The organism is Mesorhizobium sp. A623, from assembly GCF_054489405.1.
In genome coordinates this window covers 57,357-115,027 of record NZ_JBTMXB010000003.1, presented here as the reverse complement: position 1 = coordinate 115,027, position 57,671 = coordinate 57,357, and the positions used below count along the sequence as shown (strand labels likewise).

The window sequence follows — 57,671 nt, the reverse complement described above, 5'->3', positions numbered from 1 at the left end:
CGGCAATCATGGCTTCGGTGGTGACGAGCAGGCCGGCAACCGAGGCTGCGTCCTGAAGCGCGGTGCGAACGACCTTGACCGGGTCGACGATGCCGAGCGCGATCAGGTCGCCATACGTGTCGTTGGCCGCGTTGTAGCCGAAGGAAACGCCCTTGTTGTCGAGGATCTTGCCAACAACGATCGAGGCTTCTTCACCGGCGTTCGAGGCGATCTGACGGCACGGAGCCTGCAGAGCCTTGCGAACGATGGAGATACCGGCAGTCTGGTCGGTGTTCGCGCCGACAGCCTTGATGTTGGTGGAAGCGCGCAGCAGAGCAACGCCGCCGCCCGCCACGATGCCTTCTTCGACAGCAGCGCGGGTTGCGTTCAGCGCGTCGTCAACGCGGTCCTTCTTTTCCTTGACTTCGACTTCAGTCGAGCCGCCGACGCGGATCACGGCAACACCGCCGGCCAGCTTGGCCAGACGTTCCTGCAGCTTCTCCTTGTCGTAGTCCGAGGTGGTCTCCTCGATCTGCTGCTTGATCTGGGCAACGCGGCCCTGGATCTCGGCCTTCTTGCCAGCGCCGTCGATGATGGTGGTGTTCTCCTTGGAGATCGACACCTTCTTGGCGCGGCCGAGCATGGCCAGCGTAACGTTTTCGAGCTTGATGCCGAGGTCTTCGGAGATGACCTGGCCACCGGTGAGGATGGCGATGTCTTCCAGCATTGCCTTGCGGCGATCACCGAAGCCCGGCGCCTTGACGGCGGCGATCTTCAGGCCGCCACGCAGCTTGTTGACGACAAGCGTAGCCAGAGCCTCGCCTTCGACGTCTTCCGAGATGATGAGCAGCGGCTTCGAGGACTGAACGACAGCCTCGAGGATCGGCAGCATCGCCTGCAGGTTGGACAGCTTCTTCTCGTGGAGAAGAATGTAGACGTCCTCGAGATCGGCGATCATCTTGTCGGGATTGGTGACGAAGTAGGGCGACAGGTAGCCGCGGTCGAACTGCATGCCTTCGACGACTTCGAGTTCGGTCTCGGCGGTCTTGGCTTCTTCAACCGTGATAACGCCTTCATTGCCGACCTTCTGCATCGCTTCCGCGATCATCTTGCCAACCGACTCGTCGCCATTGGCCGAAATGGTGCCAACCTGAGCGACTTCTTCGGAAGTCTTGATCTTCTTGGCCGACTTGACCAGCTGGGCGACGACGTCGGCAACAGCCAGGTCGATGCCGCGCTTCAGGTCCATCGGGTTGATGCCGGCCGCAACATACTTGTGGCCTTCCTGAACGATGGCCTGAGCCAGGACGGTGGCGGTCGTGGTGCCGTCGCCGGCCTTGTCGTTGGTCTTCGAAGCGACTTCGCGGACCAGCTGTGCGCCCATGTTCTCGAACTTGTCTTCAAGTTCGATTTCCTTGGCGACGGTGACGCCGTCCTTGGTGATGCGCGGTGCGCCGAACGACTTGTCGATGACGACGTTACGGCCCTTGGGACCGAGCGTCACCTTCACCGCGTCGGCGAGGATGTTGACGCCGCGCAGCATGCGCTCGCGGGCGTCACGGGAGAATTTTACGTCTTTGGCAGCCATTATTGTGCTCCTGGGCTTTGCGCCCGAAATTCAGTTGATGGTGCGGGTGGAAACGGCGTGATTAGCCGATGATGCCCATGATGTCGGATTCCTTCATGATCAGAAGGTCTTCGCCATTGAGCTTGACTTCGGTGCCCGACCACTTGCCGAACAGGATGCGGTCGCCGGCCTTGACGTCGAGCGCAATGATCTTGCCGCTATCGTCGCGGGCGCCGGAGCCGACGGCGACGATCTCGCCTTCCTGCGGCTTTTCCTTGGCCGTGTCGGGGATGATGATTCCGCCAGCCGTCTTTGCTTCGGATTCGACCCGGCGAACGACCACGCGGTCATGAAGCGGGCGGAACTTCGATTTTGCCATTTGTGTTTCCTCGGTCATGGTGAGAAATAATCTCGGTCCGGCTGTGCCGGTACTCGGTTAGCACTCATAAGAGGCGAGTGCTAACGTAGCCGTGAGATAGTGCCGACGCTGGCGAGAGTCAAGAATGTTCCGGCTTGCGGCGTCCGATGATCGACGATCACGCATAAATTACCATGAGCCATGCCGGCCGTGCCGCAACGCGCCATTTTTTTCATGAATTGTGCGCTGCAGTATCTTGAATGGTAAGCACGCTTATTATATATGGCGCTCATGGTTACGGACGGCACGGAAAGACTGGGATTTCTGATCCACGACGCGGCGCGGTTGTTGCGCCGGCGCTTTGAGGCAAAGGCCAGCGGCCTTGGCCTTTCGGCGGCACAGTGGCGGCTTCTGGTCTGGGCCGTGAAGGAAGAAGGCATTGCGCAGGCCCGGCTCGCCGAAATTCTCGAAATCGAGCCGATCAGCGTTTCGCGCCTTATCGACAGAATGGAGGAGGGCGGCTGGATTGAACGTCGTGTGGATGCGGCCGACAGACGCGTGCGCATGATATTCCCGACCGAAAAGGCGCGCGAAGCTTTTGCCGGCGTCAAGGGAATGGCCGGAGAGGTTTATGAACGTGCGCTTGCCGGCCTGTCTCCACAAGACCGCCGTAGCCTCGTCAACGGGATATTGAAACTCATCGAAAACTTGTCGGACGACGAAACGCCGTCTTGCAAATCCGCCAACACGACTAAATCTGCAGAGAGCGCAGCAAAATGAACGCCCGAGTAAAAGTGAACGACGACGTGACAAAGCTGGAAATGGAAAGCCCGGCTCAACCCTCCGTACCGGCCACGCCGGCTGCGGTAGCGCTTCCGCACAATCCGGAACCGGCGCCGAAACGCAAGGCGCGCCGGCCGGGGCGTTTTGTGCTGATGCTGGCGGTACCGGCGGCCCTTGTCGCGGTTGGCGGCTATTTCTGGGTAACCGGCGGGCGCTATGAGGAGACAGAAAATGCCAATCTCAGGCAAGCCCGTGTTTCGATAGCCTCCGATACGGCGGGCCGGATCGTCAACGTGAACATCGCCGAAAACCAGCATGTCAAGAAAGGCGACGTGCTGTTCGCCATCGACCCGGAGCCTTACCGGATCGCGCTCGCTCAGGCCGACGCCGCGGTTGCCGTTGCGCGGCTGAATGTGGAACAACTGCGCGCAGCCTACAGCCAGGCCATGGCGCAGGAACGCTCGGCGGTCAGCGAAGTCGATTATGCCCAGTCCCAGTACGACCGGGCGGCCGATCTGGCGAAGAAAGGCATCAACGCCAAGTCCTCGCTCGATGAAGCGCGCAACGATCTTGCCAAGGCCAAGCAGGAGGTAGCCGTGACCCGGCAGGGCATCGAGAGCGCCAAGGCGGCGCTGGGCGGCAATCCGGACATCGAAACGGACAAGCACCCGACCGTCATGTCGGCGCTGGCCGTGCGTGACAAGGCTGCCTACGACCTGGCGCAAAGCACCGTTCGCGCCCCGGCCGACGGCGTCATCGCTCAGGCCTCGTCGTTCAAGATAGGCCAGTTTGTCGGCTCCGGCGCTGCCCTGTTTTCGCTGGTGGAGACGGGCGATACCTGGATCGACGCCAATTTCAAGGAAACCCAGCTTACGCACATGAAGGCCGGCCAGAAGGCCGAAGTCGTACTCGACACCTATCCGGGCAGGACCTTCGAGGCGACCGTGCTGGCGATAGGTGCAGGCACCGGCGCTGAATTCTCGCTACTGCCCGCCCAGAACGCCACCGGAAACTGGGTCAAGGTCACGCAGCGCATTCCGGTTCGGCTGGAGTTGACCGACCCGAGCGCGAAGATCGCGTTGCGGACCGGCATGAGCGCCGAAGTCACGGTCGACACGGGTGTCTCGCGCGGATTTCCCAAGCTGTTCGGCCATGCGACGGCAGGCGAAACGGACTAGATCAGTTCGCTGGTCAAGCGGGCCAGAGGAAGATGAAATTTCAGATTGTCCCGACAGGGTTTACGGTAAGGTCAAGGCTTTCGTCTTTGGTTCCGGCTGCGGAATCAAGGCCGCTAAAGCGGATCTTGACGAAAATCGTCGAGACTCCGGTTTCCGGGCGGCAACAGCCCTGATGAAACGAGACGCTCGATCGATGTGACCCCCGCATCGATTTCGTGTCCCAACGCGTTGAACGCCTCGCTTTAGGCAGGGTTTGCCGCTCGGAAACCAGCATCGCACTTATACGACTTTATTCCGTCGCGGAAGTTCCGTCCCATGAGCACGCCCGAAACCCATCGCGAAGTGCCGCATCGTGGCCTGATCACCATCTCGATCATGCTGGCCACGGTCATGCAGGTGCTCGACACCACAATCGCCAATGTCGCGCTGCCATCCATGGTCGGCGATCTCGGCGCCTCGGCCGATACGATCAACTGGGTGCTGACATCCTATATCGTCGCCGCCGCCATCATGACGCCCGTAACCGGCTGGCTGGCCGACCGCTTCGGGCGCAAGGAACTGTTCCTGGGTTCGGTCGTGGGGTTCGTCATCTTCTCGATGCTGTGCGGCATCGCTACCAGCCTCGAGGAAATGGTGCTGTTTCGCCTGATGCAGGGTGTGTTCGGCGCGGCGATCGTTCCCCTGTCCCAGACCTTCCTGCTCGACATCAACCCCAAGGAGCGCCACGGCCAGGCCATGGCCATCTGGGGCGCCGGCATCATGGTCGGGCCGATCATCGGCCCCACGCTCGGCGGCTGGCTGACCGAAAGCTTCAACTGGCGCTGGGTTTTCTTCATCAACCTGCCCATCGGCATCATCGCCTTCCTCGGCATGGCCGCCTATCTGCCCAGCATCGCTAAACGCGCCCGCGGCTTCGACTTTTTCGGCTTCGCGATGCTGTCGCTCGGCGTCGGCGCGCTCCAGTTGATGCTGGACCGCGGCGCCGATGCCGACTGGTTCTCGTCACCGGAAATATGGATTGAACTCGGCCTGGCCATCACGGGGTTTTGGGTATTCATCGTCCATCTTTTGACGAGCGAGAACCCGTTCATCGATCCGAAGATATTCCTCGACCGCAATTTCGCGACCGGCCTCGTCTTCATCTTCATCATCGGCGTCATCCTGCTGGCCAGCCTGGCGCTGCTGCCGCCGATGCTGTCGACCATCTTTGGCTATCCGACCATCACCGTCGGTATCGTAATGGCGCCGCGCGGCGTCGGTACGATGATTTCCATGCTGGTCGTCGGACGGATCATGCACAGAGTCGACGCCAGGCTGCTGGTGGTCGTGGGCCTGCTGCTGACGTCGCAGTCGCTCTACACGATGTCGGGTTTTACGCCGCAGATGGACGACTGGCTCATCATTTCGTCGGGCGTCGTCCAGGGGCTGGGGCTTGGCCTGGTGTTCGTGCCGCTGTCGACGGTTGCCTTCGCAACGCTCGACGCACGTTTTCGCACCGACGCCACCGCGCTGTTTTCGCTGGTGCGCAACATCGGCTCGTCGATCGGCATTTCGATCGTGTCGGTGATGCTGGTGCGCAATACGCAGGTCAATCATTCGGAGCTTTCGGCCTTCATCACGCCGTTCAACCCCAATCTGATCGCGGCCTCACCGGCCGCGGCCGCGGGCGATCCGGCCGCGTTGGCGCAGATAGACGGCCTGGTCAACATCCAGTCGCTGATGATTTCCTACGTCAATGACTTCAAGCTGATGATGGTGGTTACGCTGTTTGCCCTGCCGCTGGTTTTCCTGCTCAGGAAGCCCAAACGTGCGGCAGCGAACGCCGGCGCACCTGCCGCTCATATGGATTGAGGGAATAGGGAATAGGGTTGCGGAAGTCGGACATCGCGTCAATCCTACTCGCTACTCGCTACTCGCTACTCGCTACTCGCTACTCGCTACTCGCTACTCGCTACTCGCTACTCGCTCACTTCCCCAGCACCAGCGCCCAGTAGCGCCATTCGCCATTCTTGGCGTCGCTCGAATAGGCGAGGCCGAACCGCGAGAAACGCGGATCAAGCATGTTGCGGCGATGCGGCGGCGAGTGCATCCACATGTCGACCAGTCGGGCCACGTCCATGCGGCCCTCCGCGATATTTTCGGCGGCAGCGCCTTCGATGCCGTTTTCCTTGATGCGAGACGCAAAATCCTTGCCCCATCCGGTCGTGTGCGCCATGCGCCTGGCGCTCGCCATGTAGCGGGCCTGCTGCAAGGCGGCCTGTTCCAGCCGGGAATCGGGAGACAGCGGGTCCAGCCCGTTGGCGCTGCGGGCAGCGGCCAAGGCACTGCTGGCGGAAGCGGATGCTCCGGCGCCGCTGCCTGTTCGCAGGGTGCCGCAGCCAGCAAGCCCGAGCAGCGCCGTCATGCCGCCGCCCAACACCAATGTGCGCCTGTCGAGTTTCAACGAGGCAGCATCGGGCAGGGGGGTATTTTCGATAACGATATGTGCCATGTCCGCCTGACATAGCCGGGATCATGGCTTTTTTGGAAGAAGGGCCGCGAAAAAATCGAAGCTTTGCCGCTCGTACGGCGTTCAAGTGATTGAGAGCACGAGAACAAAACGACGACAGGCCGGGCCGGATGCGCTATGATTTTGCCTGTTACTGGAATTGGCGCCCACGGGCGGCCATCCTGGAGGTGACCGTCCCCGACATACGGGAGGAAGGTTATGACCAGCTTTCATGTCATGGCAGACGCACGCGGGACGCTCGCGCAGCCCGCCATACGCCGCATTACAATCGCGGATATAGGAGACGCGCTGCGCCTCGGCTTCGACGATTTCTGGGCCAAGCCGTCCCACTATGTCTTTCTGGCGTTGATCTATCCCATCGTCGGGCTGATCCTGACCCGCTGGTCCAGTGGCGCCAACGCGATCCATCTCATCTATCCGCTGATGTCGGGTTTCGCGCTGCTCGGGCCGCTTGCCGCCATCGGCCTCTATGAGATCAGCCGTCGCCGCGAACTGGGAATGGATACGGCGTGGCGCAACGCGCTGGCGGTGCGTCATTCGCCGGCGCTGCCTTCCATCCTGACGGTCGGCGCGATGCTGGTCGCCCTGTTCCTGTTGTGGCTGTTTGTCGCTCAATCGATCTACACCGGCCTGTTCGGCGATCAGGCGCCCGCATCGGTCGGCACTTTCCTGCGCGACGTGCTGACGACGAGCAATGGCTGGACGCTGATCGTGGTCGGCAATCTCGTGGGCCTCGTTTTTGCCGCCGTCGTGCTGGCAGCGACGGTGGTCGCCTTTCCGCTGCTGCTCGACCGCGATGTCGGCGTGGTCGCGGCAATCGAAACGTCTGTCCGCGCTGTGATGGTGAACCCTGTGCAGATGGCGGTATGGGGCTTGCTGGTGGCGGTACTACTGGTAATCGGCTCGATCCCGCTTTTCGCCGGGCTCGCCGTGGTCATGCCGGTGCTTGGCCATGCGACGTGGCATCTCTACCGCAAGCTGGTCGTTCCCGAGCGGGGCGAGGTGCCGCGACGCCCCATGTGACGGCGTGCCTGCTGGCGTGCTTGGCCAAAAGCGGGTGACAGGGTGATGCAGTTCGGCTAATCCGGGCCGGCTGGCGCTGTGGTGGCTGGCGTCCTCAATCCCGAACCTGGAACGGCATGCCGCATTTACCCGAAAAGATCGCCTCGCTATCGCAGATGAACGGTCGCTATAGCGCGGTGCTTTGCGACGTATGGGGGGTTGTCCACAACGGCGAAGTTGCCTTTGCTGAAGCCTCGCAGGCGCTGGCTGCCGCCCGTGACAAGGGCATTGCGGTCGTTCTCCTCACCAACTCGCCGCGCCCCCACGCCGATGTCGAGGCGCAGATACGCGCGCTTGGCGTGCAAGACAATGCGTGGGACCGCGTGGTCACGTCCGGCGACGTCACCCGCGACCTGATCGCGGCCGGTCCACGCCGGATTTTCCATCTCGGGCCGGACCGGGACTATCCCATTTTCGAGGGGCTGGACGTCGAAATGGCCGAGGAATTCGAGGCCGATGCGGTAGTCTGCACGGGTCTTTTCGATGACGAGGTGGAAACGCCGGAGGATTATGCGGAACTTCTGACGCGGCTGCGTGCCCGAAACCTGCCGTTCATCTGCGCCAACCCCGATCTGGTGGTGGAGCGCGGCGACCGGTTGATCTGGTGCGCCGGCGTCCTGGCGCGCGATTTCGCCCAGCTTGGCGGCCGCACGCTGATTGCCGGCAAGCCGCATGCCCCGATCTACGAGGCCGCGTTGGCGGCTGTTGCCGCCGTGCTCGGCCGTGAGGTTTCGCGCAGCGAAGTGCTGGCCATCGGCGACGGCATGATGACCGACATCAAGGGTGCGGCCGACAACGGCATCGATGCGCTCTATATTTCAGGCGGCATCCATGCGCGCGAACATGGCGATGCACTGAACCCCGATGCCGAAAAGCTGGCGTCCTTTCTCGGCACGCACGGCTATCGGCCCGTCGCGACCATGCCGAAACTGCGATAGTTCCCGCAATGAGAATGCCGTGCGAACGTCTGTCCGGTTCGATACCCCTGCCGCCGCAATTGCGCGGCGGCGTCGTGGCGATCGGCAATTTCGACGGCGTCCATCGTGGCCATCAGGCGGTTCTGGAGCGTGCGCTCGATGAGGCGCGCCGGCGAAAGGTGCCCGCCTTGGCGCTGACCTTCGAGCCGCATCCGCGAAAAGTCTTTCGGCCGGATGTTCCGCTCTTCGTGCTGACGCCGCCGCCGATGAAGGCGAAGCTCTTGTCGAAGCTCGGCTTTTCAGCGCTGGTCGAGCAACCGTTCACGCGCACCTTCGCCGCCTCGTCGGCGGAGACATTCGTGACGGACGTGCTGGAAAAGACCCTCGGCATCAGCCATGTCGTCACCGGCTTCAATTTCCATTTCGGCAAGGATCGGCAAGGCGGCCCGGCCTATCTGATGGAAGCAGGCGCGCGCCACGGCTTTGGCGTCACGCTGGTGGATGCCTATCGGGACGAAGGCGCGGAGGTGGTGTCGTCAAGCCGCATCCGCACCTTGCTCGCCGATGGGGAGCCGGCGCAGGCCGCTGGCCTGCTCGGATACCGCCACACCGTCGAAGGCGAGGTTGTCGGCGGCGAGAAACTAGGCAGGACGCTGGGCTTTCCGACCGCCAATATGCGGCTTTCGCCGGAATCCATGCTCAAGGAGGGCATTTACGCCGTGCGCTTCCGGCAAGCCGACGGTACGCTGCACGACGCCGTGGCCAGTTACGGCCGCCGTCCCACCGTTGACGACAATGGCGCGCCGTTGCTCGAAACATTTTTGTTCGATTTTTCCGGCGACCTTTACGGCCAGGTTTGCGACGTGTCGCTGTTCGGCTATCTGCGCGGCGAAGAAAAATTCGACGGACTGGACGCGCTCGTCGCCCAGATGAAGCGCGACGGCGAAGAGGCGAGGGCGCTGCTCGCCGGCGTCAAGCCCTTGTCGGAGTTGGACGCCGCAATCGCCTTTTGAGGCGTGCCGGCTGCCGCTACTTCTTCAGCGCCAGCCCGAAGGCGATGAAAGTCCAGCCCTGGAAGACGAGATCGATGGCCAGGAACAGGCCGAGCACCCAGAGGCTGTTGACCGGCCAGCCCATGGCGATAATCAGGCCCGCCAGCGCGGTGACGACGCCTGCCGTGATGATCCAGCCCGATCCCTTTTCGGCACGGTGGTGATAGCCGACCCACACCCGCAGCAGGCCGGAAGCCACCAGCGCCACCGCCAGCAGGAAGGTAAACACCGTCGAGGCAAGCAGCGGATTGTCGAAGGCGAAGAAGCCGGCAACCGCATAAAGCAGGCCAGAGAGCAGCCAGTAGAAGAAGCGGCCCCAGGTTTTTACGCCGAAGGCATGGATGATCTCCACGATGCCGGCCATCAGCATGAGCCAGCCGACGACATAGACCGAGGCTACCGTGGCGATGAACAGATTGCCGAAGGCGATGCCGCCGAAGATCAGCAGCAGCACTCCCAGCGCCACGAACCAGCCCCATTTGGCGCGGGTCTGGCCGATTGCGTTGTTCAAGTCATTCTCACTGAGGGTCATTGCCGCCTCCTGATGTTGGCCATACAATCCTGCAAACGATAATCGCAACAGTTGCATCGGTCCAGCGCGCCTCTCAACGAGCATCCCGGGGTTCGGTTGATGCAGGTTTAAATCAAATTTTACCACCTGCGCCTCAATGCTAATCGACCTTGAGTTGTAGTGCGTGTACGGAGTGACGATGCGTTTGAATTTGGTTTCGGCGGCGCTGGGCGTTGCACTCATCGGGAGTCCCGGTGAGGCCAATGCCGGCGAGGGCGCCTTTGGCTGGCTGTCGGGCGACTGGTATCTGACGGTAGGTGCTTCCGGCATCGTGGCGCCCAATTTTGAGGGCAGCAAAAAATACATGTTCAGCGTCGCGCCGCTTGTGTCGCTTGGCAAGGCGGGAAACGCGACGCGCTTTTCATCGCGCAACGACAATATCTCGCTGGCGCTGTTTGACAGCGGCGGCGTGCGCGGGGGCGTTACCGGCAAATTCCTGTCCGGGCGAGACGACGGCGATTCCGACGCCTTGAGGGGACTGGATCCGGTGCGCTGGGGCGGCGAAGTCGGCGGCTTCGCGGAATTCTACCCGACCGACTGGCTGCGCGTGCGTGCCGAGGTGCGGCAAGGCATTCGCTCTCACCACGGCGTGGTGGCCGATGTCACTGCTGACGCCTTCTACGATGTAACGCCCGACATCAGGATTTCCGGCGGTCCGCGTCTGTCTTTCGCGTCGGCCAAGTATTTCGATGCCTATTACGGCGTCAACGCGCAGGAATCGGCTGCGTCCGGCTTAAGCCAGTACGATCCGGGAAGCGGCCTGAAATCGGTCGGTGTCGGTGGCGCCGTTACCTGGAAAGTGACCGACCCGATAAACGCCAGCGTGTTCGGCGAATATTCACGCCTCACGGGGCCGGCGGCGGATTCGAGCCTGGTCCGCGAGAGCGGTGACGAGAACCAGTTCATGTTCGGCCTGTCCACGACCTACCGCTTTGACTTCACGCTGTAGCGGCGGCAGGAAAAGCTTTATTCCGCCCGCTCTATCCGCTAGAAGCGCGGCCATGACGCGCTTTTTCGCGATACGAATTATTGGCCCGGTGTTCCAGGTGGCCTAATGCCACCGGAACTGCCGGGTTTTGCGCGCAAAAACAACCCTCGCGCTTTTTCAAGTTCATGATAGTTCAACGCCCGAGGCTTTTTGCCGACGGGCAATCCATATGGCAGACCGATGACCGATACCGCTGAGACGATCGACTATTCCAAGACGCTCAATCTGCCGCAGACGGATTTTCCGATGCGCGCCGGCTTGCCTGAAAAGGAGCCGCTGATGGTCAAGCGCTGGCAGGACATGGACCTCTACGCAAAGCTGCGCGAGGACGCCAAGGGGCGCACGAAATACGTGCTGCACGACGGCCCGCCCTATGCCAACGGCACCATCCATATCGGCCACGCGCTGAACAAGATTCTGAAGGACGTCATCACCCGCTCGTTCCAGATGCGCGGCTACGACGCCAATTATGTGCCGGGCTGGGACTGCCATGGCCTGCCGATCGAATGGAAGATCGAGGAACAGTATCGCGCCAAGGGCAAGAACAAGGACGAGGTGCCGGTCAACGAGTTCCGGCAGGAGTGCCGCGAATTCGCCGCGCACTGGATCGGCGTGCAGGGCGCGGAATTCCAGCGCTTGGGCGTCATCGGCGATTTCAAGCACCCTTACACGACGATGGCCTTCCACGCCGAGGCGCGCATCGCCGGCGAATTGCTGAAATTCGCCATGTCCGGCCAACTTTACCGCGGTTCCAAGCCGGTGATGTGGAGCGTGGTCGAGCGCACCGCGCTGGCCGAAGCGGAGGTCGAATATCAGGACTATGAGAGCGACACGATCTACGTGAAGTTTCCGATCCAAGGATGGGTTAGGTCAGCTACTGGCGGCGAAGCAAAGATTTTCGCCGAAATGGAAGAATTGCGCGGTGCATTCGTGGTCATCTGGACGACGACGCCATGGACCATTCCCGGCAACCGGGCCGTCAACTTCTCCCCGCGCATCAATTACGGGCTTTACGAGGTAATGGCGGTTGAAAATGCCTTCGGCCCGCAGCCCGGTGAAAAGCTGATCTTTGCCGATGCGCTGACCGACGAAGCATCTGCGAAAGCCAAAGTCACGTTGAATCGCCTTCGCAGCGTTTCGGCGCAAGAACTAGATGGTATTAAGCTTTCGCATCCGCTCAATGGTCTCGGCGGCGGCTACGAATTCCCCGTGCCGATGATTCCCGGCGACCACGTCACCGATGATGCCGGCACCGGTTTCGTCCACACGGCTCCCGGTCATGGCCGCGAGGATTTTGACGCCTGGATGGACGCCGCTCCCCTGCTAAGGGAGCGTGGTATCAATACGGCGATCCCGTTCACCGTGGACGATGCCGGCTTCCTCACCAAGGACGCGCCGGGCTTCGGGCCGGACCGCGAGGGTGGGGCCGCCCGCGTCATCGACGACAACGGCAAGAAGGGCAACGCCAACCAGGCCGTCATCGACGAACTCATCAAGCGTAACGCGCTGTTCGCGCGCAGTCGGCTGAAGCACTCCTATCCGCATTCGTGGCGCTCGAAGAAGCCGGTCATTTTCCGCAACACGCCGCAATGGTTCGTCCATATGGACAAGGACCTTGGCGACGACACAACGTTGCGCAGCCGTGCGCTGAAGGCCATCGACGACACGCGTTTCGTGCCTGCCGGCGGCCAGAACCGCATCCGCGCCATGATCGAGGAGCGCCCCGACTGGGTGCTTTCGCGCCAGCGCGCCTGGGGCGTGCCGATTGTCGTTTTCGCCGATGCCGACGGCAATGTTCTGAAAGACGAAGCGGTCAACGCCCGCATCACCGAGGCCTTTGAAAAGGAAGGCGCGGACGCCTGGTTCGCCGAAGGCGCACGTGAGCGTTTTCTTGGCAGCCGTGCCAGCGAACCGTGGAAGAAGGTCACCGACATTCTCGATGTCTGGTTCGATTCCGGCTGCACGCACGCCTTTACGCTGGAAGACCGGCCCGACCTGAAATCGCCGGCCGACGTCTATCTGGAAGGTTCCGACCAGCATCGCGGCTGGTTCCATTCCTCGCTGCTGGAAAGCTGCGGCACGCGCGGTCGTGCGCCTTACGACACCGTCGTCACCCATGGCTTCACCATGGATGAGGAAGGCCGCAAGATGTCGAAGTCGCTCGGCAACACGGTGGTGCCGCAGGACGTGATGAAACAGTCGGGCGCCGATATTCTGCGCCTCTGGGTGATGACGACCGACTATTGGGAAGACCAGCGCCTCGGCAAGAACGTGCTGCAGACCAATATCGACGCCTACCGCAAGCTGCGCAACACCATCCGCTGGATGCTCGGCACGCTCGCCCATGACGACGGCGCGGAAGTGCCGTTGAAAGACATGCCGGAACTGGAGCGGCTGATGCTGCATCGGTTGTCCGAAATGGATGAGTTGGTGCGCACCGGCTACGACGCCTTCGAGTTCAAGCGCGTTACCCGCGCGCTGCTGGATTTCATGGTGGTGGAATTGTCGGCCTTCTATTTCGACATCCGCAAGGACGCGCTCTACTGCGAAGGCCCGTCGAGCCTCAAGCGCAAGGCTTCCGTCCAGGTCGTGCGCCATCTGTTCGACGCCATCGTGAAATGGCTTGCGCCCATGCTGCCGTTCACCACGGAGGAGGCTTGGTCCGGCAGGCATCCCGATGCCGTTTCGGTGCATCTGGAGCAGTTCCCGGCTATCCCGGCAGATTGGCGCGACGAGGCCTTGGCGGAAAAGTGGCGCAAGGTGCGGCAGGTGCGCCGCGTCGTCACCGGCGCGCTGGAAATCGCCCGTGCTCAAAAGGTCATCGGTTCCTCGCTCGAGGCGCTGCCCGTCGTCTATCTGGACGATTCGGCGCTGGAAGCGGCCATCGCCGATGTCGACATGGCCGAAATGGCGATCACCAGCGGGCTGGAGTTCGCGCATGGCGCGGCGCCGGCCGACGCGTTTACGCTGGATGACGTCAAGGGCGTTGCCGTGGTGGTGGAGAAGGCCGAGGATCGCGGACTGCATAAATGCGCCCGGTCCTGGCGCTACACCGCCGATGTCGGCAGCGATCCGGAGTTTTCGGATGTTTCGGCGCGCGATGCGGCTGTCCTGCATGAATTGAAGGCGCTTGGCCGGCTTTGAATGGATGCACATATGCAACGCGCAAGGCGAATGGCGGCCCGCGCGTTGCCCTTAACGGGTGGTTGAGGTAAAAGCGGGAAACTCCGTAAGACAAATTGTCGCCGGATTCTCCGTACACTGAGCAGAAGGCGCCGTCCGGACTTGCCCGGTCGCAATCAGAGGTTTGAGAAGTGGGACTTTTTGGCATGACCGAGAGACACCATGCGCGTGTCGCGCTGCTGGTGCCGCTGGTGGTATCGGGGCTTGCGCTATCTGGGTGCATGAGTTCGCCCACCTATGGCACCGACAAGACGTCCGGCGAGCAGCTTGCCGAAGATCTCAGCGGCGCGTTTTCGTTTGTGCCGAAGCGCAAGGATCATATCGAATACAAGCCGCGGCCGGCTTTGGTAACGCCGGCGGAGGGCCAGAAGGAAACGCTGCCCGTGCCGCAGGACAGCATCACGCAGACGGCCAGCGCCGAGTGGCCCGAATCGCCCGAACAGCGCCGTGCCCGGCTGCGCGCCGACGCAACCGCGCATCAGGACGACCCCAATTACCAGGCCCAGATCATCGACGACGTTCAGACCGATCCTGTCGCGAGAAAGCAGGCGCTGGCGGAATCGGCATCGAGCCATCCGCCGCGGCCCGGCAACTCAGCTCTTGGCAGCGCCGAGCGGCGTGCCGAAATCAACCGCCGTATTGCCGAGGGCAAGCAGGGCGACGCGACAAGCCGGAAATATCTGAGTGAACCGCCTTTGGACTATCGCGTTGCCGCCGGCACCGCCCCGCAAGGCGACATCGGCGAAGACGAGTACAAGAAAGAGCGTCGCCTCAAGAAAGAGGCTGCGGCCAAGAGCGGCAAGAAGGGCATGTTCGACTGGCTGCCCTGGTAGGCATTCGCAATCGGCGATAGCCCGCGTTCAGGGTTCGCGCCGCTGGTCGAAGAACCCGCGCAGCAGCGCTGCCGAGTCGGTTTCCGCCAGGCCCGCATAGACATCGGGCGCGTGGTGGCAGGTGGGCGAGGCAAAGAAACGAACCCCGTTGACCACGGCCCCGCCTTTTTCGTCGACGGCACCGAAATAAAGTCGGCGCAGGCGTGCAAACGAGATAGCGCCCGCGCACATGGCGCAGGGCTCCAGCGTGACATAGAGATCGCAGCCGGTCAGCCGTTCGGCCGATAGGACTGCGCAAGCCTGCCTTATCGCCAGCATTTCGGCGTGCGCCGTCGGATCGGCCAGTTCACGGGTGCGGTTGCCGGCAGCGGATAGGGCGACGCCCTCTCTGGCGATCACCGCCCCGACAGGCACTTCGCCCCGCCCGGCAGCAGCCTGCGCCTCGGCCAGTGCCAGCGCCATGAAGTCCGGACGCTTCACGCGATTGTCATTCCGGTTGCCCTTCTACTTATATCCTCGCCACTTGGGCGCGTTCCTGTTATCTACCCGCGCAAACGAGCAAAGGCCACAATGGACGACAACGACAAGAAATACCCGCGCAAGAGCGGCCCGAAGTCGGCTGGCCCTCGCGGTCGCCCTGCCGATGCCGGCCAAGGCCGAAAGACAGGTGGCAAGCCTGCTTTCGGAGAGAAAAAGCCGTTCGTGAAACGTGATGGGCCGCGCAAGCCTTATGCGCCCCGCGGTGACCGTCCGATGGCTGCCGATGGCGAACGTCCCAAGCGGGATTTTGCCCCGCGTGGCGCCGGTGAGGCAGAACGCCCACGTTCTGAATTCAAGCGTGAGTACAAGCCGCGCGAAGCTGGCGACGCCCCCCGTGACAATCGTCCTTTCAGCAAGGGGCCGCGCCCCGAAGGCAAGCCTTTCGTGAAGCATGACGGGCCGCGCAAGCCCTATGCGCCACGCGGCGACCGGCCCATGACCGCTGACGGCGACCGCCCGAAGCGCGATTACGCGCCGCGTGGTGCTGCCAGCGAAGGCGGGCGTCCCGATTTCAAGCGCGAGTACAAGCCGCGCGAGGCCGGCGAGGCACCACGTGGCGAACGGACCTTCAACAAGGGACCACGCCCCGAAGGCAAGCCTTTCGTGAAGCACGATGGCCCGCGCAAGCCCCATGCACCGCGTGGCGACCGTCCGATGGCTTCTGAAGGCGAACGCGGTGAAAAGCGATTTGATCGCCCCAAGCGCGATTTTGGCCGCGATGCCGGCAAGCCCGCCGCTTCGGGCGGGTTCAGGCCGCGCCCACGTCTTGACGAGGCAACGGAAGAAGCCGGCGAGCGCATCGCCAAGCGGTTGGCACGCGCCGGCCTTGCCTCGCGTCGTGATGCCGAGGAACTGATCGAGGCGGGCAGGGTCAAGGTCAATGGCAGGGTGCTGACCTCGCCGGCCTTCAATGTCATGCTCGGCGACATCATCCATCTCGACGGCATGGAAATTCCGCCGATCGAGCGTACACGCTTGTTTTTGTTCCATAAACCGGCCGGTGTCGTCACGACCAACCGGGACCCGGAAGGGCGCAAGACCGTTTTCGACGTATTGCCGGCCGAGCTGCCACGCCTGATGACCATCGGACGGCTGGATATCAATACCGAGGGACTGCTTCTGCTGACCAATGACGGCGGCCTGTCGCGCGTGCTCGAACTGCCCGCCACCGGCTGGCTTCGGCGCTACCGCGTCCGCGTGCATGGCAAGGTTGAGGAAAGCGCGCTTGCCGGCCTGCGCGAAGGCATTGCCGTCGACGGCGTGTTTTATGGCGCGATAGAAGCCACGCTGGACCGCGAGCAGGGCTCCAACGCATGGCTGACGCTGGCGCTCCGCGAGGGCAAAAACCGCGAAGTGAGGAACATTCTCGGCGCGCTTGGCCTGGACGTGACGCGACTGATCCGCATTTCCTACGGACCGTTCCAGCTTGACGATCTGAGGGAAGGCCATGTTCTCGAGATCAATGGGCGTGTGTTGCGCGATCAGCTCGGCGAGCGGCTGGTGGAAGAATCCGGCGCGAATTTCGATGCTGAAATCACAAAACCTTTCTCCAACCGGCCGGTACGGCGGACCGAACCGCGCGTCGAAGAGGCGCCAAGGCCGGCAGCCTCACGCGAAGGCGACCGCCGCCCGATCGGTGAGGGCGGGCTGATCAAGAACCGCAAGCGCCGCGAGGGAAGCCGCGACGAGGCGCTGGGCAAGCTTTCGACCCGGCCCGAGGGTGGTTTTTCGGATCACGGTTCCAAATCTGACCGGGGAGAGCGGCCTGAACGCGGCGAGCGGCCCGAGCGTAGTGAACGGCCAGATCGCGGCAGCTTCGGCGAACGCGGGTCAAAGCCGGGTGGCTTCGGCGCAAAGCCGGCTGGATTCGGGGGCAAACCGGCACGCGGCGGCAAGAAGTCCGAGCGCGAGCAGCGCCCGATAGAGCCGCCGGGGCAGCGCAAGGCCAATGTCTGGATGGCGCCGGGCGCACGCCCGATCGGCAAGGGCAGGGCAGAGGCCGAGAAGGCGGAAGTAGACGCCAAGAAGGCGCGCAAAACGGCGATGTACGGCAAGCCGGCGGGTGGAAAGCCTTCTTTTGGCAAGCCACGCAATGACCGTCCAGCAGGCAATCGAGAGGGCGGCAAGGACGATCGGCCGCGCGGCGATGGCCCGAAAGGACCACGGCGAGGGGGAAGCAGTGCGGATCGTCGGCGGTGAGTTTCGCGGGCGTCCGCTGGCGACGCCCCGTACCGCTGCAATCCGCCCGACCACCGACCGCACCCGCGAGGCCGTCTTCAACATCCTGGCGCATCGCTTTCCCGAGCGGCTGGACGGCGCGCGCGTACTCGACCTGTTTGCAGGGACGGGCGCGCTTGGCCTTGAGGCGCTGTCTCGCGGTGCATCCTATGGCGTGTTCATCGAGGAATCGGCGGAAGGGCGCGGCCTGATCCGCACTAACGTCGAAACCTTCGGCCTGACCGGGCGCACCAAGATTTTTCGGCGCGATGCCGTGGCCTTGGGCGAGGCGGGGACGCTGGCGCCTTTTGGCCTGATCTTCGCCGACCCACCCTATGGCAAGGGGCTGGGCGAACAGGCCCTGCGCTCTGCCAGAGCCGGCGGCTGGCTGGCCGCGGGTGCGCTCTGCGTGGTCGAGGAGGCGGCCGCAGCTTCTTTCGAACCGGGAGAGGGCTTTGTCATTCTGGACGAACGAAGCTACGGCGAAACCGTGATCCGATATATCGAGGCGGCCTGACTTCCACCTCTTTTGGCGGTCAGATGACGAATAATTCATTTTTCCCCCGGCAACACGCTGCCTATCGTTCATGCACGAACTTCCGGAGTTGCAATGACATTCAAGGCCGATTGGCTACGCCTCCCCATCCTGGCTGCCTCAGCCGCGTTTTGCCTGATGGGGCCTGCCTTGGCGCAAACCGCCCCGGACGGCTGGAAGGTGACGGATTTCCAGCTCGACAACGGCATGGAAGTCGTCGTCATTCCCGATCATCGCGCACCGATCGTCACCCATATGGTCTGGTACAAGGTCGGCAGCGCCGACGAGCCGCCGGGAAAATCCGGCATTGCCCACTTCTTCGAACATTTGATGTTCAAGGCAACGACACATCATAAGGCCGGCGAATTCGACGCCGCGATCTCCGCCATCGGCGGCTCGAACAATGCCTTCACCTCCTACGACTACACTGCTTTTTATGAGACGGTGACGCCGCAGGCCCTAGGCGAAATGATGGGCTTTGAAGCCGACCGGATGCGCAATCTGATTTTGAGCGACGACGTGATCGCGACCGAGCGCGACGTCATCCTCGAGGAGCGGCGCTCGCGCATCGACAATAATCCCAGCGCTCTGCTCGACGAAGAGGTCAACGCCACACTCTACCAGAACCAGCCCTACCGCATCCCGGTCATCGGCTGGAAGCAGGAGATGGAGCAACTCAATCGCACCGACGCCAGGGCCTTTTACGATCATTACTATACCCCGAACAATGCCGTGCTGGTGGTGGCAGGCGATGTCGAGCCGGAGACGGTCAAGGAACTGGCTGAAAAGACATTCGGCAAGCTGGCGCGTGGCCCCGATTTGCCGCCACGCATCCGTCCGGTCGAGCCGGATCAGAACACCGAGCGGACGGTGACGCTGCGCGACGCCCGCGTCAGCGTGCCTTCCTTTTCCACGCAATGGGTCGTGCCTTCCTACCATTCGCAAAAGCACGGTGAGGCCGAAGCGCTCGACCTGCTCGCCGAAATCCTCGGCGGCGGCACTCGCAGCCGCCTCTATCAGCAACTTGTCGTCAAGCAGGGCATTGCCGCAAGCGCCGGGGCGTCGTTCCAGGGCAGGATGCTCGACGATACCAGCTTTTCCGTCTATGGCGCGCCGCGCGGCGACGCCAAGCTTGCCGACGTGGAAGCCGCGGTGAATGCGGAGGTCGCGCGCATCGCCAAGGACGGGGTTAGCCAGGATGAACTGGACAAGGCGAAAGACCGGTTCGTCCGCTCGATGATTTTCGCGCGCGACAAGCAGGCGGCCATGGCGAATATATACGGCGCCACATTGGCGACCGGCGGCAGCGTGCAGGACATCGAACAGTGGCCCGAGCGCATACGCAAGGTCACGACCGATGAGGTCAAGGCCGTCGCCGCCCGTTACCTGGGCATGGACCATGCGACGACAGGCTATTTGTTGCCGGCGCAGGCGGGGAACTGAACGATGGCTTATTTCATGAAGTTCCGCGCGCGCCTTGCAGTTCCGGTCGCGACATTGTTGCTGTCGATGCTGTTTCTGGTGCTGCCGGCAATCACGGCTCGGGCCGCCGTCACCATTCAGGAGGTCAAGTCCGATTCCGGCGTGTCGGCCTGGCTGGTGGAAGACTATTCGGTGCCCATCGTCGCCATCCAGTTCGTTTTCGATGGCGGCAGTTCCCAGGATCCGGCCGGCAAGGAAGGCCTGGCCAATTTGATGACCGGCCTGTTCGATGAAGGCGCCGGCGATATGGATAGCGAGGCCTTCCAGATCAAGCTGGACGAAGTCGGGGCGGAGATGAGGTTCAACCAGACCCGCGACGGCACCTACGGTGCAATGCGCTTGCTGGCGGACCGCAAGGACGAGGCGTTTCGCCTTCTGAAGCTCGCTGTCGAGGAGCCTCGCTTCGACCAAGCGCCAATTGACCGCATCCGCGGCCAGATCCTGTCTGGCATCATTTCCGGCGAGCGCGATCCCAATCAGGTTGCGGCGCTGAAATGGGCGCAGGCGCTTTATCCCGGTCACCCTTATTCCAGGCCTGACGAGGGCACCAAGGAGAGCATTGCCACGATTACGGCAGACGATTTGCGCGCATTCCACAAGGCAAACTTTGCCCGCGACGGCCTTCATGTCGCGGTTGTCGGCGCCATCGACGCCAAGACGTTGAAATCCGAGCTCGACCAGATATTCGGCACCTTGCCCGAAAAGCAGAAGCTGGTGCCCGTTGCAGATGTCGAACCCAAGCTTGCCCAGGAAATGCAGGTCCCTTACGACCAGCCGCAGACATCGCTGCAGATGGCCTATCCCGGCGTGAAACGTTCGGCGCCCGATTTTTACGCGGCGGCGCTGATGAACGAGATGCTCGGCGGCGGCACCTTTACCTCGCGCCTGTTCAAGGAGGTGCGTGAGAAGCGTGGACTGGCCTATAGCGTCAGTTCCGGGCTGGCCGGCAGACGCCATAGTTCGGCGCTGGTCATAGGGACTGCGACCCGCTCGGACCGTGCAACTGAGACGCTGGGCGTGGTTCGCGACGTGGTCAAGCAGATGGCGGAGGAGGGACCGAGCGAGCAGGAACTGGCAGCCGCAAAGGAATATCTGATCGGGTCCTATGCCATCAACAATCTGGACTCGTCGGGCGCCATTGCCGGCACTTTGCTTCAGCTTCAACTCGACCATCTCGGCATCGATTACATGCAGAACCGGGAAGCCTATCTGCAGGGGGTAACCCTCGATCAGGTCAAGGCGGTGGCGACCAAGCTTTTGTCGGCCAAACCGGCGATCATGGTCGTCGGGCCGGAGTTGCACGACGGGGAAAAAAGGTGAGCCCGACCTTCGGCATCGCCTTTGGCGGCGGTGGCGCGCGCGGTCTGGCGCATATCCACGTCATCGAGGCGCTGGACGAACTCGGCATCCGCCCGGTGGCAATCGCCGGCTCGTCCATTGGCGCCATCATGGGGGCCGGCATGGCGGCCGGCATTGCCGGCAAGGACATTCGCGAACACGCCCGTTCGATCCTCACGCATCGCGCTCAGGTCGCGACCCGGATGTGGCGGGCCCGGCCTGGCACGTTTGCCGAAATGATCGAGGGCGGCTTTCGCGTCAGCCAGTTCAATATCGAGCGGATTCTGAAGGCATTCCTGCCGGAAGCCGTGCCAGCCACTTTTGCGGAACTGAAGATCCCGCTGAAGGTAACGGCCACCGATTTCTTCGGCCACAAGCTTGCTATCCTGTCGGAGGGCGACCTGCATTCGGCGCTGGCCGCATCGGCTGCGATCCCGGCGGTGTTTCGCCCGGTCATGCGCGACGGCCGCATGCTGATCGACGGCGGCATTTACAACCCGGTTCCGTTCGACCTGATCGAGAACGAAGCCGACATCATTCTTGCCATCGATGTCGTCGGCGCGCCTTCCGACGTTGAGCGCAAGCTCCCGTCGACCGTTGACCTGATGTTCGGTGCAACGCAGTTGATGATGCAGTCGATCATCACCAACAAGCTCAAGCGGTGCCGCCCGGATATATTGATCCGCCCGCCGGTTTCGCGCTTTCGCGTCCTCGATTTCATGAAGGTCGACGCGGTGATGGCCGAGACGGCTTCAGTCAAGGATGAGGTCAAGCGCGCCATCGAGACGGCCATAGAGGCCAGGTTGGACGATGGCAAAGGCAAGAATGCCACGCGCGCCAAGCGCGCCGCGAAATAGACCGGCCGTTCGCACCGCCCTGCCATCCAGATCAAGCGCCGTGTGCGCCAATGAAGCGGATTGCCCGCGCGGCTGGGGCGCGATAATAGGCGTCTCATGAGCACGCCCCCCGATACGATCCGCATCGCCGTCGCCCAACTGAACCCCACTGTCGGCGACATAGCAGGCAATCTTGCGAAGGCACGCGAGGCGAGGGCCGACGCAGCCCGGCAGCGTGCCGATGTCGTGCTTTTCACGGAGCTGTTCATTTCCGGCTATCCGCCGGAGGATCTGGTTTTGAAGCCGGCTTTCCTGAAGGCGTGCGAACGCGCCGTCGATGATCTGGCCACGGATACCGCCGATGGCGGGCCGGGCGTCATCATCGGGACGCCGTTGAAGCGCAAGAGCGGTACGCACAATTCGATCGTCGTCGCCGATGGCGGCAAGATCATCGCCGAGCGCTTCAAGGCCGATTTGCCGAATTACGGCGAATTCGACGAGAAGCGCGTTTTCCAGGCGGGGCCGGAATTGCCCGGGCCGGTCAATTTTCGTGGTATCCGGCTGGGCATCCCGATTTGCGAGGACGTCTGGGGCGACCTCGGCGTTTGCGAGACGCTGGCCGAATCGGGAGCGGAAATCCTGCTCGTGCCGAACGGCTCCCCCTATTATCGCGGCAAGATGGACGCCCGCCAACAAGTCGTTCTCCGGCAGGTCATCGAGACTGGCCTTCCCATGGTCTACGCCAACCAGCTTGGCGGGCAGGACGAATTGGTGTTCGACGGCGCTTCCTTCGCCATTCAGGCCGACAAGTCGCTGGCTTTCCAGATGAGCCAGTTCGAGGCGGCGGTTGACGTCACCACCTGGAAGCGCGGTGAGGAAGGCTGGACCTGTACGCAAGGGCCGATGTCGAAGGTTCCCGAAAAGGAAGAGGCGGACTATCGCGCCTGCCTGCTCGGGCTGCGCGACTACGTCAACAAGAACGGTTTCAAGAATGTCGTGCTTGGCCTTTCCGGCGGTATTGATTCGGCCATCTGCGCCGCCCTTGCCGTCGATGCGCTGGGCGAGGAGCGGGTGCATGCGGTGATGATGCCATATCGCTACACGACCAAGGATTCGCTGAAGGATGCGAAGGATTGCGCCCGCGCGCTTGGCTGCCGCTACGATATCGTTCCGATTGCGGAGCCGGTCGACGGGTTCGCGCACGCTCTAGCACCGCTATTTGCAGGCACGAAGCCGGATATTACCGAGGAAAACCTGCAGTCGCGCGCGCGCGGCACCATCCTGATGGCCATTTCCAACAAGTTCGGCTCGATGGTGGTGACGACCGGGAACAAGTCGGAAATGTCGGTGGGCTATGCCACGCTCTACGGCGACATGAACGGCGGCTTCAATCCGATCAAGGACATGTACAAGATGCAGGTCTATGCGCTGTCGCGCTGGCGCAATGCACATGTGCCATCCGACGCGCTTGGCCCTGCCGGCGAGGTTATCCCCGCCAACATCATCGACAAGGCACCGTCGGCCGAATTGCGGGAGAATCAGACCGATCAGGACTCGCTGCCGCCTTATCCGTCGCTGGACGACATCCTGGAATGCCTGGTCGAGAATGAAATGGGTGTCGACGAGATCGTCGCGCGGGGCCATGACCGCGCAACCGTCACCAGGGTCGAGCATCTTCTATACATAGCCGAGTATAAACGCCGCCAGGCAGCGCCGGGCGTCAAGATCACCCGAAAAAACTTCGGCCGCGACCGTCGATACCCGATCACCAACAGGTTTCGTGATCGCGGATAGAGCATCGGACCGAAAAGTGGTTACCGGTTTTCGGAAAATCCGATGCGCAAACAAAAGGATAGAGCAGCACCGCGGATTTAGCTGAGCGTCCGCCGCTCTAGCGGGCGTTATCCGCTTCGACTCCCTTGGAAAGACGAAACGCCCGCCGGACCCGGCATTCGGGGTATCGTCGATCACGATATGTGATAGGATTTGTCATATCGTGATCGGATATCGCGGTAGTTTCCGAGAAACCATGGATAATCACAAGGGAGAAAAACAATGTCCATTGGAGAGAACTTCAGCGCCTATCGGCCTTCGAAAGCTGTATGGTTCTGGTCGTGCATCGGTGCGGCTGTCCTGACGATCATTGTCGGCTTTTCGTGGGGCGGCTGGGTAACGGGGGGAACCGCGACAAAACAGGCCGAGGCGTCCGGCGAACACGCAGCGGCGCAACTCGCTGCAAATATATGCGTCAACCGCTTCCTCCAGGCGCCTGACGCTACCGCAAAGCTGGCCGAACTGAAGAAAGTCGACTCCTGGAAGCGTGATAGCTTCGTAAGCGACGGCGGATGGGTCACATTCGCCAAGATGGAGAAGCCGGTCACCGGTGCTGCCGAAATTTGCGCCGATCAACTGGCAAGCGCGGAACTGCCGGTGGCGGACGCGACAGGAACCGCTCCGCAGCAGGATTCCGTCAACTAGACATTCGGCTATTTGACCGCATATCCTGCGAGGCGCGCTCGAATGCGCGCTTCGCAGGATATGGGTTCTGTTGCAAAATGCGGAGCCATCCTTTAGGCCCCGTACATGACAGTCACCGTTCGTTTCGCCCCTTCGCCCACCGGCCGCATCCATATCGGCAATGCGCGCACGGCTCTGTTCAACTGGCTTTTTGCTCAAAAGCACAAGGGCCGCTTCATCCAGCGCTTCGACGATACAGACATTGCGCGCTCGAAGCAGGAATATGCGGATTCCATCCTCTATGACCTGCATTGGCTGGGTATTTTTCAGGACGCCACGGAATATCAGTCGAAACGCTTCGACATCTACGATGCCGCCGTCGAAAAGCTGAAGGCGGCAGGCCTGCTTTATGCCTGTTATGAAACGCCGGAAGAACTCGACCTTCGGCGCAAGGTGCGGCGCACGCGCGGGCTGCCACCGGTTTATGGTCGCGAGGCGCTGATGCTGACCGCCGAGCAGATTGCGGCATTCGAGGCTGACGGGCGCCGGCCGCACTGGCGCTTCCTGTTGCCCAACTTTGCCAGCGATCCATCGGAGACGGAACGCACGGAAATTCATTGGAACGATCTGGTGCGCGGCGAAGAGACGGTCGATCTCTCCTCGCTATCCGATCCGGTTCTGGTGCGCGAGGACGGCACGTATCTCTATACGCTGCCTTCGGTCGTCGACGATATCGATCTTGGCGTCACCCATGTCATCCGCGGCGACGACCATGTCACCAATACCGGCGTGCAAATGGCAATCTTTCGGGCGCTGGGTGCCGAAGTGCCGGTTTTTGGCCACCATAATCTGCTGACCACGACTTCGGGCGAGGGGCTTTCCAAGCGAACCGGTGCGCTGTCCATCGAAGGCCTGCGCGAATCCGGCATCGAGCCGATGGCGGTTGCCTCGCTGGCCGTGCTGGTCGGCACCTCCGAGAATGTCCAAGCCATCCCGACAATGGCTGAACTGGGCGACCATTTCGATCCGGCCGCCACCTCGAAGTCCGCGTCTAAATTCGACCCGGATGAGCTGGTGGTGCTTAACCGCGTCCTGCTGCATCACATGCCTTTTGCGGAAGCGCGCGACAGGCTGGCATTGCTCGGCATATCGGACGAGCGCGCGGAGCCGTTCTGGATGGCGGTGCGCGGCAATCTCGACCGGCTTAACGACGCCGGCCGGTGGTGGCGGATCGTCAACGAAGGCCCGACAGAAAAGCCTGAGCACTCCGACGAGGATGTAGCCTATCTGCGCCGTGCTTTCGACCTGCTGCCGCAGGAGCCGTGGGAGGCATCGATCTGGAAAGACTGGACGAATGCCGTCAAGAAGGACACCGGCCGCAAGGGAAAAGCCTTGTTCATGCCACTTCGGCTGGCGCTTACCGGGCTGGAGTCGGGCCCGGAACTTGCAGATCTATTGCCGCTTCTGGGGCTGGAAGGAACGCTGGCGCGACGACCCTGACTTTCCGGTCGGTCGCTGGCAGGCTGGGCTGGTTGCCGGGTTCCAGCACCTCTGACGCCTTGTCGGTCGCTGTGTCAGCAGGAGCGGGCTTTGCCGCAGGCGATGGCGCAAAGGACGTAATGCTGGGGGATTCCGATTCGGAGTGTTGCTGGCCTGACCGGCCGCCGATGACCTCGAAACCCTGTGCCGCATTGCAGCCGCAGGCCGGCGCATCCGGATTGCCCGGTTTTTTGTAGAGATAGGCCGTCGGCAATTCGGTATAGGGCCTGCCCGTGACGGACGACGTCATGTTGGCCGAATCGTCACCGATGCCGCGCGTATAAAACACCTGCATTTCGGTTCCAGGGCAGCTCGACTCGCAGTTTTTCTGGTCGCGCTCGAAATCCCGCAGGGAAGCGGCGTTCGACATCGGGAAGAAATAGCCATCGCAGGTGCGCACGCACATCGTGCGGAATTCGCCACGAGGGGCCTCGGCCGTGGTCACGCGCATCAAGGTGTTGAGATAGCCCTTGCCGGCAGGTTCCACCGTATCCGCCTGCAACGCATCATCGAGATCGATGTTGCGTTGCGGCTTTTCCAGGAGCCAGTCGCCCGTCTTCTTCCTTTCAGGAAGTTCTTTCACTGCCGTTTCGGTTGCTCGGCATTTTTTGGCTTTCAGCGCGGCCATGATCTGCGAACGGTCACGGCGCGCGGTTCCCTTGGCAAGTTTGGCGCGGTCGCGGCGCAGCGTGTCGAGGTTTTTTGCCATGCGGTCCAGGGAAGCGTTCAGCGCCGCGCAGGCGCTGACATTTCCGGCAAAGATTGAAAATCCGCAACCGGCCTGGCGCGCCCTGCTTCGCGCCTTCGTCATTTCCGCGCCCTGCCTGGCAATGGCGGAATCGTATTTCCGGATCTGTGAAGGGCGTGCCCGGCCACCGCTGCCTGCACTGGCAAGCTCGGCTTCCAATTGCCGGCAGGCGCTCGAAGCAGCAAAAGTCTGGCCGATGTCCGCGAACGAAACGGCAAGCGCGCCAAGCAACGCCAGGGCGAAAAATGCCGTCTTGCTCGTGCCCCTCGCCATTTTTCCTCCGTGCCGCCGCTGCCCACTGGCAAACAGAACAGGCACCCGGTGCGCCAACCCTGGAATTTATCGCATCCGTGTTACCCGTTTCTTAGGACGTCGTGCGTCCCTTCGGGCACCCGGCGCTCCAATTCTTTAATCAGCATCGGAATAACCCGAAAACCAGTATCCACTTTCGGTCCGTTCTAGCCGGCTGCCTCCGTAGCCTGCGCCGCCTTCTGCGTGGCCTCGACTACCGCAAGCGCCGTCATGTTGACAACGCCGCGCGAGGTTACGGAAGGTGTCAGGATGTGTGCCGGTTTGTCCGTGCCGAGCAGGATCGGGCCAACATGCAGCGCATCCAGTGTCGCCTGCAACGCCGTCAGCGTGATGTTGGCCGCGTCGAGCGTGGGGAACACCAGCAGATTGGCTTCGCCCTTGAGGCGCGAATGCGGATAGACGCGCTGGCGAAGCGCGCTGGACAGGGCGGTATCGGCGTGCATTTCGCCGTCGCATTGCAGTTCGGGGGCCAAATGTGCCAGAAGGGCCGCCGCCTTGCGCATCTTCAGCGTGCTTGGCGTATCGCGGGAGCCGAAATCGGACAGCGACAGTAAAGCGGCCTTCGGCTCGATGCCGAAGCGGCGGATTTCATCGGCCGCAAGAATCGTCATTTCCGCGATCTTCTCGGCGGTCGGATCGACGCAGACATGGGTGTCGGTCAGGAACAGCACCCCGCGCTGCGAGATCAGCATCGAAAGCGTTGACAGTTCGTGATCCTTGATGCCGGTTCGCGGCCCGATAATCAGGTCGACGTTCCGCAAATGGCGAGCAAAGCGTCCCTCCAGTCCGCACAGCATCGCATCGGCGTCGCCGCGCTTCAGTGCCAGCGAGGCAATCACCGTGGTGTGTGTGCGCACCATGGTGCGGGCGGCTTCCTGCGTTATGCCGCGCCGCCCGCCAAGTTCGATGAACAGGTCGACATAGTGGCGATAGCGCGGATCGTCCTCGGGGTTGATCAGTTCGAAGTCCACGCCCGGCCGGATACGCAGGCCGTGGCGCTTGAGCCGTACCTCGACGACATGCGGGCGCCCGATGAGGATCGGTTCGGCAATGCCTTCTTCCAGCACCACCTGGGCGGCACGCAGTACGCGCTCGTCTTCGCCGTCGGCATAAATGACGCGTTTGGTGGTCGAAGCCTTGGCCGTCGAAAATACCGGCTTCATGACTAGGCCGGAGCGGAAGACGAAACGGTTCAGCTTGTCGATATAGGCCGCCATGTCGGTGATCGGCCGCGTCGCGACGCCGGTATCGCAGGCCGCCTTGGCGACGGCTGGCGCTATGCGCAGGATGAGGCGGGGATCGAACGGCGAGGGGATAAGGAATTCCGGACCGAATATCGGCGTCTCACCGGAATAGGCGCGCGCCGCGACATCGGACGGCTCCTCGCGCGCCAAAGCCGCGATGGCGCGCACGGCGGCCATCTTCATCTCCTCGTTGATGGCGCTCGCGCCACAGTCGAGCGCGCCGCGAAAGATGTAAGGAAAACAGAGTACGTTATTGACTTGATTGGGAAAATCCGACCTGCCGGTGCATATCATCGCGTCGGGCCGCGCGGCGCGGGCGAGATCCGGCATTATTTCGGGATTCGGATTAGCCAGCGCCAGGATCAACGGCTTTTCCGCCATGAGTTCGAGCATTTCGGGTTTCAATACTCCGGCGGCCGAAAGACCGAGGAAGACGTCGGTGCCGGGCAGGACATCCGCCAGCGTGCGGGCATTCGTGTCCTTGACGTAAGGGTCCTTCCATCGGTCCATTTCCTCGGTTCGCCCCTTGTAGGCGACGCCGAAGCGGTCGGTGACCCAGATGTTCTCGATCTGCACCCCGAGCAGGACCAGCAGATTGAGACAGGCCAGCGCCGCCGCACCGGCCCCTGATGTAACGACCTTGATGTCTCTGATTTCCTTGCCGGCAAACTCCAGGCCATTCAGGATGGCAGCAGCAACGATAATGGCCGTGCCGTGCTGGTCGTCGTGGAAGACCGGGATGCTCATGCGGGCCTTCAGTTGTTCCTCCACATCGAAGCATTCCGGCGCCTTGATGTCTTCGAGATTGATGCCGCCGAAGGTCGGCTCCAGCGCGGAGATCGTTTCGACCATGCGGTCGATTTCCAAAGCGTCGATTTCGATGTCGAACACGTCGATGCCGGCGAATTTCTTGAACAGGACCGCCTTGCCTTCCATCACCGGCTTGGAAGCGAGCGGGCCGATATTGCCGAGGCCGAGCACCGCCGTGCCGTTGGAGATGACGCCGACGAGATTGGCGCGAGCGGTGTAATCGGCGGCCGTTGCCGGGTCGTCCTGGATGGCAAGGCAAGGTGCGGCAACGCCGGGCGAGTATGCCAGCGCCAGGTCGCGCTGATTGCCGAGCGGCTTGGTCGCCTGGATTTCGAGCTTGCCCGGAATTGGATACTTGTGGAAATGGAGGGCCGCTTCATCCAGATCCGACCATGTGGTCTTGGTGCTATCGCCTTCCATGGTCGCGGTCCCCCTCTATTGACTGCAAATCATCTACCATGTGGCGGCAGATTTTCGAGGGTGAAAATGGCGCCGCCGCCCTTGGCTCCAAAGAACCGCTTCTGAAGTTGGAAAGCCCCCCGCTATCCGCGCCTTCAAAACGCGCTGACGTAAAGCCCGCCATCCACCGGTATGTTCTGGCCCGTCAGGTATCCCGCGTGGACGGAACACAGGAAAGCACAAATCTGGCCGAACTCTTCTGGTGTCCCAAGTCGCTTGGCGGGAACGTCGGCCGAAATGCGCGTCTTGCGCGCCGCAGCGGCAGCCGGGTCTTCGACGCTGCCGGCTTCGTGCGGGCCGCGCAGGCGGTCGGTGTCGAGCTTGCCAGGAAGCATGTTGTTGATGGTGACGTTCTTGTCGGCAACGGTGCGGGCAACGCCTGCCAGGAAAGATGTCAGCCCGGCGCGCGCGCCCGACGACAGGTCGAGACCGGCAATGGGCACATATACCGACAGCGAAGTGATGTTGACGATACGGCCGAAGCCGCGCGCGGCCATGCCGTCGATTACTGCTTTGACCAGTTCGATGGGGGTGACCATGTTGTTGGTGACGCCTTCGAGGATTTTCTCCCGGTCGAGTTCGCGGAAGTCGCGGAAAGGCGGTCCGCCATTGTTGTTGACGAGAATGTCCGGATCGGGACATGCGGCCAGTAGCGCCTGTTGCACCTCGGGCTTCGAAACGTCGCCAACGATTTCTTTCACCTCGACGCCGAATTGTTCGCGCAATTCAGCGGCCGTGCGCGCCAGCAACTCGCCATTGCGGCCGTTGACGACAAGGTCGCATCCAGCTTCGGCAAGGGCAAAGGCGCAGCCTCGTCCCAGTCCCTTGCTGGATGCACAAACGATGGCCTTCTTCCCGCGAATTCCGAGATCCATGAAACATACTCCTTCAAAGAGCCGCAAGCTAACCGCCCGCATGGCAGGCGGCAACCACGATCCTGTTATCAGGGCCAGTCAGCCCCACAGGGCATTTTGCGGAGGCGAGACGAGCGAGCCTTCATAGGTGAGGCCGGGCGTGCGGTCGCGCGCCAGCAGCAGCGGGCCGTCGAGATCGACAAACTCCGCGTCCTGCGCCAGAAGAACCGCCGGTGCCATGGCAAGCGACGTGCCGACCATGCAGCCTACCATGATGCCGAAACCCAGTTCTCGCGCTCTGTCGCGCAACAGGAGCGCTTCCGTCAGCCCGCCGGACTTGTCCAGCTTGATGTTGACGACGTCGTACAGGCCAAGCAGCGACGGCAGGTCAGCCGCGACATGCACGCTTTCGTCGGCGCAGATCGGCACGGGATGCGCCATATCGCGCAAGAGCGCGTCCTTGCCGACCGGCAGCGGTTGCTCGATCAGCGCGATACCGAGTTCGGCCGCGACCGCCAGGTTCTCGGCGATGTTGTCTTCGCTCCACCCTTCATTGGCATCGAGGATGATTCGGCTGGATGGTGCCGCCTGCGTCACGGCGCGAATGCGGGCGATATCCCCGTTGCCGCCGCCAATCTTTACCTTCAGAAGCGGCCTTGCGGCATTGGCGCGGGCCTGCGCCGCCATTGCTTCCGGCTCGCCCAGCGACAGCGTGTAGGCTGTTTCGAGCGGGCGGGGCACCGTACCGATGCGGGCGGCGACCGAAACGCCGCTGGTTTTTGCCTCCAGATCCCACAAGGCGCAATCGACGGCGTTGCGGGCGGCACCCGCTGGCATCGCGGCAACCAGGTCGGCGCGACTCATCCCGTTGGCCACATCGGCGCGCGCCGTATCGATCTGCGCAAGCACGCTTTCCATCGTTTCGCCGTAGCGCCGGTAGGGTACGCATTCGCCGCGCCCAAGGTGGTTTCCGTCTCGTATCCTGCAGGCAATGACCTCGGCTTCCGTTTTGGAGCCGCGTGAAATGGTGAAAACGCCAGCAATGGGGAATCGCTCGGCAACAACCGAAATGACACGCGCCATATTTTTCTTCTCCAGTCGTGCGTAAACAGGGACTTCGTCAAATCGACAGGCCTTGTTCATCACGCTAAACAGGACGCCATGTTGACCATCGGGAAACGGGACGCAAGCACGACAGCTACCGCCGCCGCCAACCACCAGCCGCGCATAGAAGTGGGCGAGGAGGATGGTGTGCTTGGCTGCGCCTTTTCCGGAGTCTGGACGACGCGCACGATCGCCTTGATCGACGACGAGATGCGCAAACTGGAAAAGCGCAAGGGATTCAGCAACCTTGCTCTCGACCTCTCCGGTATCGACAAGATCGACACGGCGGGCGCATGGCTGATCGACCGCCTCATAAAGGCCTTTGAGGGCAATGGAAGCCAGGTTGCCGTGCAGGGACAAAGCAAGGTCGCGTCGATCCTGCTGGATGCCGTCGGCGAGGCCGGCAAGCACGACAAGGATTCTGGCGCGGACCCACGGCCCAACATCGTCATTCGCGTGCTGGAGGCCGTGGGGCGGCGCGTCTACGAGATGCGCGACGACTTCCTGTCCGCCATGAACATCCTCGGCGCGACGATCCGCGGCGCGCAGATGAAACTCGGCCGGGGCCATGCCGTCAATCCGGCCGCCATCTTCAGCCAGATTGACCGCATGGGCGTAGGCGCCATCCCTGTTGTCGTGCTGATGTCGGCGATCGTCGGCGCGATCGTTGCCCAGCAGGGCGCCTACCAGCTCAGCTATTTCGGCGCCGACATCTTCGTCGTCGATCTGGTCGGCGTGCTGGTGTTGCGCGAGATGGGCGTGCTGATGACCGCGATCATGATAGCGGGCCGCTCCGGCAGCGCCATCACCGCCGAAATCGGCTCGATGAAGATGCGCGAGGAGGTCGACGCCCTCAAGGTGATCGGCCTCAACCCCATTGGCGTCCTGGTCTTTCCGCGCCTCGTTGCCCTGGTGATTGCCTTGCCCTGCTTGACCATCATCGCCAATTTCGCCGCGCTCGGCGGCGGCATGGCGGCGGCGTATTTCTATTCCGACATACCACCCGCCGCCTTTGTCGATCGGCTGCGGTCCGCCATCGACACGAGCACCATCTTCGCCGGTCTCATCAAGGCGCCCTTCATGGCGATCATCATCGGTACGATCGCTTCGGTCGAAGGCATGAAGGTGGGCGGCAGCGCCGAATCACTCGGCCAGCACGTTACCGCCTCGGTGGTGAAATCGATCTTCGTCGTCATCATACTCGATGGGCTATTTGCCATGTTCTATGCGGCGATAGAGTTCTGAGATGATAGCTGTTGAAGACGCGCCCGAAATAGCGGCTCCCAAGGGCAGCGACGAAATCGTTCTTTCCGCGCACGATATCACGGTCGCCTTCTCCGGCAAGGTCATCCTGGACCATCTGTTTCTAGATATACGGCGCGGCGAGATCTTGGGTTTTGTCGGTGCCTCAGGCGCAGGAAAATCCGTGCTGCTGCGCACCATTCTGAACCTCAACAAGAAGCAATCCGGCACGATCAGGCTGTTCGGCGTCGATGTCGAAGAGGCGAGCGACCTGGATCGATTGCGAATTGACATGCGTTTGGGCGTTCTTTTCCAGCACGGCGCGCTGTTTTCGGCGCTGACGGTGCTGGAAAACGTGCAGGTGCCGATGCGGGAATACCTCGATTTGCCGCCCAGGCTCATGGATGAACTGGCCATGCTCAAGATCGAGCTGGTCGGGCTGCCGCCTGATGCGGCGCGAAAGTACCCGTCCGAACTTTCCGGCGGCATGATCAAGCGGGCAGCGCTGGCGCGGGCGCTGGCGCTGGACCCGGACATCGTCTTCCTGGACGAACCGACCTCCGGTCTCGACCCCATCAGTGCCGCCGAATTCGACGAACTCGTCGTCAAGCTTCGCGACACCATGGACCTGACCGTCTACATGGTCACGCACGATCTTGATTCGCTTTTTACCGCCTGCGACCGTGTAGCGGTGCTTGGAAACAAGAAGATTCTGATCGAAGGCACGATAGACGACATGATGAAGAGTGAAGAACCCTGGGTGAAATCCTATTTCCGTGGCAAACGCGCCCGGCAACTTGATCTTGCCGCACGCACACAACCATAATCACGGCAATGGAAACCAGAGCCAACTACGTTATCGTCGGGATATTCACGCTGACCGCCATTCTTGCGGCGTTCGCCTTCGTCTACTGGACCGCCGCGATCGGCGACCGGGGCGAGACGGTGATGCTGCGCGTCCGCATTCCCGGTTCTGCATCCGGTCTTGGGCGCGGCAGCTTCGTGTTGTTCAACGGCATCAAGGTGGGCGACGTCAAGCGCGTCTATATCGACGTGAACAACCCGACAGCGGCCATCGCCGATACCGAGGTTGACCGCACGACGCCGATCACCAAGTCGACCAAGGCCGATATTGGTCTCGCGGGCCTGACCGGGCAGGCCAATATCGAACTCAAGGGGGCGGACCCCAAAGAGGTCAATCTCCTCGACCAGGCCGAGTTGGAAGGCAAGGTTGCCGTAATTGTCGCCAACCCATCGGCGGTGACGAACCTGCTGCAGACGGCACAGGATATTTTCCAGCGCGCCGACGCGGTGCTTTCCGAGTTGGAAGGCTTTGCGAAAGACGTTCGCGGCCCGCTGACCCAGACCGTTCAGAACGCCCAGGCGTTTTCCGACTCTCTGGCGAAGAATGCCGACGGCATCGATAAATTCCTGGCCAGCGTGAGCGCGCTGTCCGACACGGTAAGCAGCGTTTCCGGCAAGCTCGACGGAACCCTGAAGGCTGCGGAGGGATTGCTCAATTCGGTGGACAAGGATCAGGTCAAACAGATCGTAGCCAATATCAACACCGTAACCAACAATTTGAAAGAGACCAGCGGGCAGTTCGAGCGGGTGGTCAGCAACGTCGATACCGCTGTCGGGTCGATCAACGATTTCGCCAAAAGTACGCAAGGCACCTTGGCCAAGGTCGATGGTGTGCTTGATGCCGTCAATCCGGAGGATGTCCGGGCGGCGCTCTCCAACATCCAGAAAGCCAGTGAAAACGCAAATAAGGCAGCTGCCGATATCGCCGTGGTTACGGATAAATTCGCCGACAGGGCTGACGATATCGACCAGACCATCCATGACGCGAAGCAGTTGGCCTCGCGTCTCAACGCCGCCTCTGTGCGCGTCGATGGCATCTTGCTCAAAGTCGACAAACTGCTGGGTTCCGGCGAGGCCAATGGCGTCATGGCCGATGCAAGGGAAACGCTCAAATCGTTCAAGCAGGTGGCGGATACGCTGAACGCGCGCCTTGGCACGATCACCGACAATCTGGCGCGCTTTTCGGGGCAGGGTCTGCAAAACATAAATGCCCTGGTGCAGGATAGCCGCCGCTCCATCGGCCGTATCGAGGAAGCTGTCACCGACCTCAGCCGCAATCCGCAGAAGATTCTTTCGGGCGGATCGGGCGAGGTACGCCAGTATGACGGGCGGGCGCGGCGTTGACATCGCCCCTAACCCGCCCCAGAAAATCGACTTCGGCGCCACAAGGGCGGTCCGAACGAATTGAGGTCCGCAGAGACAACGGGGATCGCGCGTGAAATCGATCAGGCTCTATTCGAGCGTAGCACTCCTTGTCTTTTCCCTGGCCGGGTGCGCGGCGCTGCCGGGCGGCGGCCCCGCGCCGCTCGACACGTTTGAGTTGTCGGCCCCGTCGGTTTCGACCAAGGCCCACAGCCGCCGTCAGATCCTGATCGCGGAACCGTCGGCGCTCAAGGCGCTGGACAGCCAGAATATCGTCATCAAATCGTCGGCGCGTTCCATCCAGTACCTCAAGGGCGCGCAATGGGCCGATCGCCTGCCGCTGATCGTGCAGGCGCGACTGGCCGAGACGTTCCAGCGCTCGGGCAGCTTTGCCGGCGTCGGCAAGCCGGGCGAGGGGCTGGCGATCGACTATCAGATCATCGTCGAGGTTCGCTCGTTCGAGGTTCAGGTCGACGGTGCGCAAAACGCCAGCGTCGACCTGTTCGTACGCGTTCTGAACGACCGCAACGGAGAAGTTCGGGCCTCGAAGGACTTCACCGCATCGGCTCCCGTCTCGGGAAGCGGCAACCAGGCCTATGTCGCCGCGCTCGACAGGGCGTTCGGGACTGCGGCGCAGGAAATCGTGCGCTGGACGGATTCCGTGATCTGACTGGGTGGCCTCGCCCGCATGGCGCGCCGTAGTTCAAGAAAAAGGCGGAGCGATCCGGCCTTTTCCTTTTTCCGTCGTATTGGCCGGTCAGCCCAACCGGCCGCTGGCATGGGCAAGCATGGTGTAGACCTTGCCGGTATCCGAGGTCAGGTAAGTCTGCGTGACCATGTTGTCGCGGTCGTTGCGCGACACGTCCTTCAACAGCTTTTCGAAGTCGTCGCAATACCGGTCGACAGCGGCGCGGAACTCCGCTTCTGCCTGATATTTGCGGCGAATCTCGTCGAAGGTCTGCTGGCCTTTCAATGTGTAGAGGCGGCGGGTGAACACGTCGCGTTCGCCACGGCGATAGCGGTTCCACAACTCGATCGAGGCTTCATGATCGATGGCGCGCGCAATGTCGACGGAAAGCGAGTTGAGCGATTCCACGACATGCAGGGGCGAACGCGGGGCAGGCGCCGCACGCGGCGTCTCGACCGGAGCAGGCTGGCCATTGTCGTCGCGCGATGCACCGGCAAGCAACCCCTGAACCCAACCCTGGGCGGGACGCGGGGCTGCATCGCGTTGCCGCAAAGTGGTTTCAGCCTGCCGCTGGGGTTCGATCGGCCCGCGAAGCGTTGTCTCGCCCAGCGGAGCCTGGGGAGCGCGACGCTGCGGCTCCGGTGCGCGCGCGGCTGGCGCTTGCGGCGCGGGACGCAGGGAGCGAGGTTCCGAAACATCGACACTGCGGCCAGATTTCGCAACGATATCAGATAGTTCTTTCAGTGCGTTGATTTGTTCCGACACGGCGCGCCGGATTGCCGTGGTCGATTCCTTGGCCTCCTGTGGCATCTCCACCACGCCTTTTTTCAGTTCGGCACGGGTGAGATCGAGTTCGCTCTTGATGGAGCCGGCAGTGCGCCGCATTTCCTCGGTGGCATCGGCGAAACGCTTGGTAGCCGATTCGACGACGTCGGTGATTGCAGCGCGGATCTTGTCTGCGGACTGCAACGTCTTGCCTTCGGCGTTCTCCAGCGTCTTTCCGACGAGGTTTTCGAAAGAGCGCATGACCCTTTCGAGGTCTTCGGACTTCTTGACGAGGCCGACCGCCAGATCCTCGATCGAGGATTGGCGCTCAAGCGTATGTTCCAGATTGCTTTGCGCCGAGCCCAGCAGGCTGGATGCCGACGACAGGAGCCGGCTGTGCTCGTCGAATTTCGTGGCAATCGACGCCACTTCGCGCAGCGTGGTCGAGGAAAGCTCGGTCAGCCTTGTCGTGTTTGAATCGACCAGGCGTGCCGAACTGGCAAACGTCTGCGCCGCCTTCTCGGTCGTTGCCGCGAAGCTTTGCGTGCTTTGAGCCAAACGCCCGTCGACCTGGCCAAGATTGGCTGCGGCATGCTCGATCAGCTCGTTGAGCTGCGAACTGGACGCGGTCATGCGTCCGATGAGGTTGTGAACGCTGTCGGCAAGCGTTTCGCGCGCGCCTTCGACTGCCGAGAGGGTCTCGGCCGTGCGGCTGGCGAGGGCATCCACGAGTGCGGCATTTTCCTCGCGCAGCTTGGTAGTCGCGCGTTCGGTCGCTTCCTGCATGGAGCGCTGCAATTCGGTGCCGCCTTCGGCGAAGCGATCGACCAGCGGCCGTGCCGTCTCGTCCAGGATCTTGGTGATCTCGGCAGAGCGGGTAGCAAGCATGGTGCTCAGTTCACGCGTATTGACGCCGATGGTCTTTGCCGCCTCGTTGGTGCTCTGGCCGATATGCTGGCCGACGGCTGTGAACGTTTCGGCGATGACATTGGCGCGCGAGACAAGCTGGTTTTCTGCCTGCGCGATCTGCTCGCTGAGTTTTTGGCCCATCGTGTCAGTCGTCTGTGCGAACCTGTTCTCTACGCTGGAAACCTGCTCCTCGACGCGGGCATGTGTTGCCGCCGCACTGGCTGCGAGGCGTTCATCGACGCCGGAAAGGGCCTGCTCGATCTGGCGGGCATGCGCTGTAAGTTCCTGCCCGGTCTGGCGGGAACGCTCGGCAACGCGCTGCTCCGTCTCGGCGAACGCGCCCACGATATGATCGGCATGTCCACCAATCGAGGAGGCCGTTTCGGCGATGCGTGAAACCATGCGGTTGTCGGCATCGTCGAAGACACGCCCGATTTCCGTGACGCGGGCGGAAAGCGCTTCCGAGCCTTCGGTGATGCGGGCCGTCAACTGTTGATCGGCGCTGTCGAAGATGCGGCCGAGGTCCGAGGCGCGCGAGGCGAGCGCTTCGGCCGATTCGCCGATACGGGTGCCGAGGCGCTCGTCTGCAGCTTCGAAGTTGCGCAGGATGTCGCCGGCACGCGCGGCCAACGACTGGGCCGTTTCAACGGCGCGCGCGACGAGCTTCTGGTCCGCCGCGTCGAACGTGCTGGCAATGGCGCTGGCGCGTGCGGCCAGTTCGTCCGCGGTTTCTCCGGCACGCGACAGCAGGGCGTTGGAACTGTCCTGCGCCCGCGCCGAAATGCGCTGATCCGCCTCCTCGAAGGTACGGGCAATGTCTTCGGCCCGCAGCAGCAGGGCGGCGGCCGTCTTTTCGGCACGCTCGGCGATCTTGCGGTCGGCGTCGCTGAAGGCGGCGCCTGCCTGCTCATGCAGGACAGCGGTGACTTCCATGACCTTGTCGCGCAATTCGCCGGCAACGAACACCGCACTCTTTTCGAGAACGCCGCGAATATTGTCGACGCCCGATGAAAGCGCTCGTTCCATGGTGCCTGCGCGCTCTTCGATGACGCCGGTCTGGCGATCGAAAACGGCCTCGATCTTCTGCACGTCGGCAGCGAGCGCGTCGGAAATGCCCGTGCTCTTGGCTGCAATCTGGTCGATATGACCGGAAACGGCGAGGTCGATGCCGCGGCGCGCCTCGGTAAGCTTGCCGAGGTCGTCTTCCAGTGCACGGGTCAGCATGTCGCGGCCATCGGCGAGCTTGCCGACGTGACCGACGATGACATCGTCTATGTCGCCACGGCTTGCCGCGAGCTTCTGCAAATCGGCTTCCAGCGCGCGCTTGAGGATATCGCGGCCCTCGGCCAGCTTCTCGACCTGGCCGGCGACCAGTCCGTCGATGCTGGAGCGGCTTTCGGCCAGCTTGGCGAGATCGTCCTCCAGCGCCTGTCCCAGGCTGGCACGATCCTGCGTCAGTCTTTGCATGTGATCCTGCAAAAGACTGCTGACGCTGTGGAGATCGGCGTCGAGCGCCCGGGAGAATTCGTTGCGGTCCTCCACCAGTTTCTGCGATTGACCGGCAACCGCGCCCTGAATCGTGTTGAGATCAGCCTCCAGCGCGCGCTTGAGGATATCGCGCCCCTCCGCCAGTTTCTCGACCTGGCCGGCAACCAGTCCGTCGATGCTGGAACGGCTTTCCGCCAGCTTGGTGATGTCGTCTTCCAGCGCCTTGGCAAGGCCTGCACGGTCCTGCGCCAGCTTTTCGGATTGACCGGCAATAACACCCTGGATCGCGGTGAGATCGGCTTCCAGCGCACGCGACAGCGTGGCGCGCTCTTCGGCGAGCTTATCGTGGTGTCCGGAAATCGCCCCACGGACATGATCGAGATCGCCTTCGAGGGCCTGCGAAAACTTAGAACGGTCCTGCACCAGACGGTCGGACTGATCGGCGATCACGCCCTGGATGGTATTGAGGTCAGCCTCGAGCGCACGCTTGAGGATGTCGCGGCCTTCGGCCAGTTTCTCGACCTGGCCGGCGACCAGCCCGTCGATGCCGGAGCGGCTTTCCGCCAGCTTGGCGAGGTCGTCTTCCAGCGCGCGCTTGAGAATATCGCGGCCCTCGGCCAGTTTCTCGACTTGGCCGGCAGCCAGCCCATCGATGTCGGCGCGGCTTTCCGCCAGCTTGGCGAGGTCGGCCTCCAGCGCGCGCTTGAGGATATCGCGGCCCTCGGCCAGTTTCTCGACCTGACCGGCAACCAGTCCGTCGATGCTGGAGCGGCTATCGGCCAGCTTGGCAAGATCGTCCTCCAGCGTGCGCGAAAGGTTGACGCGCTCTTCGGCAAGCCGGTCGGCGTGTTCGGAAACGACGCCGCGCACCTGGTCGAGGTCGCTTTGCAGGACCTGCGACAGTTTCGAGCGATCCTGCACCAGCTTGTCGGATTGATCGGCAATCACGCCCTGGATGGTGTTCAGGTCGGCTTCCAGCGCGCGCTTGAGAATGTCGCGGCCTTCGGCCAGTTTCTCGACCTGACCGGCAACGAGCCCGTCGATGCTGGAGCGGCCTTCCGCCAGCTTGGCGAGGTCGTCCTCCAGCGTACGCGAAAGCAGGCTTCGGTCTTCCGCAAGCTTCGCGGAATGGCTGTCCATCAGCGTCTTGATGCCGCCAATGTCGGTTTCCAGAGCCTTGGCCAGCGTTGCGCGGCCCTCCGCGATCTTTTCGACCTGGCCGGCAACCAGTCCGTCTATGCCGGCGCGGCTTTCGGCGAGCTTGTTCATGTCGGCTTCCAGCGCGCGCGTCAGAATGTTGCGGCCTTCAACCAGTTTACCGACATGACCAGAGACCATTTCGTCAATGATCGAGCGGGCTTGGACCAGTTTGTCTGAGTCTTCGTTCAGCGCATGGGAAAGCCGGTTTCGGCCCTCGTCCAGACGTTCGAGGTGATTTCCGAGCGAGGCATCCATCGCCGCGCGGGATTCGTTGACCTTGCGCAAATCCTCTTCGAGGGCACGCGACATCAGATTTCGGCCTTCGGCAAGTTTCTGTACCTGGCCGGTCACGACGGCATCGATGTCGGCGCGGCCCTCGCTGAACTTGGCCAGATCCTCGTGCATGGCCGCAGCCATGCGCTCGCCGCTTTCCGCCAGCTTTCGGCTATGCTCCTCAACGGCGCTCTCGATGCCGGCGCGAGCGTCGGTCAGGCGCTGGATATCGGTATCGAACGATTGTGAAACGGCATGGCGAGCCTCTTCCATGCGGCCGGCAAAATCGGTCGCGCGGGCTTCCAGCATCGTGGACGTGGAGGTGACGATGTCGGCCATGTTGGCGCCGATCTGGGCCTTGCCCTGATCGATCATCACCGACAGGTCGTCCTTGCTCTGCGTGAAGGCGTTGGAAATATCGCGGGCACGCTCGACCAGCGTCTCGTTGATCTGTCGGGCGCGGGCCTCAAGGGCCGCGTTCAGCTTCTGCGTGCCGGTATCAAGTGCTTCGGCGCGGGTCTGGAATTCGCTGATCAAGGCCTGTCCGCGTTCAGCCAGCGTCCGTTCAATGCCGCTGAGGCTGGCCTCGAACTCGGTGTTGAGCGTGCGTGCGGCACCGCCGAGCAGTGACACCATCCCGGCCGTACGGTCGTCCAGAAGGTCGGTCAGCGAGCGCGTCAGCCCATCAGTACTGTCGGTCAATTTGGCGATGCGCGTGTCGAGCAGGCTGGCGAAAGCCTCGCCGGAGGTCGAAAGACGGTCGGTAATGGAATCCAGGCGGCCTTCGACGGAATCGAAAATCGACATCGAGCTTTGGTTGATGCGGTCGATCAGCGTATCGCCGGAATTGGTGATCGTCATCGACAGGTTGGTCGACGCGCTCATAATGCTGTCGCGGATGGTATCGCCGGCGGAATCGATTTCTTCTTTCAAGGTTTCGTGGGCACCCATGATCGAGGCCCGCACGCGCTCCGCGTGGCCGACCACGGCTTCGCGCTCGCTGCCGAGACCATCCACGAGCGAACGGATGCGCGCTTCGTTCTCGGTATAGGAGCGCTCGATCTGATTGACCTCGCTATGAACCAGCGTTTCAAGCTCGACGGCGCGGGCCAGCGTGCGCTCGATGCCTTCACCCATGGCCGCCACTTCGCGGCGCACGGCCTGGCCGATCATCATGACGCGGTCTTGGGCGAGATTTTCCGGCTCGGCCAGGCGAAAGGCCACCTCGGTCATCGACTGTGCCGCCAGACGCATGTCCTGCGCGCGGCGGATCATGGTTGCGAACGCCCAAAACAGGACAATAGGCAGCACCGTCGCCACGGCCAGCCCGATCAGTCCCGGTTGGGCCAGCAATTGGTCGAGTGAGCGGATTTTCCAGATGCCGTTGCCAAACATCATGTTGGCAATGGCGCCCGCACCGACGATCCAGGCCAGCGATACAAAGGCAACCACCCAATAGATCGCGCTGGAAGAGCGCCGGTTAAGCGCATGCAGCAGGGAACGATAATCCTTCTGGCGGTCGTCATTGGCCGGCGCAAAGCCAGTCTGCGCGGCACCGAATTGTTCGATCGGTCGCAATTCCGGCTGTGACGGCTGCTTGGCCACGGGCTTCGCAGGCGCGCTCACGGGCGCATCCGTCGCACCCTTTTCGCCGCGCCCGGCACGGGCCAATTCGTCGGCCGCCTGGGAGATTTGTGCTTCCAGGTCTTCCATGGAAGCCGCCATGTCGATGCCGCCAGCTTCGTTTGCCAAGTCGAGATCCAGCGCTTTTTCAAGCTCGCTGGCCACGTCATTGTCGAGATTCTTGGAGGTCGTCGGTTTCTTCGCCATGCCTTCGCTACCCTGTACTAGCTGCCGCGGAGCCTGTTATTATCGCTTCTCTAGCCCCGCGCATGAGGCTCAATATGGACCCCGCGTATCGTAATGACACAGGGGGGTAAAGAAAACATGCATTCGGCGCGATACGTAAAACTTTAAATATAAGGTTAACAGGAGCGTGATTTAGACGCCTTCGATCCGCTATTTTTTCGCAACGTCTCATTAACTCGCTAGCCATAACAATCGGTCGGATATCGGCTGCTTTGGGCTGTCTGCAAGGGAATTGAGGCGATTATGAGCGGTGACCTCGGGATGGCCTTTTCAATGCCGGGCGGCGAGACAACCATTCCGGCTCCTCCACGTCCGATCGATATGGCGCATCTATCGCGCCAGACAATGGGGGACCGTGCGCTGGAGCAGGAAGTGCTGGCGCTTTTTCTCCAGCAGGCACTCGGCATGGCGCAGAAAATGGCTGAAACCGATACGAACGGCAGATTGTCGCTTGCGCATGGGCTCAAGGGTTCGGCGCGCGGGGTAGGGGCCTTCGCCATTGCCGAATGTGCCGCCGATATCGAGGGCTGCCCTGACGATGCGCGTATCTGGAAGCGGCTCGACGGGCTTGTCGAGGCCGTTCGCGATTTCATCGCGGCCATCGCGCGCTGACCTAAAGCACGTAGCGACCTTTCAGGTTCGCTTTCCGTGCTTTAGGTCGTTGTTTCTCGCATGTCTTTGCCCCGAAACCGGTGCCCACTTTCGGGAAACATGCTTTAGCGGCACACTTTCCAGAAAACGGCACCGAACGACGCTTTCGCGCGCCAGTTGACTTGTGCGCCGGAGTGATTATCTCGGCGCAGACTCTTTCAGGTGACATATGACAAAGCTGACCTACATTGCCCACGACGGCACCCAGTTCGACGTGGATGCCGAAAACGGCTCGACCGTCATGGAAAACGCGGTTCGCAATGCCGTTCCCGGCATCGAGGCCGAATGCGGCGGCGCCTGCGCCTGCGCGACCTGCCACGTCTATGTCGACGAGGCGTGGACGGCAGCGGTGGGCGAACCGCAGGCGATGGAAGAGGACATGCTGGACTTCGCCTACGATGTGCAGCCCAACTCCCGCTTGTCCTGCCAGATCAAGGTTCGCGACGATCTGGACGGCCTTGTGGTGCGCGTTCCCGCCCGACAGGGTTAGCCAAAGCGCTTTCGCGTTACGCCTCGGCTATTCAAGCGCAGGGGTGACGTCACGCCCGCGCAGCGGCTTTTCCGGCATCAGGGCGAATGTGACCATGGCGAGCACCATGGTTGCGGCGCAGGCGAAGAAGATCATCATGAAGGCCTCCTGGGAGGAATTCCCGGCGGCGGTCTCGGCCCCCTCCCTGCCAAGCGGCATGCCATAACCAAGCGCAACCGCGCCGAGCATAGCCACGCCAAGTGCGCCACCCAGCGTCCGCAGGAAGGTCAGCACGCCGGTAGCTACTCCGAGATGGGCGCGGTCAACGGCATTCTGGACGGAAACCGTGGCCACGGGGAAGGTGGCACCCGTACCGATGCCGACGCAGGCGGTGAGAATCTCGACTTGAAGCAGAGACGCATTCTCGGGCATGAAGCCGAGCGCCATGAAGCTGACCATGCTGAGCGCCACCCCAAATATCGCGATCCGCTTGTAATGCCGGATATGCGCAACCAGCGTTCCACCCGACGCCGCCCCGACGACGGTCCCCAGCAACAGCCCGAGCATCGCAATGCCGGAATCGCTGACGGACAGGCCCAGAATTGTCTGCATGTACACAGGCAGGTAGATCGCCAGCCCGACATTGGCGCTCTGGACAAGGAAGGTCGATAGCGTTCCGCACAAGACGATGGGGTTGCCAAGCACTTCGAGCGAAACCAACGGTTCGGCAGCGTGCATCAACCGAAGCGAGAAACCGGCCCAAAACAGCGCGGAGCAGCCGACAAGCCCGAGAATTTCCGGTGAAAGCCACGCATAGCGGCTGCCGCCCCAGTTCAGCGCGAGAAGAAGCAGGGACGTGGCGACGACGAGAAGGGCAGAGCCCCAGCCGTCGATACCGTGGTTCTTCGCCGCGATGGGCAGCTTCTTGAGCGGGTTGTTGATGATCGCCATCGCCAGCAGTCCGAGCGGGATATTGATCCAGAAAATCAGCGACCAGTGCAGATGCTCGGCAAAGGTGCCGCCCAGAAGCGGCCCGGCGATGCTGGCGACGGCCCATGTGCCTGATATCCACGCCGAATAGCGGGCACGCTCGAGCGGCGGCACGAGGTCGCCGATCACGGTCTGCGACAGGGCGAACAAGCCGCCGCCGCCGGCCCCCTGGATAGCCCTGCCCAGGATGAGGGCCAGCATGTTGGGAGCGGTCGCGGCGACGACGGATCCAGCCAGAAAGAGAAGGATGGCCGCATAGATCGTCGGCCGCCGCCCGTACACATCGGAGATCTTGCCGTAGAGCGGTACGACCGCTGTTGCGGTCAGGAGATAGGCCGTGACGATCCACGGCAGGTATTCGTCGTGGCCGAGCGCTGCCCCTATGGTTGGCATGGCGGGCGCGACGATGGTTTGATCGAGTGCGGCCAGCAGCATCGACAGCAGGACGCCGGCAATGATGACGTTCTTTTCCTTCTCCGTCAGGGGTGGCGCCCTGAAACCCTGGTCGGTCTTTTCCTGAAAGGACTTGTTCATCGACCCATTCATCCCGCTCATTGTCGCGCGCCACTTCCGAAAGCAAACCTATAGCGAGATGCTACCCGGAGCGGCATGATCGCAAAGGAATACTTTGGCAGGCTGTGGACCACGTCGATGGGACGGGCTTCGGACCCTTGGCGGGTTGCCGGACTACCAACCGGCATGCGTTTCCTTAAAACAGCGCCGCGGGCATTATCAGGTGTCGCGGGACGTGTCGAGCCAAGGTGGGCGCGGTGCCGGGATCGTTACCGGGTTTATTGAGCCAGCCGGAGCGCGCACGCGCCTCCGCTCAACCCGGCAGGCGACCGCTCTCGATCCGTTCCATTCTGTAGTGCAGCAGCCGCAGCATGCGGCTTTCGAAATTGATGCCCTCGACCTTGTCGAACTGGGCCTGCGCTCGCTCGTGGCGTGCAAGGATCTTCTCGGAAATGGTCTCGGCCTTGGCTTTCGCCGCCGCGCAATCCTTCTGGTTGCCGGTTGCCAGAAGCGCCTGTTCCAGCTTGCGGGCGTGGTTCTTGGCGATGACGATGTGGCTTTCCTCATGGCGCTTAATATCGGCGGACAGCGTATCCCAGAACAATTTTACGCCGGCATCCGCCTTGCGCGGGCGATGCCAGCGGGGAAGAATGACGTGCACCTTCACCGTCACGTTCGCGGAAACGATCCGGCATGAGCCGGGTTTTTCGGCAAAACCGAGGCGGGTTTTGAACGCCATTCGCGTCGCGCCTGGGTGACGGTTGCCGGTGCTCTTTACTTGCGGCCCCTTCGTCGAAAGCTGATTCTCGATCTCTTCCAGCGTGCTGCCCCCTATGCGAAAATAGGAGTAGCTTTTGACGAGGTCGGCGGCCTGGGCCGGCAGGCCAGTGACCGCCAGCAGCAGGACGCCGAGCAGGAACCGCTTCATCATGTTGCCTCTGTCGCATCCTTGCTTTACGCCAATGATCGGCGCAACGGGTATTCATCTGGACGGCGCCCGCCCGGTTGTACAAGCAAAACGTTACGTGATCTCCACTCTGGTTGACCGGCAATGATGATAAGACGATGGCAATTGGCGCATGATCGCCATCTTGTGTTAGGCGCGAAAGCCCATGTCATGGGCATTCTCAACGTCACGCCCAACAGTTTCTCCGACGGAGGCCGGTTCGACAGTTTCGACACGGCGATCGAACAGGCACGCCTGATGGCGCGGGAAGGGGCTGTCGTCATCGATGTCGGCGGTGAATCGACCGGACCCCGCGCCGAACCGATCACGGCCAGGGAAGAACAGGCGCGCGCGCTTCCGATAGTCGAAGCGCTGGCCGATCTTCCCGATATTCTGATCTCCATCGATACCTATCGCGAGGAGACGGCGCGGCTTGCGGTTGCCGCCGGCGCCCACATCATCAACGATGTGTGGGGCCTGCAACGCGAACCCGGCATTGCGCGTGTCGCGGCGCAAACAGGCGCGGGACTGATCATCATGCACACGGGCAGGGAACGCGAAAAGCTGCCGGACGTCATTGACGACCAATTCTTCTTCCTTGAAAAGTCGCTGGAAATTGCGCGGCAGGCTAATGTCGCCAGGGATCAGATGATGCTCGATCCGGGTTTTGGCTTCGCCAAGGAAACGGCTGAGGAAAACCTCGATCTGATGGCGCGGTTTTCCGAACTGCACGCTCTGGGCTTGCCGCTTGTCGCCGGCACCTCGCGAAAGCGCTTCATCGGAACCGTCACCGGCCGCGACGCCGATGAGCGAGCCGTCGGAACGGCCGCCACCAGCGTCGTTCTGCGGCTGAAGGGTGCGCATCTGTTTCGTGTCCACGACGTCGCAATCAACGTGGATGCGCTGGCTGTTGCCGATGCTATTCGGGCGCGCGAAACCAATTCTGGCGAGCATTAACTGATGTATGGAAACCATTATGAAGCATTGTATTTTTGGTGTCGGCAGAGCGGGCGCTCGGCAACAATCCGCAGCCTAATGAGATGAATTCACAAACAGGTAATACCGTTTACCTCAGTCTCGGCGGCAATCTGGGCGACCCCGCCGCTGCCATGGCTGAGGCCTTGCGCATGCTGGACGCCGATGCGGAGATTGCCGTGACGGCGGTTTCCTCGCTCTACAGAACGCCGCCATGGGGAAAGCTCGATCAGCCGGACTTCCTCAATGCTGCTGCCGGGCTTTCAACGACGCTGGAGCCGCGCACGCTGCTCGACTGTTGCCTCGATGCCGAACGCCGGCTGAAACGGGTGCGTCAAGAGCGTTGGGGGCCGCGCCTGATCGACATCGATATGCTGACTTACGGCGACCGGGTGATCCATGAAGCCGGGCTTGAGGTTCCGCACCCACGCATGCTGGAGCGCGCCTTCGTGCTGGCTCCGCTGGCCGAGATCGCGCCGGGCTTGATGGTTGCAGGGCGCAGCGTTGCCGAACGGCTGGCCTTGGTTGACGCCTCCGGCATCGAAAAGCTACCGGACGGGACCGGATGGTGGCGGGTCAGCCGCTGAACCCGCCCTCGGTTAAGAATGCCTGCTCATCGGGCGTGGTTTTGCGGCCCAGCATCCTGTTTCGGTGCGGAAAACGGCCGAAGCGCTCAACGATGTCGCGATGCTCGATAGCGTATTCGAGATAGGCCTCGGCGTTGGCCGTATGTAGCGCGACCGATTTTTCCTGATCAGTGGCATCCTCGGAATGCTCGAACGGCAGATAGAGAAAAACGCGGATGTCGTCTTCGAGCGCGAGATCGTGGCCGGCATCGATGGCCTTTGCCGCGAGGTTGCGCGCCAGCGGATCGGTGGCATACATATGGCCGGTGCCGCGAAAGCAGTTTCTGGGAAACTGGTCGAGCAGGATCATCAGCGCCAGCGCGCCCTCGGCATGCTCGAGCCAGTCGTCGCACTCGCGCCGGGCCGCCGCGAAATGCAAATCCAGGAAGCGGCTTTTGAAATCCGCATCGAAGGCTTCGTTTTTGGCGAACCAGGCATCGGCTCCGGCATCCCGCCAGAATTTCGTGACGGATAGCGCACGCTCGTCCAGCTTTTTCACAGCATCACTCCTGGGATCAGTATCCGGCGATTTGGCAGATATTGACAAGCCTATCCGCATGCCGGGGACCAAAGCAAAGGGAATTGTCCCGATGCCGTTTCCGCCCTAATAGCTCCTGGTCCCGATTATCGCGAGGCTTTTTTGCTTCCGGCCATGCGGAAGAAGCGTGCGCGGTCCTGCTCTTCGGCCCGTGTCTTGGATCGTACCCGCATCAAATCCTTCCAGCCGACATAGCCGATCAGGCGGTTTCCTTCGCGCGATACGACCGGCAGATGCGATACATTGGCTATCTGTAACTTGTCGGCCAGACCCTCGAGATACTCGTCCGGGTAGGCCAACGTGATCTTGCCGCCGGCGAGCAGTTCCGCAAGCGTCGTGTTGCGATGCGTGCCGGCGCGCCGCCAGCGCAGGATCGCGGGAGGATCGATCACGCCCAGGACATGGCCCTGTGGATCAACCACGGGAAAACTCGGATGCCGCGTTTCAGGCGCTGTCATATAGGCTGCCGCGCCATGCAGCGTCATGGTGGAGGGAACGGTTTCAACCGTCGTCGTCATCACTTCGCTGACGCGGGTAAGGGCAAACGGATCGACCCGGTACTCGCGCACCAGATGCAGGCCGCGCCTTGCGATTTTTTCGGTAAGGATCGAGCGCTTCATGAGCAGCACCGTCACGACATGCGCCGCCGAGCACGCGGTGATGAGCGGCAGGAGCACATGGGTGTTGCCGGTCAGTTCGACGGCGAAGAAGGTGGCGGTCAGGGGCGCGCGCATCGTGCCGCCCATTGTCGCCGCCATCGCCAGGAGCGCCCAGAAACCGGGGTCGGCCGCAGGCAGGAAGCCGCCGACGACCACCCCCATGGTTCCGCCGATGATGAGCAGCGGTGCTAGGATGCCGCCGGAAGTTCCAGAACCCAGCGCTACCGACCAGATGATCGTCTTGACGACGAACAGCAGGATCGCCGTCTTCGCCAAGGTTTCGCCGGTCAGCATCTGGGCGATGTTGTCGTAGCCGACGCTCAGCGCATTCGGGTCGATCATCCCGCCCACACCGACGACGAAACCACCGATCATCGGCCACCACATCCAATGGATGGGCAGTTTCAGGAACGCGTCCTCCCAGGCATAGACGATCTGCGTGAGCAAGCCCGACAGCAATCCGCCAGCCACGCCGATGGCGACCCAGCCCATCAGCCCGATCAATGAAATGTCCATGCCGCCCTGGAAAGCAAAGAGCGGCGAGGGCAGGTGCAGGGCTGTACGCTCGACCTCGGCGACGATGGCAGCGACAGCTACCGGAATGAAGCTGCGCGGCGTCCACTCGAACAGCAGGAGTTCGACAGCCAGCATGATGCCGGCGATCGGTGTACCGAATACGGTCGTCATGCCTGCCGCGGCGCCGGCTACCAGCAAGGTCTTTCGCTCGTTGTCGGTCACCGAAAGCGCCTGTGCAATCAGCGATCCGATTGCCCCGCCGGTCATGATGATCGGCCCTTCCGCCCCAAACGGGCCACCCGTGCCGATCGAGATGGCCGACGACAGCGGCTTGAGGATCGCGACCTTGGCGTCGAGCCGCGACCGGCCGAGCAAGATCGCCTCCAACGCTTCCGGAATACCGTGGCCGCGAATTTTTTCGCTGCCGTAACGCGCCATCAAGCCGATGATCAATGCACCGGCCATCGGAACGAGAACTGCCCACCAGCCAAGCGGGTTGGCCGCGATCTTGAGATCGGCAAGGGTGAACTGGCCGAAGTAGGCTAGGTTGGTAACGAGTTTGATCAGCTTGATGAGCAGGATGCCAGCACCTACCGACACAGTCCCGACAATGACCGCGATTGCCGCGATGACCAGCACCCTGGCGTCTGTCGTGAAGTCGCCCAGATGGCGTGGCAGGTCTGGTTCCGATTTCATTTCTAAGTTCTTTCTGGGGCCGGCGATATTCGAGTATGGTCTTGCTGGAAGCGAAGGGGCTGGCTGCGAACCATGTCGCCTCTATCGTAACACGATATATACATACAAGCGGTTATCGCCGCGGGGGTTTGCATGAACGAGAAAAAACCGGCGGGAACGCAGCGATCCGAAATCACGACGACGGACTATCAGACGCTCTCGGATTTTCGATATCTTCTGCGGTGCTTTCTGGAATTCAGCGAGAAGGCAGCGCGCAAGGTCGGCATTCAGCCGCGCCAGCACCAGGCACTGCTGGCGATCAAGGGCATCATGGAAAAGGGCCCGGTCACGATCGGGGACCTGGCCGAACGGCTGCGCATTCGTCATCACAGCGCGGTCGAACTTGTAAATCGCCTGGGCGAAGCCGATCTGGTTGTCCGTCAGACCGACACGGAAGACCAGCGGCGGGTCATCCTGCACCTGACGGAGCGGGCCGAGGCGCATCTGGCGAAACTATCGGCGGCGCATCTCGACGAACTGTCGCGCATCGAGCCGATGCTCACGCGCATTCTGTCGCGGGGCAAGGACTGATTTGGGCGAAGCCGTGCGAAACTCTTGATTGAGCGGTCATCACGGCAACGGCCTATTTCTGCCGCAGCCTCAGGCGGCGTACGCGCGGCCAGTTCTCTTCGAATGCTTCCGGGCGTGTGAGGATGGTGGTAAGCTCCGCCGGCAGCACAGGCACGAGCGACTTCTTCGCAGCAACGCCATCGGCGATTGTCAGGACACTATCGTAGAAATCGTGGCCGCTCGCCGATTTCGGTGGAACTGCCTCATGCATGACACTGATGACGGTCACGTTCGCGCAATTGTCCTTGATGGCCTGATGGAACGCGGTCTTGCCTTCCGGATCGAGCGCGCCGGTAGCCTCGTCAAGAAACAGCAGGCCCGGCTGCTGCAAGAGGATTCGGGTCACGACAAGCTTCTGCTTCTGGCCGCCCGACAGAAGCTGATCCCAGCTTTTCCCTTGCCGGGATTCCTGCCCCAGAAATTCGATAAAATCGCCCAGCCCGGCCTTGTGGAGCGCCGATGCCGCGCACGCATCCGTGAAAGCCTCCGGTCCGTCCGGCAGACACACGAGTTCCTTGAGGGTAAGCGGCGGCAGCTTTACTTCCTGCGCCGCATAGAAGGATTTGATGCCTTCCGGGAAGGTTATCGAGCCGCGCCCGTAAGGCCATAGGCCGTTGATGGCCTTGATGAGCGAGGTCTTGCCGCAGCCGGACTCACCCTTGACGAAGGTCCATTCGCCGCGCTTGAAGCGCAGCCGTTCGGCGGTCAGGAAAGGTGTCGCCTCGTGACCTTGCTGCGTCAGTTCGAGGCCAAGAATGCTCAGGCCGAACACTGGATTCTGACGGTCGTAGCGGAAATCCGAACTGCCGGTCTGCTGGTAGAATTCGCGCGGGTGCTGAACGCTTTCAATCGCCTCTGCAAGATCGATGACGCGCCGGCTGTTTGCCTTGAGTGTAGCGATCGCCGGCATGACGTGAATGAACCATGAGCACTGGCTGATGAGTGCGTTCACCAACTCCGCACCGGTGATGTAGCCCTTGAGGTCGACGCGGTTGGTGATGAACGGCAACAGGCCGGGTCCATAGGCGACGACGCGGGCGCCGATAAAGTTGTATATCCGCTCGAATGAATCGTAGCTGGCATGCACCACATTCATCCGGCCCCAGGTCCGGTCGATATCCACATACAGCCGCTCGTGCATGGCCTTTTGCGCGTTTTCACCCCGCGAGGCCGCGACATGGAAGCTTCGGCGCAAGAACGTGGTCAGTTCGCCGCGATAGCTGCCCTCCGCCGTCTGCATGCGAATGGACAGCCGCTCGAGCAGTCCGCCGATCTTCATGGCGATGCCGGTGTTCAGCGGTACGTAGATCGCAACCGCGGTCAAGGCCAGTACGGCGCTACCGTAACGGCCTAAAAATTCCAGCCCGTCAATCTCGGTGGACATTTCCATCAATTTCTGGCCGACGAAGAAAAGGGACGTTGCCACCGCCATGACGCCCATGGCCAAGCCGATGGCGCCGCCGGTCATGCCCTTGATCGATTCCTGGACACGCTGGTCGATATTGTCGGGGGCGGCGCCGTCCGCTCCCTGCTGCGCATGGAAATGCGTGTGGTTGCCGTCAAGCAGCGCCTCGTTGAAGCGGCCGTTCAGCCAACTGCGCCATTTGCGGTGCAGGGTTGCCGAGATGAAGCTTTTGGTGCCCGTGATGCCCGCATCCTTTATGATGACGAGCAGGACGAGGGATCCGGCGTTGGTCAAGAGGGACCGCAGCGGCGTGGTATTGGCGGCATCGTGGTAAAAGGCGATCGAGTTGATCAGTTCGCCCGACATTTCCGCGAACCAGACACCGGTCTTGCTGGACAGTGCGGTGAGCAGCGCGATCGCAATGGTCAGGCACCAGGCCTCTTTCCAGTGGCTGGAGAACCAGTAGGCGCGGATCAAGCCCCAGAAGCTGCGCATGGTTGACACCGGCGTCAGGAGTGGCGGCTTTGATGCCCCACGATGCCATCGTTTCAATATTGAGTGTCGCGGTTGGTCGGCGCGAATCACGATCCCATCCAAATCAGTCATGCTTTGTTACAGATGGTAACAGCAATTGATCATTTTCTATTAATTTTGTCTGCGGCGCGGAATATTGGGATCGGAGTCGTTGCGGTTGGGCAACACCGATGGAATCCGACGCAGTTGGAGGAACGAAAAAATCGTTTTAATACAAATGGATAAAGAGGCTCTCTGTTGACGCTTCACCCGATCGCCAGGTTCCTTGACGGCGTGAAAAATGTCGACTTTCGAGGTCTTTCTGCGAAACAACGCTGCCTGATCGCTCTGCGATGCCGGTATCCGGTGTAGGGTTCGGCAGTTCCGACGTGATGAATCGGACCGACGAATCACTGCTGCGACGAGCAAGCGAATCGTCTTGTTCAAGTCGCCACCGCCGCAAATCCGGTCTAGAATGCAAATCCGGCATCGTGTAAGGAGCCGCGATCCCTATATGAGGGAAATCGCGGGCGTGTTGCCCGCAGGAAAGAGCGTTGGTGCGATGATGACGAAGTGGTCCCCTAATTCCTGGAGAGCAAAGCCTATTCAACAGGTTCCGGCTTTTCCGGACATGAATGTGCTGAATGCCACCGAGGCCCAGCTTGCCACGTTTCCGCCGCTGGTTTTTGCAGGTGAGGCGCGCAAGCTGAAGAAGCAGCTTGGCGTTGTCGCTGCCGGTGACGCATTTCTCCTTCAAGGTGGCGATTGCGCCGAGAGCTTCGCCGAGCATGGCGCGGACAATATCCGCGACTTCTTCCGCGTGTTCCTGCAAATGTCCGTCGTGCTGACATTCGCCGGCTCGCAGCCTGTGGTGAAGATCGGCCGCGTTGCGGGGCAGTTCGCCAAGCCGCGCTCGACGGACAATGAGACGGTGGGCGACGAGACGCTGCCCAGCTATCGCGGCGACATCATCAACGGTATCGAGTTCGACGCCAAGTCGCGCATTCCCGATCCGCAGAGGCAGGTCATGGCGTACCGGCAATCTGCCGCGACGCTCAATCTTCTGCGCGCCTTCGCGCAGGGCGGCTATGCCAGCCTGGAGAACGTCCACAAGTGGATGCTGGGCTTCGTTTCCGATAGTCCGCAGGGCGAAAAGTATCAGTCGCTCGCCAATCGGATTACCGAGACGATGGACTTCATGAAGGCCGTCGGGATCACGTCCGAGACCAATTACGCATTGCGCGAGACGGATTTCTACACCAGCCATGAGGCTCTGCTGCTTGGCTATGAGGAAGCGCTTACGCGGGTCGATTCCACGTCGGGCGACTGGTATGCGACGTCGGGCCATATGATCTGGGTAGGCGACCGCACGCGCCAGCCGGATCATGCGCATATCGAATATTGTCGCGGCATCAAAAATCCGCTCGGGCTGAAATGCGGCCCTTCGCTGACGCCGGACGGGCTGTTGCAACTCATCGACCTGCTCAATCCCGAGAACGAGCCGGGACGGCTGACGCTGATCGCCCGCTTCGGCGCGGACAAGGTGGCGGACCACCTGCCCAAGCTGATCAGGGCCGTGCAGAAGGAGGGTCGCAGCGTGGTGTGGTCGTGCGATCCGATGCACGGCAATACGATCACCGCTGCCGGCTACAAGACCCGACCGTTCGACCGCATCATGAAGGAGGTTCAGACCTTCTTCGATGTGCATCGCGGCGAGGGCACGCATCCGGGCGGCATTCATGTCGAGATGACCGGCAAGAACGTCACCGAATGCACGGGCGGCGCTCGCGCGATCCGGGCCGAGGAACTTCATGACCGTTACCACACGCATTGCGATCCGCGTCTCAATTCGGATCAGGCAATCGAACTGGCGTTCCTGGTTTCGGATTTGCTGAAGAAGAAGCAGCCGGCGGTACACAAGCAGGCCGCAAACGGTTGAATTCGTTCCTGCCATTAAAAAAACCGCCGGCGAAATCCGGCGGTTTTTTTGTCTCCCGCTGAGAGAGGCTCAATCTTTCTGATAGAGCAGCCAGTTCTTCACGGAGCGCCCTGCCATCGACGAATATTTCGTCACTTGATTGCGGCCGCTGACTTTCGAGCGGTAAAGCGCGCGGTCGGCCTTGGTGTAGAGATCTTCGGCACTTTCGGCTTCCGATGCCATGCAGATGCCCATCGACACGGTAACGGCGCCGTAATTCGCACCGGTCTGGCTGCTGGCAAACGGCGTCTGCTCGATCAGGACGCGAATGCGCTCGGCAATCTCGTAGGTGCTGTCCTCGCTTGCGCCCTCGACGATCAGTGCAAATTCCTCGCCGCCGGTGCGCGACACGAACACGCCGTCGCGAACCCCCGTCTGGAAGATGTCGGCGATGTTCTGAATGATCTTGTCGCCTACGGGATGGCCGAAACGGTCATTGATGCTCTTGAACCTGTCGATGTCGGCAAGGATCAAGGCATTGAATAGGATGCCCCGGTTGCTGTTATAGATTTTGGCGATTTCCTTGTCGAAGGCGCGCCGGTTGCTGATGTGGGTAAGGGGATCGGTGTCGGCCAGCCGCTTGTATTCTTCCAGCTTGGTCTTGACGCTTTCTAGCTCCGCCGTCTTTTCGCTCAACGTTACCGCAACCTGCTTGCCGTGATCGATTGTCGAGGTGGTTGCGGCGGACATGGCGCCGACGATCTTGTGCAGGAGTTCGCTCGAAATCAGGTTGCGGTTGCCAAGCCCGGTCGACGTTTCATGGAGGATTCGGCCGTATTTCTCGACATGGTTGCGCTCGCTGCGCAGCAATGCGGCGATATCCTCCAGTTCCCTGGCGACCGCATCGCGAGCCTGCTCGACGATGCCATGGGCGTGGTTCTGCGTAAAGAACCTGTGCCCTATACGGTCGAGTTCTTCTTGCGTCGGCCGCTGGCCTAGCGACAGCACGGCCAGGCGCAGTTCGTCGTTGGAACCAGCGAGGGCTTCGTAGAAGATTTCATAATTGCGCGGTAGCCCCAGGATGCCCAACTGGCGCATGGTCGCCACGACGGTAGCTGCTATATCGGTCGCTCGTTCGGCTTGAGCAAATACCGGCTGCATCCCACTCCACCCCTATTATACGCGCACCGCTTTGCGTTGCTTCGATCGCCGTCCGGGGAGTGCGCATGGCACATGGCCCAATCGACATGAAGGCGCGGACCCCAATCCCTCCGACCTCCATGCCGATATAGTAAATTCAACGCTGCTAAAGTTTCCTTAATTGCTGACCGGGGAGCATTCCGCCGCGTAGAGGAATTGCTGCATGTGTAATGGCGAAGGCGTGCATGTCGCATTTGCTTCACCCTGGCGGCCAAAGATGCGGGATGCTGCCTTGAAGGATTCTCAGGGGAGAGCGTGATTTTCATGAACACGACGCATACCGGATCATGCCTGTGCGGCGCCGTCCGCTTCACGACGCGGGGGCCGCTGCAGGGCGTGGTTTACTGCCATTGCTCGCAATGTAGGCGGCAGACCGGCCATTTTGTGGCTGCAACCAACGCCAAGGACTCCGACATCACCATTGAGGGCGTGGATAAGCTTGTCTGGTATGGAGCCTCCAGCGTAGCCAGACGCGGCTTCTGCGGCACCTGCGGTTCGGTGCTGTTCTGGAAGCATGACGAACTGGATACGATCTCGATCATGGCCGGATCATTCGACCGGCCGTCCGGCTTAACCGGCGAAAGCCACATCTTCGTGTGCGACAAGGGCGACTATTACGAAATCGAAGACAGCCTGCCGCAATTCTCAGAATCAGCGCCTTCGATCAAGGTTGCATCGGGCTGAAAGACATCGGATAAGCGCGTCGTTTCGTTGAACGGGCCGGGTGCGTATTTCCGGTTGCCGGTTCGAAAGGGGTACGCATGAAGCGGCTGCTCAGCGCATATTTAAATTCGGCCCGCGCATTTCGCCAGCTGGCAACGAGCGAAGCCGCTCTGCAGCAGGAACTGGTTGTCCTTGCGCTGGCTTTTCCGATCGGCTGGTTCGTCGCTTCGTCCTGGCAAGGCTATGTCCTGCTGATTATCGCCGTGCTTTTCCTGATCGTGGTCGAGGTGCTGAATACCGGCATCGAAGCGGCCTGCGACGCCGTCAGCCGCGATTTCAACGCCGATATTCAATTCGCCAAGGATTGTGGATCGCTGGCGGTTCTCATCTCGATCGTGATCGTTGCCGGAATCTGGGGCGTGGCGCTCATCGAGCGGGTTGCCGCGATGCTTGCCTGATCGCGTTCAGTGCGCGAAAACCTGCTCGAGCGAGCGGAATCCCTTGAATTCCAATGCGTTGCCCGATGGGTCGCGGATGAATAGCGTGGCCTGTTCGCCCGGTTCTCCCTTGAAACGCACCATCGGCCGCTCCAGCCAGTCGATGTCGGCGCGCGCTTCAAGGCGCTCAGCCAGTTTTTGCCACGCGTCCATCAACAGAACCGCTCCGAAATGGGGGATCGGCACCGCTACGCCGTCGACCTTGCCATCCTTGGCGGCGGCGACCGCTTGCGGTCGCAGATGGGCGGACATTTGATGCCCGAACAGGTCGAAATCCACCCAGGTCTGCGACGAGCGACCGATCGCACAGCCAAGCACATCGCCGTAGAAGGCGCGGGTCTGATCGAGATCGGTAACGGGAAAAGCAAGGTGGAAAGGCGTCATGGCGAGGTTTCCGACTGTTGTTTCTCAAACGGTTCATCGATGGCCGCAGCGGTCGGGCGGCAACGTTCTGCGTATCTCCCATTGCACAAGCCGGGCCGGAACAATAGATGGTGCGCAGGGCTTCATGCGCCGAAAATAGCAGGATTACGCCTATGACCAACACGCTGGATGCAGCGAAACTGACGGATCGCGTTTCGGCGTTGGTGGACGCGGCCAAGCGTGCCGGCGCCGACGCCGCCGATGCGGTTGCGGTGCTCGGCCGCTCGACGGGGGTTACTGTACGCCTTGGCAAGGTCGAGGCCACCGAAAGTTCCGAGAGCGAGGATGTGTCGCTTCGCGTATTCGTCGGGCAACGCGTCGCAAGCGTTTCGGCAACGGCGACGTCCGATCCGAAGACGCTGGCCGAGCGAGCCGTTGCGATGGCTCGGGTTTCGCCCGAAGATGCCTATCAGGGTCTTGCCGACCCGGCGCTTCTGGTCAGGCAACCGCGCGATCTCGACCTGTTCGACGGCACGGAAGTGTCGGCGCAACGATTGAAGGACGATGCGCTTGCCGCCGAGGAAGCGGCACTTGCCATCAAAGGCGTCACCAATTCGGGCGGAAGCGGCGCGAGCGCCGGTCTTGGCGGCCTGGTGCTTGCCACCTCGCACGGCTTTGTCGGCCAGTATGTCGCATCGCGCTTCTCGCGCTCGGCCAGCGTGATTGCGGGCCAGGGTACCGGCATGGAACGCGACTACGATTATTCTTCGCACCAGCATTTTACCGATCTGGAAGCGCCTGAACTCATT

The 57,671-nt window shown here is 61.8% G+C and carries 47 protein-coding genes (2 of these 47 cut by a window edge); 30 read left to right on the top strand and 17 right to left on the bottom strand.

Annotated elements, in window-relative coordinates; translation table 11 throughout:
- Positions 1-1,567, bottom strand: the 5' portion of a protein-coding gene (groL, locus tag ACX3P1_RS04480) for a chaperonin GroEL (protein WP_459078353.1). Its footprint begins 86 nt before the window's first position; 1,567 of the gene's 1,653 nt are visible here — the first part of the coding sequence; it begins with the start codon at positions 1,565-1,567; its stop codon lies beyond the left edge, outside the window.
- A gap of 61 nt (positions 1,568-1,628) precedes the next feature.
- Complete coding sequence (gene groES / locus ACX3P1_RS04475) at positions 1,629-1,925, bottom strand: co-chaperone GroES (protein WP_459078352.1); 297 nt, start codon at positions 1,923-1,925, stop codon at positions 1,629-1,631.
- Positions 1,926-2,195: 270 nt separating this feature from the next.
- On the opposite strand from groES, the gene ACX3P1_RS04470 reads away from it, so the two are divergent.
- The 3 genes from ACX3P1_RS04470 (at position 2,196) to ACX3P1_RS04460 (ending at position 5,716) form a co-directional block, all read left to right on the top strand.
- Entirely contained in the window at positions 2,196-2,684 is a 489-nt protein-coding gene (locus ACX3P1_RS04470; protein ID WP_459078559.1) for a MarR family winged helix-turn-helix transcriptional regulator, read from the top strand.
- Positions 2,681-3,865, top strand: coding sequence for an HlyD family secretion protein (locus ACX3P1_RS04465; RefSeq protein ID WP_459078351.1), 1,185 nt, complete (start codon positions 2,681-2,683; stop codon positions 3,863-3,865). The genes ACX3P1_RS04470 and ACX3P1_RS04465 overlap by 4 nt, the downstream gene beginning before the upstream one ends.
- Positions 3,866-4,180: 315 nt before the next feature.
- Positions 4,181-5,716, top strand: coding sequence for a DHA2 family efflux MFS transporter permease subunit (locus ACX3P1_RS04460; protein ID WP_459078350.1), 1,536 nt, complete (start codon positions 4,181-4,183; stop codon positions 5,714-5,716).
- A 115-nt stretch (positions 5,717-5,831) separates the two neighbouring features.
- Here the strand turns inward: ACX3P1_RS04460 and ACX3P1_RS04455 are convergent, their stop codons facing one another.
- Positions 5,832-6,356: a CAP domain-containing protein gene (locus ACX3P1_RS04455; RefSeq protein ID WP_459078349.1), complete on the bottom strand. Its 525-nt coding sequence runs from the start codon at positions 6,354-6,356 to the stop codon at positions 5,832-5,834.
- 216 nt (positions 6,357-6,572) lie between these two features.
- Between ACX3P1_RS04455 and ACX3P1_RS04450 the strand changes: the two genes are divergently transcribed.
- From ACX3P1_RS04450 to ACX3P1_RS04440, 3 genes are all read left to right on the top strand, one after another.
- Positions 6,573-7,397, top strand: coding sequence for a DUF2189 domain-containing protein (locus tag ACX3P1_RS04450; RefSeq protein ID WP_459078348.1), 825 nt, complete (start codon positions 6,573-6,575; stop codon positions 7,395-7,397).
- Positions 7,398-7,513: 116 nt separating this feature from the next.
- Complete coding sequence (locus ACX3P1_RS04445; protein WP_459078347.1) at positions 7,514-8,374, top strand: TIGR01459 family HAD-type hydrolase; 861 nt, start codon at positions 7,514-7,516, stop codon at positions 8,372-8,374.
- A gap of 14 nt (positions 8,375-8,388) precedes the next feature.
- Entirely contained in the window at positions 8,389-9,366 is a 978-nt protein-coding gene (locus tag ACX3P1_RS04440; RefSeq protein ID WP_459078346.1) for a bifunctional riboflavin kinase/FAD synthetase, read from the top strand.
- A 16-nt stretch (positions 9,367-9,382) separates the two neighbouring features.
- On the opposite strand, the gene ACX3P1_RS04435 is transcribed toward ACX3P1_RS04440, so the two are convergent.
- Entirely contained in the window at positions 9,383-9,937 is a 555-nt protein-coding gene (locus ACX3P1_RS04435) for an HdeD family acid-resistance protein (RefSeq protein ID WP_459078345.1), read from the bottom strand.
- Between the two features lie 178 nt (positions 9,938-10,115).
- Between ACX3P1_RS04435 and ACX3P1_RS04430 the strand changes: the two genes are divergently transcribed.
- The 3 genes from ACX3P1_RS04430 (at position 10,116) to ACX3P1_RS04420 (ending at position 14,980) form a co-directional block, all read left to right on the top strand.
- Positions 10,116-10,925, top strand: a complete 810-nt coding sequence (locus tag ACX3P1_RS04430; protein WP_459078344.1) for a MipA/OmpV family protein — start codon at positions 10,116-10,118, stop codon at positions 10,923-10,925.
- Positions 10,926-11,144: 219 nt separating this feature from the next.
- Positions 11,145-14,108: an isoleucine--tRNA ligase gene (gene ileS, locus ACX3P1_RS04425; protein WP_459078343.1), complete on the top strand. Its 2,964-nt coding sequence runs from the start codon at positions 11,145-11,147 to the stop codon at positions 14,106-14,108.
- 185 nt (positions 14,109-14,293) lie between these two features.
- Complete coding sequence (locus ACX3P1_RS04420; protein ID WP_459078342.1) at positions 14,294-14,980, top strand: hypothetical protein; 687 nt, start codon at positions 14,294-14,296, stop codon at positions 14,978-14,980.
- 27 nt (positions 14,981-15,007) lie between these two features.
- Here the strand turns inward: ACX3P1_RS04420 and ACX3P1_RS04415 are convergent, their stop codons facing one another.
- Positions 15,008-15,460, bottom strand: a complete 453-nt coding sequence (locus ACX3P1_RS04415) for a nucleoside deaminase (RefSeq protein WP_459078341.1) — start codon at positions 15,458-15,460, stop codon at positions 15,008-15,010.
- 90 nt (positions 15,461-15,550) lie between these two features.
- Between ACX3P1_RS04415 and ACX3P1_RS04410 the strand changes: the two genes are divergently transcribed.
- The 8 genes from ACX3P1_RS04410 (at position 15,551) to gltX (ending at position 25,885) form a co-directional block, all read left to right on the top strand.
- Positions 15,551-17,719, top strand: a complete 2,169-nt coding sequence (locus ACX3P1_RS04410; protein WP_459078340.1) for a pseudouridine synthase — start codon at positions 15,551-15,553, stop codon at positions 17,717-17,719.
- Positions 17,700-18,254 carry a 16S rRNA (guanine(966)-N(2))-methyltransferase RsmD gene (gene rsmD / locus ACX3P1_RS04405; protein WP_459078339.1) on the top strand — a complete coding sequence of 185 codons (555 nt, stop codon included), beginning with the start codon at positions 17,700-17,702 and terminating at the stop codon, positions 18,252-18,254. Before ACX3P1_RS04410 ends, rsmD begins: the two co-directional genes overlap by 20 nt.
- A gap of 93 nt (positions 18,255-18,347) precedes the next feature.
- Positions 18,348-19,715, top strand: coding sequence for a M16 family metallopeptidase (locus ACX3P1_RS04400; protein ID WP_459078338.1), 1,368 nt, complete (start codon positions 18,348-18,350; stop codon positions 19,713-19,715).
- Positions 19,716-19,718: 3 nt separating this feature from the next.
- Positions 19,719-21,074 (top strand): M16 family metallopeptidase, encoded by a 1,356-nt coding sequence (locus ACX3P1_RS04395; RefSeq protein ID WP_459078337.1) that lies wholly within the window; start codon positions 19,719-19,721, stop codon positions 21,072-21,074.
- The gene (locus ACX3P1_RS04390; protein ID WP_459078336.1) at positions 21,071-21,949 is read left to right on the top strand and encodes a patatin-like phospholipase family protein; all 879 of its coding nucleotides are present in this window, start codon (positions 21,071-21,073) and stop codon (positions 21,947-21,949) included. Before ACX3P1_RS04395 ends, ACX3P1_RS04390 begins: the two co-directional genes overlap by 4 nt.
- A 96-nt stretch (positions 21,950-22,045) precedes the next feature.
- Positions 22,046-23,722: an NAD+ synthase gene (locus ACX3P1_RS04385; protein WP_459078335.1), complete on the top strand. Its 1,677-nt coding sequence runs from the start codon at positions 22,046-22,048 to the stop codon at positions 23,720-23,722.
- Positions 23,723-23,983: 261 nt separating this feature from the next.
- Complete coding sequence (locus ACX3P1_RS04380) at positions 23,984-24,406, top strand: hypothetical protein (RefSeq protein WP_459078334.1); 423 nt, start codon at positions 23,984-23,986, stop codon at positions 24,404-24,406.
- A gap of 105 nt (positions 24,407-24,511) precedes the next feature.
- Positions 24,512-25,885: a glutamate--tRNA ligase gene (gene gltX / locus ACX3P1_RS04375; protein ID WP_459078333.1), complete on the top strand. Its 1,374-nt coding sequence runs from the start codon at positions 24,512-24,514 to the stop codon at positions 25,883-25,885.
- Here gltX and ACX3P1_RS04370 read toward each other — a convergent pair.
- From ACX3P1_RS04370 to dgcA, 4 genes are all read right to left on the bottom strand, one after another.
- Complete coding sequence (locus tag ACX3P1_RS04370) at positions 25,803-26,945, bottom strand: DUF2865 domain-containing protein (protein WP_459078332.1); 1,143 nt, start codon at positions 26,943-26,945, stop codon at positions 25,803-25,805. The two genes, gltX and ACX3P1_RS04370, sit on opposite strands and share 83 nt — an antisense overlap.
- Before the next feature lie 185 nt (positions 26,946-27,130).
- Complete coding sequence (locus tag ACX3P1_RS04365; RefSeq protein WP_459078331.1) at positions 27,131-29,458, bottom strand: NADP-dependent malic enzyme; 2,328 nt, start codon at positions 29,456-29,458, stop codon at positions 27,131-27,133.
- A 134-nt stretch (positions 29,459-29,592) separates the two neighbouring features.
- The gene (locus ACX3P1_RS04360; protein WP_459078330.1) at positions 29,593-30,372 is read right to left on the bottom strand and encodes an SDR family oxidoreductase; all 780 of its coding nucleotides are present in this window, start codon (positions 30,370-30,372) and stop codon (positions 29,593-29,595) included.
- Between the two features lie 78 nt (positions 30,373-30,450).
- A complete protein-coding gene (gene dgcA, locus ACX3P1_RS04355) occupies positions 30,451-31,434 on the bottom strand; it encodes an N-acetyl-D-Glu racemase DgcA (RefSeq protein ID WP_459078329.1) in 984 nt (327 codons plus the stop codon).
- A gap of 78 nt (positions 31,435-31,512) precedes the next feature.
- Here dgcA and ACX3P1_RS04350 point away from each other — a divergent pair, with 78 nt between their 5' ends.
- From ACX3P1_RS04350 to ACX3P1_RS04335, 4 genes are all read left to right on the top strand, one after another.
- On the top strand, positions 31,513-32,700 hold the full coding sequence (locus tag ACX3P1_RS04350) for an ABC transporter permease (RefSeq protein WP_459078328.1): 1,188 nt from the start codon (positions 31,513-31,515) through the stop codon (positions 32,698-32,700).
- 1 nt (position 32,701) lies between these two features.
- A complete protein-coding gene (locus tag ACX3P1_RS04345) occupies positions 32,702-33,523 on the top strand; it encodes an ABC transporter ATP-binding protein (protein WP_459078327.1) in 822 nt (273 codons plus the stop codon).
- A gap of 8 nt (positions 33,524-33,531) precedes the next feature.
- Complete coding sequence (locus ACX3P1_RS04340) at positions 33,532-34,905, top strand: MlaD family protein (protein ID WP_459078326.1); 1,374 nt, start codon at positions 33,532-33,534, stop codon at positions 34,903-34,905.
- A 91-nt stretch (positions 34,906-34,996) separates the two neighbouring features.
- Positions 34,997-35,593, top strand: coding sequence for an ABC-type transport auxiliary lipoprotein family protein (locus ACX3P1_RS04335; RefSeq protein ID WP_459078325.1), 597 nt, complete (start codon positions 34,997-34,999; stop codon positions 35,591-35,593).
- A gap of 87 nt (positions 35,594-35,680) precedes the next feature.
- Here ACX3P1_RS04335 and ACX3P1_RS04330 read toward each other — a convergent pair whose 3' ends face one another.
- Positions 35,681-42,076, bottom strand: a complete 6,396-nt coding sequence (locus ACX3P1_RS04330) for a kinesin (RefSeq protein WP_459078324.1) — start codon at positions 42,074-42,076, stop codon at positions 35,681-35,683.
- Between the two features lie 282 nt (positions 42,077-42,358).
- Between ACX3P1_RS04330 and ACX3P1_RS04325 the strand changes: the two genes are divergently transcribed.
- Positions 42,359-42,727 (top strand): Hpt domain-containing protein, encoded by a 369-nt coding sequence (locus ACX3P1_RS04325; protein ID WP_459078323.1) that lies wholly within the window; start codon positions 42,359-42,361, stop codon positions 42,725-42,727.
- A gap of 208 nt (positions 42,728-42,935) precedes the next feature.
- Positions 42,936-43,256, top strand: coding sequence for a 2Fe-2S iron-sulfur cluster-binding protein (locus tag ACX3P1_RS04320; RefSeq protein WP_459078322.1), 321 nt, complete (start codon positions 42,936-42,938; stop codon positions 43,254-43,256).
- A gap of 27 nt (positions 43,257-43,283) precedes the next feature.
- On the opposite strand, the gene ACX3P1_RS04315 is transcribed toward ACX3P1_RS04320, so the two are convergent.
- Both ACX3P1_RS04315 and ACX3P1_RS04310 read right to left on the bottom strand, forming a co-directional pair.
- On the bottom strand, positions 43,284-44,759 hold the full coding sequence (locus tag ACX3P1_RS04315) for an MDR family MFS transporter (protein ID WP_459078321.1): 1,476 nt from the start codon (positions 44,757-44,759) through the stop codon (positions 43,284-43,286).
- A 292-nt stretch (positions 44,760-45,051) separates the two neighbouring features.
- The gene (locus ACX3P1_RS04310) at positions 45,052-45,669 is read right to left on the bottom strand and encodes a DUF922 domain-containing Zn-dependent protease (protein ID WP_459078320.1); all 618 of its coding nucleotides are present in this window, start codon (positions 45,667-45,669) and stop codon (positions 45,052-45,054) included.
- 120 nt (positions 45,670-45,789) lie between these two features.
- Here ACX3P1_RS04310 and folP point away from each other — a divergent pair, with 120 nt between their 5' ends.
- Positions 45,790-46,641, top strand: a complete 852-nt coding sequence (gene folP, locus ACX3P1_RS04305) for a dihydropteroate synthase (protein ID WP_459078319.1) — start codon at positions 45,790-45,792, stop codon at positions 46,639-46,641.
- Positions 46,642-46,724: 83 nt separating this feature from the next.
- A complete protein-coding gene (gene folK / locus ACX3P1_RS04300; RefSeq protein WP_459078318.1) occupies positions 46,725-47,246 on the top strand; it encodes a 2-amino-4-hydroxy-6-hydroxymethyldihydropteridine diphosphokinase in 522 nt (173 codons plus the stop codon).
- Here folK and ACX3P1_RS04295 read toward each other — a convergent pair.
- Positions 47,236-47,784, bottom strand: a complete 549-nt coding sequence (locus ACX3P1_RS04295) for a DUF924 family protein (protein ID WP_459078317.1) — start codon at positions 47,782-47,784, stop codon at positions 47,236-47,238. The genes folK and ACX3P1_RS04295 overlap by 11 nt on opposite strands.
- A 125-nt stretch (positions 47,785-47,909) precedes the next feature.
- The gene (locus ACX3P1_RS04290; protein ID WP_459078316.1) at positions 47,910-49,694 is read right to left on the bottom strand and encodes a chloride channel protein; all 1,785 of its coding nucleotides are present in this window, start codon (positions 49,692-49,694) and stop codon (positions 47,910-47,912) included.
- A gap of 132 nt (positions 49,695-49,826) precedes the next feature.
- Between ACX3P1_RS04290 and ACX3P1_RS04285 the strand changes: the two genes are divergently transcribed.
- Positions 49,827-50,264 carry a MarR family winged helix-turn-helix transcriptional regulator gene (locus ACX3P1_RS04285; protein ID WP_459078315.1) on the top strand — a complete coding sequence of 146 codons (438 nt, stop codon included), beginning with the start codon at positions 49,827-49,829 and terminating at the stop codon, positions 50,262-50,264.
- Between the two features lie 52 nt (positions 50,265-50,316).
- On the opposite strand, the gene ACX3P1_RS04280 is transcribed toward ACX3P1_RS04285, so the two are convergent.
- The gene (locus ACX3P1_RS04280) at positions 50,317-52,203 is read right to left on the bottom strand and encodes an ABC transporter ATP-binding protein/permease (protein WP_459078314.1); all 1,887 of its coding nucleotides are present in this window, start codon (positions 52,201-52,203) and stop codon (positions 50,317-50,319) included.
- 583 nt (positions 52,204-52,786) lie between these two features.
- Between ACX3P1_RS04280 and ACX3P1_RS04275 the strand changes: the two genes are divergently transcribed.
- Positions 52,787-54,160 (top strand): class II 3-deoxy-7-phosphoheptulonate synthase, encoded by a 1,374-nt coding sequence (locus ACX3P1_RS04275; protein ID WP_459078558.1) that lies wholly within the window; start codon positions 52,787-52,789, stop codon positions 54,158-54,160.
- A gap of 69 nt (positions 54,161-54,229) precedes the next feature.
- On the opposite strand, the gene ACX3P1_RS04270 is transcribed toward ACX3P1_RS04275, so the two are convergent.
- On the bottom strand, positions 54,230-55,300 hold the full coding sequence (locus tag ACX3P1_RS04270) for a GGDEF domain-containing protein (protein ID WP_459078313.1): 1,071 nt from the start codon (positions 55,298-55,300) through the stop codon (positions 54,230-54,232).
- Positions 55,301-55,603: 303 nt separating this feature from the next.
- On the opposite strand from ACX3P1_RS04270, the gene ACX3P1_RS04265 reads away from it, so the two are divergent.
- Positions 55,604-56,023 (top strand): GFA family protein, encoded by a 420-nt coding sequence (locus ACX3P1_RS04265; RefSeq protein WP_459078312.1) that lies wholly within the window; start codon positions 55,604-55,606, stop codon positions 56,021-56,023.
- A 77-nt stretch (positions 56,024-56,100) separates the two neighbouring features.
- The gene (locus ACX3P1_RS04260) at positions 56,101-56,460 is read left to right on the top strand and encodes a diacylglycerol kinase (RefSeq protein WP_459078311.1); all 360 of its coding nucleotides are present in this window, start codon (positions 56,101-56,103) and stop codon (positions 56,458-56,460) included.
- 6 nt (positions 56,461-56,466) lie between these two features.
- Here the strand turns inward: ACX3P1_RS04260 and ACX3P1_RS04255 are convergent, their stop codons facing one another.
- On the bottom strand, positions 56,467-56,883 hold the full coding sequence (locus ACX3P1_RS04255; protein ID WP_459078310.1) for a VOC family protein: 417 nt from the start codon (positions 56,881-56,883) through the stop codon (positions 56,467-56,469).
- Between the two features lie 152 nt (positions 56,884-57,035).
- On the opposite strand from ACX3P1_RS04255, the gene ACX3P1_RS04250 reads away from it, so the two are divergent.
- A protein-coding gene (locus ACX3P1_RS04250) for a TldD/PmbA family protein (RefSeq protein WP_459078309.1) crosses the window boundary here: on the top strand, positions 57,036-57,671 show its beginning. Its footprint extends 708 nt past the window's final position; only the first 636 of its 1,344 coding nucleotides appear in the window; it begins with the start codon at positions 57,036-57,038; the stop codon falls past the right edge of the window.

Bases quoted from the DNA above. Each gene is read 5' to 3' on its own strand.
- groES (WP_459078352.1), bottom strand. From the start codon at position 1,925: ATGGCAAAATCGAAGTTCCGCCCGCTTCATGACCGCGTGGTCGTTCGC.
- ACX3P1_RS04470 (WP_459078559.1), top strand. From the start codon at position 2,196: ATGGTTACGGACGGCACGGAAAGACTGGGATTTCTGATCCACGACGCG.
- ACX3P1_RS04465 (WP_459078351.1), top strand. From the start codon at position 2,681: ATGAACGCCCGAGTAAAAGTGAACGACGACGTGACAAAGCTGGAAATG.
- ACX3P1_RS04460 (WP_459078350.1), top strand. From the start codon at position 4,181: ATGAGCACGCCCGAAACCCATCGCGAAGTGCCGCATCGTGGCCTGATC.
- ACX3P1_RS04455 (WP_459078349.1), bottom strand. From the start codon at position 6,356: ATGGCACATATCGTTATCGAAAATACCCCCCTGCCCGATGCTGCCTCG.
- ACX3P1_RS04450 (WP_459078348.1), top strand. From the start codon at position 6,573: ATGACCAGCTTTCATGTCATGGCAGACGCACGCGGGACGCTCGCGCAG.
- ACX3P1_RS04445 (WP_459078347.1), top strand. From the start codon at position 7,514: ATGCCGCATTTACCCGAAAAGATCGCCTCGCTATCGCAGATGAACGGT.
- ACX3P1_RS04440 (WP_459078346.1), top strand. From the start codon at position 8,389: ATGCCGTGCGAACGTCTGTCCGGTTCGATACCCCTGCCGCCGCAATTG.
- ACX3P1_RS04435 (WP_459078345.1), bottom strand. From the start codon at position 9,937: ATGACCCTCAGTGAGAATGACTTGAACAACGCAATCGGCCAGACCCGC.
- ACX3P1_RS04430 (WP_459078344.1), top strand. From the start codon at position 10,116: ATGCGTTTGAATTTGGTTTCGGCGGCGCTGGGCGTTGCACTCATCGGG.
- ileS (WP_459078343.1), top strand. From the start codon at position 11,145: ATGACCGATACCGCTGAGACGATCGACTATTCCAAGACGCTCAATCTG.
- ACX3P1_RS04420 (WP_459078342.1), top strand. From the start codon at position 14,294: ATGACCGAGAGACACCATGCGCGTGTCGCGCTGCTGGTGCCGCTGGTG.
- ACX3P1_RS04410 (WP_459078340.1), top strand. From the start codon at position 15,551: ATGGACGACAACGACAAGAAATACCCGCGCAAGAGCGGCCCGAAGTCG.
- ACX3P1_RS04400 (WP_459078338.1), top strand. From the start codon at position 18,348: ATGACATTCAAGGCCGATTGGCTACGCCTCCCCATCCTGGCTGCCTCA.
- ACX3P1_RS04395 (WP_459078337.1), top strand. From the start codon at position 19,719: ATGGCTTATTTCATGAAGTTCCGCGCGCGCCTTGCAGTTCCGGTCGCG.
- ACX3P1_RS04385 (WP_459078335.1), top strand. From the start codon at position 22,046: ATGAGCACGCCCCCCGATACGATCCGCATCGCCGTCGCCCAACTGAAC.
- ACX3P1_RS04380 (WP_459078334.1), top strand. From the start codon at position 23,984: ATGTCCATTGGAGAGAACTTCAGCGCCTATCGGCCTTCGAAAGCTGTA.
- gltX (WP_459078333.1), top strand. From the start codon at position 24,512: ATGACAGTCACCGTTCGTTTCGCCCCTTCGCCCACCGGCCGCATCCAT.
- ACX3P1_RS04370 (WP_459078332.1), bottom strand. From the start codon at position 26,945: ATGGCGAGGGGCACGAGCAAGACGGCATTTTTCGCCCTGGCGTTGCTT.
- ACX3P1_RS04365 (WP_459078331.1), bottom strand. From the start codon at position 29,458: ATGGAAGGCGATAGCACCAAGACCACATGGTCGGATCTGGATGAAGCG.
- ACX3P1_RS04360 (WP_459078330.1), bottom strand. From the start codon at position 30,372: ATGGATCTCGGAATTCGCGGGAAGAAGGCCATCGTTTGTGCATCCAGC.
- dgcA (WP_459078329.1), bottom strand. From the start codon at position 31,434: ATGGCGCGTGTCATTTCGGTTGTTGCCGAGCGATTCCCCATTGCTGGC.
- ACX3P1_RS04350 (WP_459078328.1), top strand. From the start codon at position 31,513: ATGTTGACCATCGGGAAACGGGACGCAAGCACGACAGCTACCGCCGCC.
- ACX3P1_RS04345 (WP_459078327.1), top strand. From the start codon at position 32,702: ATGATAGCTGTTGAAGACGCGCCCGAAATAGCGGCTCCCAAGGGCAGC.
- ACX3P1_RS04340 (WP_459078326.1), top strand. From the start codon at position 33,532: ATGGAAACCAGAGCCAACTACGTTATCGTCGGGATATTCACGCTGACC.
- ACX3P1_RS04330 (WP_459078324.1), bottom strand. From the start codon at position 42,076: ATGGCGAAGAAACCGACGACCTCCAAGAATCTCGACAATGACGTGGCC.
- ACX3P1_RS04325 (WP_459078323.1), top strand. From the start codon at position 42,359: ATGAGCGGTGACCTCGGGATGGCCTTTTCAATGCCGGGCGGCGAGACA.
- ACX3P1_RS04320 (WP_459078322.1), top strand. From the start codon at position 42,936: ATGACAAAGCTGACCTACATTGCCCACGACGGCACCCAGTTCGACGTG.
- ACX3P1_RS04315 (WP_459078321.1), bottom strand. From the start codon at position 44,759: ATGAACAAGTCCTTTCAGGAAAAGACCGACCAGGGTTTCAGGGCGCCA.
- ACX3P1_RS04310 (WP_459078320.1), bottom strand. From the start codon at position 45,669: ATGATGAAGCGGTTCCTGCTCGGCGTCCTGCTGCTGGCGGTCACTGGC.
- folP (WP_459078319.1), top strand. From the start codon at position 45,790: ATGATGATAAGACGATGGCAATTGGCGCATGATCGCCATCTTGTGTTA.
- folK (WP_459078318.1), top strand. From the start codon at position 46,725: ATGAATTCACAAACAGGTAATACCGTTTACCTCAGTCTCGGCGGCAAT.
- ACX3P1_RS04290 (WP_459078316.1), bottom strand. From the start codon at position 49,694: ATGAAATCGGAACCAGACCTGCCACGCCATCTGGGCGACTTCACGACA.
- ACX3P1_RS04285 (WP_459078315.1), top strand. From the start codon at position 49,827: ATGAACGAGAAAAAACCGGCGGGAACGCAGCGATCCGAAATCACGACG.
- ACX3P1_RS04280 (WP_459078314.1), bottom strand. From the start codon at position 52,203: ATGCGCAGCTTCTGGGGCTTGATCCGCGCCTACTGGTTCTCCAGCCAC.
- ACX3P1_RS04275 (WP_459078558.1), top strand. From the start codon at position 52,787: ATGACGAAGTGGTCCCCTAATTCCTGGAGAGCAAAGCCTATTCAACAG.
- ACX3P1_RS04270 (WP_459078313.1), bottom strand. From the start codon at position 55,300: ATGCAGCCGGTATTTGCTCAAGCCGAACGAGCGACCGATATAGCAGCT.
- ACX3P1_RS04265 (WP_459078312.1), top strand. From the start codon at position 55,604: ATGAACACGACGCATACCGGATCATGCCTGTGCGGCGCCGTCCGCTTC.
- ACX3P1_RS04260 (WP_459078311.1), top strand. From the start codon at position 56,101: ATGAAGCGGCTGCTCAGCGCATATTTAAATTCGGCCCGCGCATTTCGC.
- ACX3P1_RS04255 (WP_459078310.1), bottom strand. From the start codon at position 56,883: ATGACGCCTTTCCACCTTGCTTTTCCCGTTACCGATCTCGATCAGACC.